This window comes from Xanthomonas sp. NCPPB 3959 (genome assembly GCF_056675575.1).
In genome coordinates, this window is sequence record NZ_JBWWVR010000002.1 from 230,687 (window position 1) to 288,357 (window position 57,671).

General features: G+C 62.2%; 51 protein-coding genes (2 of these 51 running past the window's edge). 19 read left to right on the top strand and 32 right to left on the bottom strand.

The window, feature by feature from the left end:
• A protein-coding gene (locus AC1KVG_RS03980) for a rhamnan synthesis F family protein (protein WP_481093627.1) crosses the window boundary here: on the top strand, positions 1-1,671 show its 3' portion. Its footprint begins 1,065 nt before the window's first position; only the last 1,671 of its 2,736 coding nucleotides appear in the window; the start codon falls outside the window, past its left edge; its stop codon occupies positions 1,669-1,671.
• A 23-nt stretch (positions 1,672-1,694) separates the two neighbouring features.
• On the opposite strand, the gene AC1KVG_RS03985 is transcribed toward AC1KVG_RS03980, so the two are convergent.
• Both AC1KVG_RS03985 and AC1KVG_RS03990 read right to left on the bottom strand, forming a co-directional pair.
• Positions 1,695-2,333, bottom strand: a complete 639-nt coding sequence (locus AC1KVG_RS03985) for a CoA transferase subunit B (protein ID WP_176341599.1) — start codon at positions 2,331-2,333, stop codon at positions 1,695-1,697.
• Positions 2,333-3,064, bottom strand: coding sequence for a CoA transferase subunit A (locus tag AC1KVG_RS03990; RefSeq protein WP_481093563.1), 732 nt, complete (start codon positions 3,062-3,064; stop codon positions 2,333-2,335). The genes AC1KVG_RS03985 and AC1KVG_RS03990 overlap by 1 nt, the downstream gene beginning before the upstream one ends.
• Positions 3,065-3,198: 134 nt before the next feature.
• Here AC1KVG_RS03990 and AC1KVG_RS03995 point away from each other — a divergent pair, with 134 nt between their 5' ends.
• Both AC1KVG_RS03995 and AC1KVG_RS04000 read left to right on the top strand, forming a co-directional pair.
• Positions 3,199-4,545 carry a phosphohexomutase domain-containing protein gene (locus tag AC1KVG_RS03995; RefSeq protein WP_481093564.1) on the top strand — a complete coding sequence of 449 codons (1,347 nt, stop codon included), beginning with the start codon at positions 3,199-3,201 and terminating at the stop codon, positions 4,543-4,545.
• A gap of 45 nt (positions 4,546-4,590) precedes the next feature.
• Positions 4,591-5,994, top strand: coding sequence for a mannose-1-phosphate guanylyltransferase/mannose-6-phosphate isomerase (locus AC1KVG_RS04000; protein ID WP_006449670.1), 1,404 nt, complete (start codon positions 4,591-4,593; stop codon positions 5,992-5,994).
• Positions 5,995-6,108: 114 nt separating this feature from the next.
• Here the strand turns inward: AC1KVG_RS04000 and rfbD are convergent, their stop codons facing one another.
• Genes rfbD through rfbB form a run of 4 tightly spaced genes read right to left on the bottom strand, consistent with a single transcriptional unit; the run spans position 6,109 to position 9,566 of the window.
• The gene (rfbD, locus tag AC1KVG_RS04005; RefSeq protein ID WP_481093565.1) at positions 6,109-7,017 is read right to left on the bottom strand and encodes a dTDP-4-dehydrorhamnose reductase; all 909 of its coding nucleotides are present in this window, start codon (positions 7,015-7,017) and stop codon (positions 6,109-6,111) included.
• On the bottom strand, positions 7,014-7,571 hold the full coding sequence (gene rfbC / locus AC1KVG_RS04010) for a dTDP-4-dehydrorhamnose 3,5-epimerase (RefSeq protein ID WP_176341604.1): 558 nt from the start codon (positions 7,569-7,571) through the stop codon (positions 7,014-7,016). Before rfbC ends, rfbD begins: the two co-directional genes overlap by 4 nt.
• Positions 7,568-8,455, bottom strand: a complete 888-nt coding sequence (gene rfbA / locus AC1KVG_RS04015; protein ID WP_481093566.1) for a glucose-1-phosphate thymidylyltransferase RfbA — start codon at positions 8,453-8,455, stop codon at positions 7,568-7,570. The genes rfbC and rfbA overlap by 4 nt, the downstream gene beginning before the upstream one ends.
• 55 nt (positions 8,456-8,510) lie before the next feature.
• Positions 8,511-9,566: a dTDP-glucose 4,6-dehydratase gene (gene rfbB, locus AC1KVG_RS04020; RefSeq protein WP_481093567.1), complete on the bottom strand. Its 1,056-nt coding sequence runs from the start codon at positions 9,564-9,566 to the stop codon at positions 8,511-8,513.
• A gap of 229 nt (positions 9,567-9,795) precedes the next feature.
• On the opposite strand from rfbB, the gene AC1KVG_RS04025 reads away from it, so the two are divergent.
• The 7 genes from AC1KVG_RS04025 (at position 9,796) to AC1KVG_RS04055 (ending at position 16,573) form a co-directional block, all read left to right on the top strand.
• Entirely contained in the window at positions 9,796-10,542 is a 747-nt protein-coding gene (locus tag AC1KVG_RS04025) for an electron transfer flavoprotein subunit beta/FixA family protein (RefSeq protein ID WP_104549286.1), read from the top strand.
• Entirely contained in the window at positions 10,542-11,486 is a 945-nt protein-coding gene (locus tag AC1KVG_RS04030; RefSeq protein WP_481093568.1) for an electron transfer flavoprotein subunit alpha/FixB family protein, read from the top strand. The genes AC1KVG_RS04025 and AC1KVG_RS04030 overlap by 1 nt, the downstream gene beginning before the upstream one ends.
• 207 nt (positions 11,487-11,693) lie before the next feature.
• Positions 11,694-12,392, top strand: a complete 699-nt coding sequence (locus AC1KVG_RS04035; protein WP_481093569.1) for an NAD-dependent epimerase/dehydratase family protein — start codon at positions 11,694-11,696, stop codon at positions 12,390-12,392.
• Positions 12,382-13,332 (top strand): glycosyltransferase family 2 protein, encoded by a 951-nt coding sequence (locus tag AC1KVG_RS04040; protein ID WP_023902510.1) that lies wholly within the window; start codon positions 12,382-12,384, stop codon positions 13,330-13,332. Before AC1KVG_RS04035 ends, AC1KVG_RS04040 begins: the two co-directional genes overlap by 11 nt.
• Entirely contained in the window at positions 13,329-13,745 is a 417-nt protein-coding gene (locus AC1KVG_RS04045) for a GtrA family protein (RefSeq protein ID WP_023902509.1), read from the top strand. Before AC1KVG_RS04040 ends, AC1KVG_RS04045 begins: the two co-directional genes overlap by 4 nt.
• 40 nt (positions 13,746-13,785) lie before the next feature.
• Positions 13,786-15,969 (top strand): hypothetical protein, encoded by a 2,184-nt coding sequence (locus tag AC1KVG_RS04050; protein WP_481093570.1) that lies wholly within the window; start codon positions 13,786-13,788, stop codon positions 15,967-15,969.
• A 157-nt stretch (positions 15,970-16,126) separates the two neighbouring features.
• A complete protein-coding gene (locus AC1KVG_RS04055) occupies positions 16,127-16,573 on the top strand; it encodes a hypothetical protein (protein ID WP_481093571.1) in 447 nt (148 codons plus the stop codon).
• A gap of 293 nt (positions 16,574-16,866) precedes the next feature.
• Here AC1KVG_RS04055 and AC1KVG_RS04060 read toward each other — a convergent pair whose 3' ends face one another.
• From AC1KVG_RS04060 to AC1KVG_RS04125, 14 genes are all read right to left on the bottom strand, one after another.
• Positions 16,867-17,808 carry an NAD-dependent epimerase/dehydratase family protein gene (locus tag AC1KVG_RS04060; RefSeq protein ID WP_168957158.1) on the bottom strand — a complete coding sequence of 314 codons (942 nt, stop codon included), beginning with the start codon at positions 17,806-17,808 and terminating at the stop codon, positions 16,867-16,869.
• Positions 17,792-18,826, bottom strand: a complete 1,035-nt coding sequence (gmd, locus tag AC1KVG_RS04065; protein ID WP_002814017.1) for a GDP-mannose 4,6-dehydratase — start codon at positions 18,824-18,826, stop codon at positions 17,792-17,794. Before gmd ends, AC1KVG_RS04060 begins: the two co-directional genes overlap by 17 nt.
• 75 nt (positions 18,827-18,901) lie before the next feature.
• Positions 18,902-19,543, bottom strand: a complete 642-nt coding sequence (locus tag AC1KVG_RS04070) for a glycosyltransferase (protein ID WP_255172072.1) — start codon at positions 19,541-19,543, stop codon at positions 18,902-18,904.
• Positions 19,540-21,291 carry a glycosyltransferase gene (locus AC1KVG_RS04075; protein WP_023902505.1) on the bottom strand — a complete coding sequence of 584 codons (1,752 nt, stop codon included), beginning with the start codon at positions 21,289-21,291 and terminating at the stop codon, positions 19,540-19,542. The genes AC1KVG_RS04070 and AC1KVG_RS04075 overlap by 4 nt, the downstream gene beginning before the upstream one ends.
• A 20-nt stretch (positions 21,292-21,311) precedes the next feature.
• The gene (locus AC1KVG_RS04080) at positions 21,312-22,373 is read right to left on the bottom strand and encodes a glycosyltransferase family 4 protein (protein ID WP_176341611.1); all 1,062 of its coding nucleotides are present in this window, start codon (positions 22,371-22,373) and stop codon (positions 21,312-21,314) included.
• 51 nt (positions 22,374-22,424) lie between these two features.
• The gene (locus tag AC1KVG_RS04085; protein ID WP_481093572.1) at positions 22,425-24,818 is read right to left on the bottom strand and encodes a methyltransferase domain-containing protein; all 2,394 of its coding nucleotides are present in this window, start codon (positions 24,816-24,818) and stop codon (positions 22,425-22,427) included.
• A gap of 40 nt (positions 24,819-24,858) precedes the next feature.
• Positions 24,859-26,145, bottom strand: coding sequence for an ABC transporter ATP-binding protein (locus AC1KVG_RS04090; protein WP_023902502.1), 1,287 nt, complete (start codon positions 26,143-26,145; stop codon positions 24,859-24,861).
• Entirely contained in the window at positions 26,142-26,927 is a 786-nt protein-coding gene (locus AC1KVG_RS04095) for an ABC transporter permease (protein WP_481093573.1), read from the bottom strand. Before AC1KVG_RS04095 ends, AC1KVG_RS04090 begins: the two co-directional genes overlap by 4 nt.
• A 99-nt stretch (positions 26,928-27,026) precedes the next feature.
• On the bottom strand, positions 27,027-28,409 hold the full coding sequence (locus AC1KVG_RS04100) for a glycosyltransferase family 4 protein (protein WP_481093574.1): 1,383 nt from the start codon (positions 28,407-28,409) through the stop codon (positions 27,027-27,029).
• Positions 28,406-29,605: a cystathionine gamma-synthase gene (locus AC1KVG_RS04105; RefSeq protein WP_481093575.1), complete on the bottom strand. Its 1,200-nt coding sequence runs from the start codon at positions 29,603-29,605 to the stop codon at positions 28,406-28,408. Before AC1KVG_RS04105 ends, AC1KVG_RS04100 begins: the two co-directional genes overlap by 4 nt.
• Positions 29,606-29,706: 101 nt before the next feature.
• Positions 29,707-31,077, bottom strand: coding sequence for a pyridoxal-phosphate dependent enzyme (locus AC1KVG_RS04110; protein ID WP_074056614.1), 1,371 nt, complete (start codon positions 31,075-31,077; stop codon positions 29,707-29,709).
• Between the two features lie 218 nt (positions 31,078-31,295).
• Positions 31,296-31,514, bottom strand: a complete 219-nt coding sequence (locus AC1KVG_RS04115) for an HP1242/YdcH family protein (protein ID WP_002814034.1) — start codon at positions 31,512-31,514, stop codon at positions 31,296-31,298.
• Positions 31,515-31,850: 336 nt separating this feature from the next.
• Complete coding sequence (locus AC1KVG_RS04120) at positions 31,851-32,741, bottom strand: OmpA family protein (RefSeq protein ID WP_481093576.1); 891 nt, start codon at positions 32,739-32,741, stop codon at positions 31,851-31,853.
• Entirely contained in the window at positions 32,738-33,121 is a 384-nt protein-coding gene (locus AC1KVG_RS04125) for a DUF4398 domain-containing protein (protein ID WP_115039715.1), read from the bottom strand. Before AC1KVG_RS04125 ends, AC1KVG_RS04120 begins: the two co-directional genes overlap by 4 nt.
• A gap of 98 nt (positions 33,122-33,219) precedes the next feature.
• On the opposite strand from AC1KVG_RS04125, the gene AC1KVG_RS04130 reads away from it, so the two are divergent.
• Positions 33,220-34,353, top strand: coding sequence for a PilT/PilU family type 4a pilus ATPase (locus tag AC1KVG_RS04130; RefSeq protein ID WP_006449645.1), 1,134 nt, complete (start codon positions 33,220-33,222; stop codon positions 34,351-34,353).
• Positions 34,354-34,873: 520 nt separating this feature from the next.
• Here AC1KVG_RS04130 and maiA read toward each other — a convergent pair.
• Positions 34,874-35,536, bottom strand: a complete 663-nt coding sequence (gene maiA, locus AC1KVG_RS04135; protein WP_481093577.1) for a maleylacetoacetate isomerase — start codon at positions 35,534-35,536, stop codon at positions 34,874-34,876.
• A 55-nt stretch (positions 35,537-35,591) separates the two neighbouring features.
• The gene (locus tag AC1KVG_RS04140; protein WP_193726383.1) at positions 35,592-36,650 is read right to left on the bottom strand and encodes a fumarylacetoacetate hydrolase family protein; all 1,059 of its coding nucleotides are present in this window, start codon (positions 36,648-36,650) and stop codon (positions 35,592-35,594) included.
• A 308-nt stretch (positions 36,651-36,958) separates the two neighbouring features.
• Here AC1KVG_RS04140 and AC1KVG_RS04145 point away from each other — a divergent pair, with 308 nt between their 5' ends.
• Positions 36,959-38,347, top strand: coding sequence for a DEAD/DEAH box helicase (locus AC1KVG_RS04145; protein WP_006450465.1), 1,389 nt, complete (start codon positions 36,959-36,961; stop codon positions 38,345-38,347).
• A gap of 185 nt (positions 38,348-38,532) precedes the next feature.
• Here AC1KVG_RS04145 and AC1KVG_RS04150 read toward each other — a convergent pair whose 3' ends face one another.
• Positions 38,533-40,818 carry a transferrin receptor-like dimerization domain-containing protein gene (locus AC1KVG_RS04150; protein WP_481093578.1) on the bottom strand — a complete coding sequence of 762 codons (2,286 nt, stop codon included), beginning with the start codon at positions 40,816-40,818 and terminating at the stop codon, positions 38,533-38,535.
• Between the two features lie 111 nt (positions 40,819-40,929).
• Positions 40,930-43,551, bottom strand: a complete 2,622-nt coding sequence (locus AC1KVG_RS04155; protein WP_481093628.1) for a TonB-dependent receptor — start codon at positions 43,549-43,551, stop codon at positions 40,930-40,932.
• A gap of 279 nt (positions 43,552-43,830) precedes the next feature.
• Here AC1KVG_RS04155 and queD point away from each other — a divergent pair, with 279 nt between their 5' ends.
• Together queD and AC1KVG_RS04165 are read left to right on the top strand one after the other, a co-directional pair.
• Positions 43,831-44,184 (top strand): 6-carboxytetrahydropterin synthase QueD, encoded by a 354-nt coding sequence (gene queD, locus AC1KVG_RS04160; RefSeq protein ID WP_043888904.1) that lies wholly within the window; start codon positions 43,831-43,833, stop codon positions 44,182-44,184.
• 193 nt (positions 44,185-44,377) lie between these two features.
• Positions 44,378-44,740 (top strand): phasin family protein, encoded by a 363-nt coding sequence (locus tag AC1KVG_RS04165; protein ID WP_481093579.1) that lies wholly within the window; start codon positions 44,378-44,380, stop codon positions 44,738-44,740.
• 200 nt (positions 44,741-44,940) lie between these two features.
• Here the strand turns inward: AC1KVG_RS04165 and AC1KVG_RS04170 are convergent, their stop codons facing one another.
• From AC1KVG_RS04170 to bioD, 3 genes are all read right to left on the bottom strand, one after another.
• Complete coding sequence (locus tag AC1KVG_RS04170; RefSeq protein ID WP_481093580.1) at positions 44,941-45,516, bottom strand: PIN domain-containing protein; 576 nt, start codon at positions 45,514-45,516, stop codon at positions 44,941-44,943.
• A complete protein-coding gene (locus tag AC1KVG_RS04175; protein ID WP_168957174.1) occupies positions 45,513-45,980 on the bottom strand; it encodes a helix-turn-helix domain-containing protein in 468 nt (155 codons plus the stop codon). Before AC1KVG_RS04175 ends, AC1KVG_RS04170 begins: the two co-directional genes overlap by 4 nt.
• A gap of 138 nt (positions 45,981-46,118) precedes the next feature.
• Positions 46,119-46,793 (bottom strand): dethiobiotin synthase, encoded by a 675-nt coding sequence (gene bioD, locus AC1KVG_RS04180; RefSeq protein ID WP_481093581.1) that lies wholly within the window; start codon positions 46,791-46,793, stop codon positions 46,119-46,121.
• 118 nt (positions 46,794-46,911) lie between these two features.
• Between bioD and AC1KVG_RS04185 the strand changes: the two genes are divergently transcribed.
• Together AC1KVG_RS04185 and AC1KVG_RS04190 are read left to right on the top strand one after the other, a co-directional pair.
• Positions 46,912-47,394, top strand: coding sequence for a GAF domain-containing protein (locus tag AC1KVG_RS04185; protein ID WP_481093582.1), 483 nt, complete (start codon positions 46,912-46,914; stop codon positions 47,392-47,394).
• On the top strand, positions 47,391-47,783 hold the full coding sequence (locus AC1KVG_RS04190; RefSeq protein ID WP_481093583.1) for a TfoX/Sxy family protein: 393 nt from the start codon (positions 47,391-47,393) through the stop codon (positions 47,781-47,783). The genes AC1KVG_RS04185 and AC1KVG_RS04190 overlap by 4 nt, the downstream gene beginning before the upstream one ends.
• 117 nt (positions 47,784-47,900) lie before the next feature.
• Here the strand turns inward: AC1KVG_RS04190 and AC1KVG_RS04195 are convergent, their stop codons facing one another.
• From AC1KVG_RS04195 to dinB, 4 genes are all read right to left on the bottom strand, one after another.
• The gene (locus AC1KVG_RS04195; RefSeq protein ID WP_481093629.1) at positions 47,901-48,809 is read right to left on the bottom strand and encodes an alpha/beta hydrolase; all 909 of its coding nucleotides are present in this window, start codon (positions 48,807-48,809) and stop codon (positions 47,901-47,903) included.
• 98 nt (positions 48,810-48,907) lie between these two features.
• Positions 48,908-51,124: a TonB-dependent siderophore receptor gene (locus tag AC1KVG_RS04200; RefSeq protein WP_481093630.1), complete on the bottom strand. Its 2,217-nt coding sequence runs from the start codon at positions 51,122-51,124 to the stop codon at positions 48,908-48,910.
• Between the two features lie 232 nt (positions 51,125-51,356).
• Positions 51,357-52,007: a phosphoglycolate phosphatase gene (locus AC1KVG_RS04205; RefSeq protein ID WP_481093584.1), complete on the bottom strand. Its 651-nt coding sequence runs from the start codon at positions 52,005-52,007 to the stop codon at positions 51,357-51,359.
• A gap of 170 nt (positions 52,008-52,177) precedes the next feature.
• Positions 52,178-53,257 (bottom strand): DNA polymerase IV, encoded by a 1,080-nt coding sequence (gene dinB / locus AC1KVG_RS04210; RefSeq protein WP_115039703.1) that lies wholly within the window; start codon positions 53,255-53,257, stop codon positions 52,178-52,180.
• Between the two features lie 205 nt (positions 53,258-53,462).
• Here dinB and fabA point away from each other — a divergent pair, with 205 nt between their 5' ends.
• The 3 genes from fabA (at position 53,463) to AC1KVG_RS04225 (ending at position 55,919) form a co-directional block, all read left to right on the top strand.
• Complete coding sequence (gene fabA / locus AC1KVG_RS04215; RefSeq protein ID WP_006450453.1) at positions 53,463-53,978, top strand: 3-hydroxyacyl-[acyl-carrier-protein] dehydratase FabA; 516 nt, start codon at positions 53,463-53,465, stop codon at positions 53,976-53,978.
• On the top strand, positions 53,978-55,186 hold the full coding sequence (gene fabB, locus AC1KVG_RS04220; protein ID WP_104549312.1) for a beta-ketoacyl-ACP synthase I: 1,209 nt from the start codon (positions 53,978-53,980) through the stop codon (positions 55,184-55,186). The genes fabA and fabB overlap by 1 nt, the downstream gene beginning before the upstream one ends.
• Before the next feature lie 277 nt (positions 55,187-55,463).
• Positions 55,464-55,919 (top strand): GIY-YIG nuclease family protein, encoded by a 456-nt coding sequence (locus AC1KVG_RS04225; RefSeq protein WP_481093585.1) that lies wholly within the window; start codon positions 55,464-55,466, stop codon positions 55,917-55,919.
• A 180-nt stretch (positions 55,920-56,099) separates the two neighbouring features.
• Here the strand turns inward: AC1KVG_RS04225 and AC1KVG_RS04230 are convergent, their stop codons facing one another.
• Positions 56,100-57,671: the 3' portion of a M3 family metallopeptidase gene (locus AC1KVG_RS04230; protein WP_481093586.1), read on the bottom strand. 453 nt of this gene lie beyond the right edge of the window; 1,572 of the gene's 2,025 nt are visible here — the last part of the coding sequence; its start codon lies beyond the right edge, outside the window; the stop codon is at positions 56,100-56,102.

Below are 57,671 nucleotides of genomic sequence, written 5' to 3' on the forward strand. Positions count from 1 at the left end.
AACTTTCTTGAACTACGCGACCTTGCTGAGTCCAAGGCACGCCATCAACGTGGCGCCGATGTCGATCTATCGAGCATCTACAACACCCTGTCTGGCCTACCTGATGCGGAAGGACTCCCAATCGGCGCCCTCCAGGCATTGGAAGTGGCGCTGGAAGCCAGACTGCTACAACCACGTCGGGCTGTGATCGCAGCAGCTACACAGTTGCAGCAACGCGGCACCCGCCTGGTTGCGCTGTCGGACATGTATCTGGATAGCACATTGCTGCAGCAGATCCTGCCGCCCGAGGCCAGCGCGCTGCCAGCGGCCTGGTATGTCTCCTGCGAGACGGGTTGGCGCAAAGATGCTGACAGTGCCTGGAAGAAGCTGCCAAACATTGAAAAAATCGACACCTCGCAGTGGCTGCATGTCGGCGATAACGAACACGGCGATATCCAGCGTCCACAGATGCACAAATTACTGACTCCAGTGCATGTGCTTCGCCCATCTGCGTTACTGGATGTGGTTCCTGCATTGCGCCCGCTTCGGCCACCGTTGGGTGCGGCAACGCGGTGGCAGGACCAGTTATGGCTTGGCTTGCTGGCTAATCGGTTCGCCGATCTTGCCGACCGGCAGCCGGAAACATTGATGCCGTTGCCGACACTCTCCCCGGCAAGTCTTGGCTACATAGTCATCGGCCCGTTGATCTTCGATTATCTCGCTTGGCTGGTCCGCATGGCGAAGCAAACCAACATCGAAACGATTTTATTTTTGAGCCGAGAAGGCTACCTGCTGGAGCAGGGTTTTCAGCTCGTGAAACAAACGTCCCCGGCGCTTGACCAGCTTCATGGCAAGTATCTGCTCGCATCGCGGCGGGGAACCGGAACACCCTCGCTACACACGCCGGACGATCTTGCATTGCTGCTGGACAGTACCTACACCGGGACGCTGGGCAACATGGTGCAGGCCCGCCTGGGAGATGCCGCGGCACATATTCTGGAGCGCCGGTTAGGCCAGTCGGTCATGCAACGCGATGTCTACCTGCCGGAGATGCACGCCGAACTTCTAGAGCTGATAGCTCCAGCAATAGATGAACTGCTGGCGCTTGCCGAAACTGAAAGGACGGCCTACCTGCATTACTGGAGAGCGACCGCAGGTAACGGTGCAGCCATGGTGGCCGATATAGGTTACTCAGGCACCATCCAGGCCAACCTTGCAAGATTGACTGGGCATCCGCTGGGTGGCGCCTATTTTGCATTGAACGGGCGCGCCACAAAGATCACTGCCCAGAGTTGGGCCGCCGCCCGCTATTTTGATGGCCGTACCGAGGGTGATCCGGAGCAATCCACGATCCTGCGCCACGATCTGCTTCTGGAAACACTTCTCACCGCTCCTTCGCCGCAGTTTTCCTACTTCACAGGCACCACCGAGGTTCCGACTGCGGTCTACGCCAGTCCGGAGCTATCGCCAGCGCAATGGGCGACGATCGCGCAGGTGCATGAAGGTGCGTTAGCGTTCATTGCAGACGTTTGTCAGGTTGCGCAGGACGAAAGCTACCTGCTGGACTTCGATCGAGCCTCGATCCAGATCCCGCTGCAGTGCGTCGGCTCCGGACGCTGGCAGGCACCGTGGCTGGCAGAGCTGCAACTGGACGATCGCTTCACTGGACGCGGATCGGTCCGGGCCGGATGACCTGACGACCATCCGGCCTTGCCTCACGGTTGAGGCGTCAGGATTGCCACACCGGTCTTATGGCGCAACTCCTCCAGATCCACCCCATCTGCCGCCTCCACCAGCACCAGCCCGCCGTCGGTCACATCGAAGACTGCCAGGTCGGTGATGATGCGATCGACCACGCCCACGCCGGTCAACGGCAAGTCGCACTCGGGCAGGATCTTGTGGCTGCCGTCCTTGGCCACGTGTTCCATCAGCACCACCACGCGCTTGACCCCGGCCACCAGGTCCATTGCGCCGCCCATACCCTTAACCATCTTGCCGGGCACCATCCAGTTGGCCAGATCGCCGCGCTCGGTGACCTGCATCGCACCGAGAATCGCCAGATCGATGTGCCCGCCGCGGATCATCGCGAACGAGTCGTGGCTACCGAAATAGCTGGCGCCAGCGCGCGCGGTGACGGTCTGCTTGCCGGCATTGATCAGGTCCGCATCCACGTCGTCTTCGGTGGGAAACGGGCCGATACCGAGCAGGCCGTTCTCCGATTGCAGCCACACGTCCACGCCATCGGGAATGTGATTGGCCACCAGTGTCGGCAGGCCGATGCCCAGATTGACGTAGGCGCCATCGGTCAATTCGCGCGCCGCACGCGCGGCCATCTGATCTCTGGTCCAGGCCATCAGTGCTGTCCTTCGCGCACGGTGCGCTGTTCGATGCGTTTTTCCGGCGTGGCGTTGAGCACCAGGCGGTCGACATAGATGCCGGGCAGATGCACCTGGTCCGGATCGATCGCGCCCAACGCCACGATCTCCTCGACCTCGGCAATGCAGACGCGACCGGCCATTGCGCAGGCGGGATTGAAATTACGCGCGGTCTTGCGAAACACCAGGTTGCCGGCGGTATCCGCACGCCATGCCTTGACCAAGGCCACATCGGCCTGCAGCGCGGTCTCCAGCACGTAATGCTTGCCGTCGAATTCGCGGGTTTCCTTGCCCTCAGCGACGATGGTGCCGTAGCCGGTCGCTGTGTAGAACGCCGGGATTCCCGCACCACCTGCACGCAAACGCTCGGCCAGCGTGCCTTGCGGGTTGAACTCCAGTTCCAGTTCACCGGCCAGATACTGGCGTTCGAATTCCTTGTTCTCGCCCACGTAGGACGAAATCATCTTGCGGATTTGCCGGGTGGCTAATAATTGGCCAAGCCCAAATCCATCGACTCCGGCGTTATTGGAAATCACGGTCAGCCCGCCGACTCCGCTTTCGCGCACTGCCGCGATCAGCGCTTCGGGGATTCCGCACAAGCCAAAGCCGCCCACCGCCAGGGTCTGGCCGTCGGCCAGCACCCCGTCCAGCGCCGCCTTGGCATCAGCATAGCGTTTGCCGCTTGCCTTACCACGTCCACTATTGCGCATCACCGCCCTCGCCTCGCTGATGTGAAGCGACCATTCTAGCCGCTGACTGTTCCCTGTCCCCGTTCGCAATTCCGCCACACCCAAGACACGGCGCAGCCGCTAAACTCGGATGTCCCCCACCCCAGGAATTGCCCATGACGCTACCCGCCTTCAAGGCCTACGATATTCGCGGCCGCGTGCCGGATGAACTCAACGAGGACTTGGCTCGCCGCATCGGCGTGGCGCTGGCGGCGCAGCTGGATCAAGGGCCGGTGGTCCTGGGCCATGACGTGCGCCTGGCCAGCCCCGGCTTGCAGGAAGCGCTCTCGGCCGGCCTGCGCGCCAGCGGCCGCGAGGTGATCGATATCGGCTTGTGCGGCACCGAGGAAGTCTATTTTCAGACCGACTACCTCAAGGCCGCCGGTGGCGTGATGGTCACCGCCAGCCATAACCCGATGGACTACAACGGCATGAAGCTGGTACGCGAGCAGGCGCGACCGATAAGCTCAGATACCGGCCTGTTCGCGATTCGCGACACTGTCGCCGCCGATACCGCCGCACCGGGTGAGCCCACTGCGAGCGAACAGAGCCGTACCGACAAGACCGCCTATCTGGAGCACCTGCTCAGCTACGTGGACCGCAGCACGCTCAAGCCGCTCAAGCTGGTGGTCAACGCCGGCAACGGTGGCGCCGGTCTGATCGTCGATCTGCTCGCACCGCATCTTCCCTTCGAATTCGTGCGCGTCTTCCACGAACCCGATGGCAACTTCCCCAACGGCATTCCCAACCCGTTGCTGCCGGAAAACCGCGCTGCCACCGCCAAGGCGGTGCAGGAACACGGCGCCGATTTCGGTATTGCATGGGATGGCGACTTCGATCGTTGCTTCTTCTTCGACCACAGCGGCCGCTTCATCGAAGGCTATTACCTGGTCGGCCTGCTAGCGCAGGCAATCCTGGCCAAGCAGCCGGGCGGCAAGGTCGTGCACGACCCGCGCCTGACCTGGAACACCGTGGAGATGGTCGAAGACAGCGGCGGCATTCCGGTGCTGTGCAAGAGCGGGCATGCCTTCATCAAGGAAAAGATGCGCAGCGAAAACGCCGTCTACGGCGGCGAAATGAGCGCGCACCATTATTTCCGCGAGTTCGCCTACGCCGACTCCGGCATGATTCCGTGGCTGTTGATTGCCGAGCTGGTGTCGCAGTCCGGTCGTTCGCTGGCAGATCTGGTCGAAGCACGCATGCAGAAGTTCCCTTGCAGCGGCGAGATCAACTTCAAGGTGGAAGATGCCAAGGCCGCAGTTGCGCGCGTGATGGAGCATTACGCGTCGCTGTCACCCGAGCTGGATTACACCGATGGCATCAGCGCGGACTTCGGCCAGTGGCGTTTCAACCTGCGTAGTTCCAACACCGAACCACTGCTGCGTCTGAACGTGGAAACCCGCGGCGATGCCGCACTGCTGGAAACGCGTACGCAGGAGATTTCCGATCTGCTACGCGGCTGATTTACCATCATCCCCCACTTTGACGCACTGGAGTTTCCCCCGCTCATGAGCGACGTCCTTCCGATTATCCTGTCCGGCGGTTCCGGCACGCGCCTTTGGCCGTTGTCGCGCGAATCGTACCCGAAGCAGTTCCTGCCGCTGGTCGGCGAGCACAGCATGCTGCAGGCCACTTGGCTGCGTTCCGCTCCAGTAGCGGCGCATGCACCCATCGTGGTGGCCAATGAAGAACATCGCTTCATGGCCGCCGAGCAGCTGCAGCAGCTGGGTGTGAAGCCGTCTGCCATCCTGCTTGAGCCCAAGGGCCGCAACACTGCGCCGGCAATTGCCGTCGCTGCATTGGAAGCCACCCGTAACGGCGGCGATCCGCTGTTGCTGGTGCTGCCGTCCGATCATGTGATTCGTGACGAGGCTGCCTTCCAGGCTGCCGTGACCGTCGCGGCAGCTGCCGCAGAACAGGGCAAGCTGGTCACCTTCGGCATCAAGCCGACCGCGCCTGAAACCGGCTATGGCTACATCAAGGCCGGTGCCGGTACCGGCGCCACCGCGGTCGAACGCTTCGTCGAAAAGCCCGACCTGGCTACCGCGCAAGGCTATCTGGCCAGCGGCGAGTATTACTGGAACAGCGGCATGTTCCTGTTCCGTGCCTCGCGCTATCTGGAAGAACTGCGCAAATTCCATCCCGCCATCGCCGACGCGTGTCAGAAGGCGTGGGAAGGCGGCAAGCGCGATGCCGACTTCACCCGTCTGGACAAGGATGCGTTCGCCTCCAGCCCGTCGGATTCGATCGACTATGCGGTGATGGAAAAGACTGCCGATGCGGTCGTCGTGCCGCTGGATGCCGGCTGGAATGACGTTGGCTCATGGTCCTCGCTGCTGGACGTCTCCGAGCAGGATGGCCAGGGCAATGCGCATCATGGCGATGTCATCCAACTCGATTGCAAGAACACCTATGCGTATGGCTCGCGCCTGATTGCCATGGTCGGTCTGGAGGACGTGGTTGTGGTGGAGACGCCAGACGCCGTTCTGGTCGGTCACCGCGATCGCATCCAGGAAGTGAAGGATGTGGTCGGCCGGATCAAGGCCGACGGTCGCTCCGAGGCGACCTGGCATCGCAAGGTCTATCGTCCGTGGGGTGCTTACGATTCGATCGACATGGGCCACCGTCACCAGGTCAAGCGCATCACCGTCAAGCCCGGTGCCGTGCTCAGTCTGCAGATGCATCACCACCGCGCCGAGCACTGGATCGTCGTCAGCGGCACCGCAGAAGTCACGCGTGGCGAAGAGGTGCTGCTGCTCACCGAGAACCAGAGTACCTATATTCCGCTTGGCGTGACCCATCGCCTGCGCAATCCAGGCAAATTGCCGCTGGAACTGATCGAAGTGCAGTCCGGCAGCTATCTGGGCGAAGACGACATCGTGCGTTTCGAAGATACCTACGGGCGCACCTAATCGGTCGCTTTCGGGATTCTGCAATACATAAACAAACAGCCGGGATTCCCGGCTGTTTGTGTTTGCGGATTGTGTTGGTCGGCGCGGATGTTGCCACCAACCAGCATCGCGACTTTACTGTTTGGCAGCAGCGATTTCGGCAATCACGCGCTGCAGGCCGACTCGCCAGTCCGGCAACACAAGGTCGAAATCGCGCTGCAGTTTGTCGATCGACAGCCGCGAATAGGCCGGCCGCCTTGCGGGCGTCGGGTAGTCGGCGGTCGTGATCGGCACCACGCGCGGCGCACGCGACAGCAATCCTGCTCCGACAGCTTGTTGGAAGATCGCCTCGGCAAAGCCATGCCAGCTGGTCTGTCCTGCAGCCGTGAGGTGCCATGTGCCCGAGGTGTCGGGTGTGCGTTGGCGCAGCAACTGCGCGGTGACATCGGCGATCAATGCCGCCGGCGTCGGCGTTCCGATCTGATCGGCCACCACGCGCAGCTCATCGCGCTCGGCGCCGACACGCAACATCGTGCGCAGGAAATTGGCGCCATGCGAGGCGTACACCCAGGCCGTGCGTAGGATCAGATGCTGCGCACCGGAGGCGCGGATGGCCTCCTCGCCAGCAAGCTTGGTTTCGCCATACACGCCTAGCGGCGAGGTCTGCGCATCCTCCAGATAGGGGGCGCTGCCCTGGCCGTCGAAGACGTAATCAGTCGAGTAGTGCACCAACGGCACGTTACGGGCAGCACACCATGCCGCAATGACGCCAGGCGATAGCGCATTCGCCCGCATGGCGCTATCGCGATCCTGCTCGGCGCGATCTACTGCCGTGTAGGCTGCAGCATTGACCACCCGCGACGGGGCAATCCGGTCCAGCAAGGCTGGCAAAGCTTCCGGTGCGTCGAAGTCCGCCGTCTCGCACGCGCTGCCATCAGGCAACCGGCCGCTGCGTGTCGTTGCCTGCACCGCGCCATTGGCCGCCAGTGTACGCAGCAGTTCCGTCCCGACCTGCCCGTTTGCACCGAAGACCAACGTGGTCACGGCGTATACACCGGCAAGCGATCGACGGGCACTTCGCTAAGGAACGGTGCGTTGGCATCTTTGGCGGACAGCAATGGATCGCTGATCGGCCAATCGATCCCGATCTCCGCGTCGTTCCAGCGCACGCCAGCATCAGCCTCCTTGACGTACACGTCGGTGCACAGATAGCTGAACAATGCTTTCTCCGAAAGCACCGCGAAGCCATGCGCAAAGCCTTCAGGTATCCAGACTTGACGTCGGTTTTCTGCACTCAGCAAGACTGCGGTCCAGTGCCCGAAGTGAGGAGATCCACTGCGGATGTCCACTGCAACGTCGTAGACCTCGCCTTCAAGCACGCTCACCAATTTGCCCTGCGGGCGAGGCCACTGATAGTGCAGACCGCGTAGTACGCCCCTGGCAGATGTTGAGACGTTACTCTGCACAAAATTTGTCGGTAGGCCGTGCTGTCCGAAACGCTCCGCATTCCATGTTTCGAAGAAATAACCGCGCTCATCGCCAAAGACTGCAGGCTCGATGACGACGCAGCCGGGCAACGTCGTTTCGATCACTTTCAAGGGACAACCCCGCGCTTGGCTAATGCATTCAAATATTTTCCGTAGTCGTTTTTCAGCAGTGGCGCGGCCAGGCGTTCCAGCTGCGCAGCATCGATCCAGCCCTTCCCAAATGCGATTTCCTCCGGGCAGCACACCTGTAGACCCTGACGCATCTGGATGGTCTCGATGAAATTGGCCGCTTCGTGCAAAGACTGATGCGTGCCCGTATCCAGCCACGCGTATCCGCGCCCCAGCGGCTCAAGATGCAAGTCGCCGGCATCGAGATAGCAACGATTGAGATCGGTGATTTCCAATTCGCCGCGCGGCGACGGCTTCAAGGCAGCCGCATAGTCGCTGGCCTTGCCATCATAGAAATACAAGCCGGTGACCGCATAGTTGGAACGCGGCTTTTCCGGCTTTTCGGCAATGTCGATGACCTTGCCCTGCTGATCGAATTCGGCAACACCGTAGCGCTCCGGATCGTTGACCCAATAACCGAACACCGTTGCGCCCTGCTCGCGCACATCGGCGCGGCGCAAGGTCTCGGTCAGACCATGCCCATGGAAAATATTGTCGCCCAGCACCAGGCAACTCGGCTTGCCGTCTACGAAGTCGCGTCCGATCAGATAGGCCTGTGCCAACCCGTCCGGGCTGGGTTGCACGGCGTACTGGATATTGACGCCCCACTGCGAGCCATCGCCCAACAGCGATTGAAACAGCGTCTGCTCATGCGGCGTGTTGATGATCAGAATGTCCCGAATGCCCGCAAGCATCAGCACGCTCAGCGGGTAGTAAATCATCGGCTTGTCGTACACCGGCAACAGCTGCTTGCTGACGCCTTTGGTGATCGGATACAGGCGCGTGCCTGACCCGCCCGCCAAAATGATGCCTTTACGTTGTGTCATGAGGTACTCCTGTTGAGGCCCGCGCGCATGCGCAGGCTCTTGCAAGGGACGCGCGTTATGCCGCGGCGCCGATCCGTTCCAGACGATAACTGCCATCCAGCACGCCCTGCACCCACGCCTGGTTGGTCAGGTACCACTCCACCGTCTGCGCGATGCCCTGCTCGAAGGTGTACGCCGGCTCCCAGCCCAGCTCGTCCTTCAACTTGGACGCATCGATTGCATACCGCCGGTCGTGCCCGGGACGGTCAGTGACATAGGTGATCTGGCTGGCGCGCGGCTTGCCGTCTTCGCGCGGACGATGCTGATCCAGCAGTGCGCAGATCGCCTGCACGACTTCGATGTTCTGGCGCTCGGAATTGCCGCCCACGTTGTAGGTCTCGCCGACCCGGCCCTTGGTCAGCACGGTGCGGATCGCTTCGCAATGATCGCTGACGAACAGCCAGTCGCGCACCTGCTTGCCGTCTCCGTACACCGGTAGCGGCTCGCCGGCTAGCGCCTTGGCAATGACCAATGGAATGAGTTTTTCGGGGAAGTGGTACGGACCGTAGTTGTTCGAGCAGTTGGTGGTCAGCACCGGCAGCCCGTAGGTGTGGTGGAACGCGCGCACCAAGTGATCCGATGCTGCCTTGGAGGCCGAGTACGGCGAGTTCGGGGCGTAGGGCGTGGTTTCGGTGAACTTGCCGGTCTCACCCAGCGTGCCATAGACCTCGTCGGTGGACACATGCAGGAAGCGGACCGCATCACGGCGCGTATCCGGCAACGCTTTCCAATAGTCGCGCACTGCCTCAAGCAGGGCCAAAGTGCCGACCACGTTGGTCTGGATGAAGGCGCCAGGGCCTTCGATCGAACGATCGACATGGCTTTCGGCCGCGAAGTTCAGCACCGCGTCCGGCTGATGTTCCTGCAGTAGGCGAGTCACGAGCGCGCCGTCACCGATGTCGCCCTTGACGAAGACATGGTCGGCATTGCCTTCCAGCGACGCCAGCGTGTTCAGGTTCCCCGCATAGGTGAGCGCGTCGAGGTTGATTACGCGGATCCCGCGCGCGACCGCCTCAAGGACAAAATTTCCGCCGATAAAGCCGGCCCCGCCGGTTACTAGCCAAGTCGCCACTGTCTACCCCTCCTGGTCGCGCGCACCCGCGCTGCATTTTCAAACCACACAGGATATATGGTCCGGGCAAGACCGAGCTTAAGCATCGCCCACATCGCTGTGTCTGACTGCCGCAGCGCAGCATCCATACGCCATCGCATGGTGCGCCCTCCCCGGTTAGAATGGCGGCACTCCCGAGCCTGCCGCCGCGGCCGGGCCTTCCCGCAATAGCTGAAGGATCTCGTACACGATGAAAATCCTCGTCGCCTACAAGCGCGTGGTGGACTACAACGTCCGCATTCAGGTCAAGCCGGATGGCTCCGGTGTGGTCACCGATGGCGTCAAGCTTTCGCCGAACCCGTTCGACGAAATCGCCCTGGAAGAGGCGCTGCGCCTGCGCGACGCCGGCATCGCCACCGAAGTGGTGGTCGCCACCCTGGCGCCGGCCGATGCCGCCGCGCACCTGCGCAACGGCCTGGCCATGGGCGCCAATCGCGCCATCCATGTGGTCACCGATTCTGCCATCCAGCCGCTGACCGCCGCACGCACCCTGCTCAAACTGGTCGAGAAGGAACAACCGGACCTGGTGATTCTGGGCAAGCAGGCGATCGACGACGATGCCAATCAGACCGGTCAGATGCTCGCCACGCTGTGGGGCCGTCCGCAGGCGACCTTCGCCGGCAAGCTGGTGGTCGCCGATGGCAAGGCCACCGTGACCCGTGAGGTCGACGCCGGCCTGGAAACGCTGGAAGTGGATCTGCCGGCGGTGATCACCACCGACCTGCGCCTGAACGAACCGCGCTTCATCAAGCTGCCGGACATCATGAAAGCCAAGAGCAAGCCGCTGGAAACGCTGGCCTTTGCCGACCTGGGCGTCGATGCGCACGACAGCCTCAGCACCACCCACTACGCCGCGCCGTCCAAGCGCAGCCGTGGCGTGATGGTCAAGGACGCCGCCGAACTGGTGGCCGCACTCAAGCAAAAGGGGTTGTTGTAATGGCCAAGATCCTCGTCGTCGCAGAACATCTCAACGGCCAGCTCAATGCGGCCACCGCCAAGACCCTCAGCGCCGCGCTGGCGGTGTCGGCCGAGTCCATCGACATTGTTGTGCTGGCGGCCGATCCGGCTGCGGTTGCCACCCAGACCGCGCAGTTGGCAGGCGTCGCACGCGTACTGACGGTGACAAACGCCGCCAACGAGCACGCCGTCGCCCAGGTGCTTGGGCCGCAGATCGCACAGCTCGCCGGCCAGGGCTACAGCCATGTGTTCGGCCCCTCCACGACCTTCGGCAAGGATCTGATGCCGGTGGTGGCCGCGCTGCTGGGCGTGAACCAGATCTCCGACCTGATGTCGGTCGAAGATGCCTACACCTTCAAGCGCCCGATCTACGCCGGCAACGCGATCATCACAGTGAAAGCGCCGGCTGACCAGATCGTGGTGGCAACCGTGCGCAGCGCTTCGTGGCCGGAAGCGGCAGCCGGCGGCAGTGCGACGGTCGAGGCAGTCACCGTCGATGCCGCGCTGCCGACCCACACCCGCTTCGTCGGCCTGGCCGCAGGCAGCTCCGATCGCCCCGACCTGCAGAGCGCCAAGCGCGTGGTCTCCGGCGGCCGCGGCGTCGGCTCGGCCGAGAATTTCCAGCACATCTACAGCCTGGCCGACAAACTCGGCGCCGCCGTGGGCGCCTCGCGCGCTGCAGTGGACGCCGGCTACGTGCCCAACGAGCTACAGGTCGGCCAGACCGGCAAGATCATCGCCCCCGAGCTGTACGTGGCGATCGGCATCAGCGGCGCGATCCAGCATCTGACCGGCATCAAGGACGCAGGGACGATCGTGGCGATCAACAAGGACCCGGAGTCGCCGATCTTCGAGATTGCCGATATCGGGTTGGTGGGGGATCTCTTTACGTTGTTGCCGGAGCTGGAACAGGCTTTGGGCTAATGGCTACGCGCAGGGTTACGACGGCCGCCACAGTGGACGGTATACTGCGCCGTCAACGTGGCGGTGGCACTGCTTGCCGCTTTTTATGATGGGGGCACGCTACGGTCGGAGCGAATGCTGGCCCGGGACGATCGTATAGCGCTGGCGGCCTTGTAGTTGTCCGGCGCTGTGTAAGGACAAAGTCGATAAATGGGAAGTGGTAATTAAGTGATCATCGGTAATGGCCTGCTGGCCAGATCCTTCGCAGCAGATAGGCTCGCTGAGCTCAACGCCACGGTATTCGCCTCCGGGGTGTCCAATTCATCTGAGACCGATCCTGCGGCATTCGAAAGGGAAGCACGTCTGCTGGTCAAGGCCCTGGACGACGCGCGGGGCCGGTTCGTCTACTTCAGCACCTGCAGCGTGACAGACCCCGACCGTGCCGAAACCCATTACGTCCGTCACAAGCTGAAAATGGAACAGCTGATCGCAGAACGGGACGAGTCTCTGATTCTGCGCCTGCCTCAAGTCGTGGGACGCACCGACAACCCTCACACCCTGTCCAACTATCTCGCCAGTGGTATCCGCAACGCAGAACCATTGCGCATCTGGGTCAAGGCAGTACGCTGCCTGATCGACGTGGAAGATGTCGCCCGATTAACCCTTCATCTGGTTGAGAATCGCCTCGAGAGCAATGCCGTGCTGGATCTGGCTCCGCCAGAAAACGTCACCCTGCTCGAGCTGGTCTCGATGCTGGAGGCCACGCTGGGCAAGAAGGCAACCATCGACTTTGTGGACCGAGGAGGCGGTGCCACGCCTGATTCGGCGCCGTTTGTTCGTTATGCAACTGTCACCGGCATTGATTCCTCCCCCGGATACATCGCCAGGCTGATCCGCAAATACTACGGAACGAGCGATGCAACCTGATATTTCCGTCGTCATCCCGGTCTATGGCAGCGCCACCATCCTGCCCACGCTTGCCGAGAAACTCGAGGAGTCGCTGACTGCGCTCACCGAGAAGTTCGAAGTTGTACTGGTGTACGACTGCAGCCCGGATAGTTCCTGGCAGGTCATAACAGCCCTGTGCGCCTCCCGGCCCTGGTTGAAGGGAGTCCGGCTGCGCAAGAACGCGGGGCAGCACAATGCGTTAATGGCTGGATTCGGTGTGGCACGCGGCCGTTACATCGTCACCATGGATGACGATCTGCAGCACTCGCCCTCCGACATCGGGCGCGTAGTGGCAGAGCTGCGCAATGGAGCGGATGTTTGCTACGTGCAGTTCAAAAGCCGGCGACACGCTCTCTGGAAGCGCCTCGGCAGCCAGTTCAACGACCGCATGGCTTCGTGGCTGCTTGCCAAACCTCGCGGGCTCTATCTTTCGCCATTTCGCGGCTTGATCAGCGAAGTACGTGACGAAATATTGCGCTACGGTGGCCCCTTCGTCTATGTCGATGGGCTTATCGTCCAGAGCACCAGCAATATCACCACCATAGAAGCGGAGCACCACGCCCGAAGCGACGGCAAGTCTGGATACAGCCTGCGCAAATCAATCTCGCTGTGGATGCAGATGGCCACGAGCTTCTCGATCACGCCATTACGGGTCGCGTCGCTGACAGGAATCGTCTCTTCCGGCCTCGGCTTCCTGTGCGCCATCGTGCTGATCTTGCAAAAGCTGCTTTGGCCGCACACCGTCATCGGCTGGACCTCATTGATCGTCGCGGTATTGATCATGGGCGGCATCCAGCTACTCGCGCTGGGCGTGGTGGGCGAATATGTGGGGCGCGTGCTGCTGAACGTCAGCAATCGCCCCCAATACATAAAGGGCCAACAGCTCAACGTAGGCCAAGAGCAAGAGAACGTGCAGTGATACCGCAGCGCCACCGCGCCCTGGCCGCACGCTTTTTGCGTTTTTGCATCGTTGGCGGCGCCAGTACCGTGGCCTTCAGTGCGCTCACCTGGTTGGCTGTATCAAAGCTCGGCATGCAGCCGACCATGGCGACGGCGCTCTGCTACCTGGTGTTGGTGCCAATCAATTTCGTCGCGCACCGCAGCTTCACGTTCGTCTCCTCTGGCCATCTGAGCTCGGAAGGCTTGCGCTTCATTTTGCTGCACAGCTTCAACCTTGCCTTGTCCATCATCGGGATGGGCGTGGCTGTGAACAGTCTGCACTTGCATTACGCGTGGGGCATTGCGTTCTCGGCCGTCGTCGTGCCTGTCGTGGTATTTCTCGTGATGAATTTCTGGGTCTTCAACCGGGACCGACGTCGCGATCACGTCTAAATCCAACCTACGCCGCAACTGCAACCAAACAAGCCATCGAATGTCCAACCTCCTTAACCGCAACGACGTTTCCCAACGCACCATGCTGTTCATCGCTTGCTCCATAGCGATCGTCATGCTGCTTTGGCTTCCCTTCGGCTTCAACATGATGGGGCATATCGAGGAATGGGATCTTCTGAGCCTGTTCACTCGCCACGGCGTGTTCTACGTTGTTGGCGAGGGCGGGCCGCTTCCCACTCACCGCATGCGGCCTCTCATGCTGTTGCCGAATGCGATCGCGTACCAACTATCGCCCAATTCCTTTTTCGCCATGCATCTACTGCAGATGCTGGCCTTGGTGTTAAAGGGCGTTTGCGGCGGAATCATGGGGTGGTGGCTACTGCGCTCGCGGCTCTATGCCGTGTTATTGGCGCTGCTGGTAGTCATCTATCCCGCCGATACGATGCAGCTGTCGTTCCGCTCTTTCCATATCAACTGGTCTGTCGGGTTGGCCTTGGCCAGCGTGATCGGGATCGTGCATGCATATGAAAGTGAACGGATGGCCAGCAGGACCAAAGCGATCCTGTTGTCGCTGCTGTCCACCGCCATGCTCGTCGTCGCCACGCTGATCTACGAGTTGGCGTTGGCATACGCAATCTTGCCCCTGCTGTTGCTGTGGTGTCGGTTGGGGTTGGTGGAAACGATACGGGTGCTGTTACGCCGCTGGCACGTTTCGCTGGTCTGGTGCATCGGCGTCCTGGCTTGTGCGGCTTACATCTACTACGTTGCCAAACACGGCTCGACCTACCAGGGTGACGTGTTGAAGGGTCAGGCGGGTGGTATTGCCCTGCTCAAGGAACGCGCCCACGTGATGTTCTACACGGGCATCGGGCGCAGCGTGGTGGGCGGCTGGATCGACGCGGCGCGGATTCTCTTCGTCGAGTACCGTAGCTTCTGGTATCTCTCAGCCATTGCGTTGATGGCAGTGGCTCTGCTCCGTTACGTGCGCGAGCCTGCGTCAACGCCAACGTCGGGAAAGCACATCGGCGTACTCTGGTCGCTGCGGGTGCTCTTCACTGGCGTGGTGTTTGCTGCCGTCGGTTATCTTCCCTTTCTTGCGTCTCCAGCGCATACCAGCATCAGTCAACGCACCTTCCTTTTCGCTACGCCAGGCGGGGCACTGGCAACGGTGGCTCTGGTCATGCTCCTGTCTGGAGGGCGTCGAACCTTGGCGGTGCTGTTGGGAACCGTGCTGATCGTATTGGGCATGGCGGCGCAGATGTTCCAGTTCCATCACTACGAACAGATCTCCGATACAGAGCGCGAGGTCCTCAAGAACGTGGCGGTAAGCCTGCCGGACATTGCCAACGAGCGCGATCTCCTCATTCTCGATGGCTCCCACCGGATCAATAGCGTTTGGATGCTCCGGGAAAACATGATGAACGCGCTGACGTACTTGTACGGGAAGCCGATCAACCGGGTGCAGATCTGCAATCAGCCTGAGAACGACTGGCAACGCACGGATGAAAGAGGTCGCACCGGCCAATGTGCCGAGTACCCCGACCACTGGGAGTTCAGCTCAGGCGCAACCGTTGATGGGCCCGGCTATACGTCGCCGCCGCAAAGCGTTCTGTATCGCGCAGACAAGAGCACGACGCAGGTCGTACGCATTCCCGAAAACGGCATCGTGCCTCTGGCCAGTGCGCGTAAAGACGAGCTTTCGTTGCGCAACGACACCGTTTCGCGACGTTATCGCGCCATGCTCGCTCCGTCCCCCTGGCTTCTGGCTTTCGATCAGTTCCGCCACAGGGACCAAGAGACCAGCTTCAGGTGGGATTTCGGCCGCTGGTGGAACTTGGATGTGCCTGCACCCGGTCGAGGGTGGCAGGATGCCCAGTGGCAACCCGAAGGTTCCGCAGAACGGGCTTCGTTCTCGTGGAACGTGGTGGAGAATCCGTGGCTTCAATTCCGCCTCAAACCTGCTGGCGGGACATATCGGGTTCGCGGAAAGGTCAGGGCCATTGCGCCCGGGATACACCCCGAGCAGCTCGCCGTTTCAGTGAACGACCATGTGATCCCACTACGTTGGATCAATGCCAATGAATTTTATGGGGAATTGCCCTCGTCCTTCCTGAAGAATGGCGACAATCGGGCTACCTTCCTGCTCGCCGTCGATAATCACTCCTACGGAATCGGTATGGCTTTCGATTGGATCAAGGTCGCGCCAATAGAGTCGGCCAACTAAAAGACATGCGCACTCCTTCCCACACCATTTGCCGCCAGGATTCAAAATGATTACCGCAAACCACGGTGTTAGGGTTGCCGTGCTGGCTGCCGTCTTATGCGTGTTACTTCCTGGCTGTACGGCGAGGGAGACCGAGTCTTCCCTGGATGCCGCTTCGATGAAACCCGCCATGCTTTCGGCAGGCAAGACAGTAGGTCCTGCTGATTTGCGGCCCTTTTTGACAAATGGCTGGTCCAGCGATGAACCATTCGGAGTATGGTCCATCGGCGAAGATTCGGGGCTTTTGGTGCGAATCGAGAAATCGGCGGCAGCGGGCACCCAGCTTGTCTTGCAGGTTGGCGGCCTATGGGCTCCGCAACGCCAATCCATGGAGGTCAGCATTCGGGTCAATGGCGGAAACTGGCAGCATCAGACGCTGACAGCATCCGCGCCAGAGCCGCAGCAGATCAGCGTTGCCTTGCCAACGTTGGCGCCTGGCGATGAGGTCAGGGTCGAACTGCACTACGATCGCCCCGCCTCCCCAGTTGAACTTGGACTGTCTTCGGACACGCGTACGCTGGGCATCTCACTCAGGTCTTTGCAGCTGGCAGCCCGCACGCCCTAGCAGCCGCTGGCCATGGTTGGGCAAGCCACCAAGTGCACTTGCACCTGACTCACTAGATGTAGTTGTTGGGCGCCTCTAAACGTGGCTGACAGCGCGCGCGGTGGAGTCATTCAATTTCCAGGTCAACCACTTGGTCGTATGCCTGCCGACCAATCAACAAGCCTGCGTCACGTCAGACTCAACGTGACGCAGGCCATCTGGCCGCATCAATCATCGTACTTCAAGCTTCTCTGCGTCGGCACCGTACATACGCGCAAATAGATCACCAAGCCCAGCAAGCTGCCGAGCTTCGCTCAGCCCTCTTCCAGCATCCATTCCAGGGTTTTGCGCAGCGGCGGAGACGTCCAACTTCCTGCAAGTTCCTGCAGCAACCGGTTATCGCCGCATAGCATCTTGACTTCATTGCTACGGACGAACTTCGGATTCACCGAGACTTCCAACGAATGGCCAGTGATCTGTGTGCACAGGTCGATCACGTCCCGAAGGGAATAGGCCGTTCCGGAGCACACATTGACCGTACGACCGATGGCGTCGGATGACTGCAACAGCTTGCCGTAGGCGGATGCCACCGCCCTGACGTCGCCGAAATCACGCGACACATCCAGATTTCCCAACTCGATCCGCGGCTCCCGCCTGACAAAGTGCGAGACGATCTTGGGGATCAGGAAGTTTTCCGACTGCCCCCTGCCGGTGTAGTTGAACGGCCGGACCACGATGATGGGCAACCGACTCTGCCAAAGCCGAATCACGTACTCCATGCTCAGTTTGCTGATGGCGTAATCGTTTGCCGGCGCCGGGACCACCGACTCATCCAAGCGTCCCTCCGAGGAGTTGCCATAAACGTTGGCGCTGCTGGCGATAAGCAGGCGCCCAGGCGAGATTGCAGCCTCATCCACTGCCTGCAGCAAGTGGCGCGTACCCACCAGATTTACATTGTAGAAATCATCCGCACTGCCGTGCCCCACAAACGCAAGCGCGGCTAGGTGAATGATGATGTCCGGAGAAGTCTCTTTCAGCACCTCACGCAAAGCATCCTGATCACGCAGGTCGGCCTGGTAATGACGGTCGACCGGCGCCAAGGCGCTGGCCCAGCGCGGTGCGGGCTGATCAGACCCGCCAAGCCCCAGCACTTCGCAGCCCAGGTTTTTTAGTTCATCGGCCACATAGCGGCCGGTAAAACCGGACGCACCAGTGACCAATACCCGCTTTCCAGCAATATCAGAAGGAAGCACCACGTTCGTTCCTTTTCAGATCTGCTTCCACCATCATTTGGCAAAGCGACTCCAGGCTCGTCTCAGGACGCCAGCCCAGTACGCGCTCGGCCTTTTCTGGATTGCCGATGAGTAATTCCACCTCGGCAGGACGATGGAACTTCGGATTGATTTTCATCACCGTCTTACCCGTCTGCACATCCACAGCAATCTCGTCCACATCACTGTTGCGGAACTCGACATCGATCCCGGCGCCCTTGAACGCCATGCTGACAAAATCACGCACGGTCTCGGTGCGATTCGTCGCAAGCACAAAGGTGTCCGGCTCGTCTGCCTGAAGCATCCGCCACATTCCTTCGACATACTCGCGTGCAAAACCCCAATCCCGCTTCGCGTCGAGATTACCCAGCTCCATGCAGTCCAGCAGGCCGAGCTTGATCTTCGCGACGGAGTCGGTGATCTTGCGCGTCACGAACTCGCGTCCACGCAGTGGGCTTTCGTGATTGAACAAGATGCCGCTCGAACCGAAGATGTCGTAGCTTTCGCGGTAATTAACGGTCATCCAGTGCGCATAAAGCTTGGCCACGCCATAAGGACTACGCGGATAGAACGGCGTGGTCTCGATCTGCGGAACCGCCTGCACCTTGCCGAACATTTCCGAAGTCGACGCCTGGTAAAAACGAATATCCCGATTAACCTGGCGGATCGCTTCGAGCAGGTGAACCGGACCGATACCGGTAATCTGCGCGGTAGTCGTCGGCTGGTCGAACGAAACACCGACGAAACTCTGAGCAGCCAGATTGTAGACCTCTGTGGCGCCAGCGCTTTCAAGCATGCGGATGCTTGAACCCAGATCGGTCAAATCGTATTCGATCAGATGAAGGTTCGGGTGGGCTGCGATTCCCAGCTCCTCGATCCGCCAGAAATTGACGGAACTCGTTCGGCGATAGGTGCCGAACACACGATACCCCTTGTCCAGGAGCAATTGGGCCAGGTAAGCCCCGTCCTGACCAGAGATTCCAGTAATCAACGCAGTCTTCATTAACACAGTCTCTTATTTACGAAATAGTTCCAGTTCCAAGCCTGGCGCAGCAGGCTCGCGTCGATGGCGTTACCGTCACTGCATAGTGAGGGGCTTTCCATCCTTGCCGCAAAGGGTCGGCTTGCCCTGATCTTCGCAGCTATTAAACGGGCCGTAGTCCAAAGGCTGGATCTTGTAGTCGCTGTACCATGCGACCGCCTCCTGTACGAGACCGAAGCGCAGCGTGTTGCCTGCCACGGCCTGGGCCGGAACCTCGGCGACGACGTCAGCAGATCCGCCAGCAGGGATACCTTGCGGCGGCAGCGTAGCGCGCACGAACTCCTGTTTTACCATCGCGCCGGCACCATCAACCAGCGAGATCGCGAGGTTGACCGGCATCTTGCCTTTCGAGTTGACCGCGACCTTTCCGGTGTTAGTGACATTGACCACAACTTTCAGGATCTCACCGTTTCTAACCAGCACAGGCTCGGCCGAAACGGCATATTGGGCGCCTACTTGATCCTGCGGGATCGGGGCCGAGATGCCTTCAACTTCCGGAGCCGCCGCCGCAGCAGGCTGCTGTGCGTCAGCTACCGGCTGGGCGGTGTCGTTCGGGGATTTGGAGCAGCCAGTAACAGCGATCGCCGCAGCCAGCGCGATAGCTGCGCCAACGACACGACGGGATTTGTTCATTTTTTTCATGATTGGGGACTTTTTGTGGATAGATAAGATTTTCATGGCGAGGCCGCCTCTACTTGCACGCTGGCCCGCGCAGGCGTGAAGCCCTTGTACTTGAACCAGCAGACAGATTCTTGAACGAGATCAATTTCCAGCTGATACTCCCCAGGAACGTCAGGCGCACGGATAATGATCTCATGGATACCGGATGACGACGGGCGTACTACATCCTCCAGAAAATGACGGGCCTGCTCGACCTGCTCCAGCGAAGGGTCGGACGAATGCCAGAAGTAGCCCAGATATATTCCAAAGGGCTTGATAGTGTGGTCGGACGGGCTGAGCCAGGGGAAGTCCCCCTCATTGGTAAGCTGAACGCGCAAGGGAATCACGTTCGAGGCCTCCACGACGCTGATATCAGCGTCAACAACAGCTGCGGAACCCTGGAATGCCGTGTCAGGCAGGGGCTCTGTATAAGGATACGGCCCGACCGTCTCGCCGGTGATCCGCGCATGCGAGTCCAGCTTCTGGTCGTCAAGAACTGCCAACGCCGCATCCACCCAGCGATCCCCCTTCAGGCCGGCGCGAACGTCGATCCGCTGCAGCTCACTGCCGAGCGGGGAGTTGGCGTCCACCCTCATGCTCGCTATCGCGTCTGCCACCCTGTCGCGGAAATCGGAGAAGACGCGATGAGTGCGCAACAGCCGCGCATACTGCTCCGCCGCAGCAATGGGGGCCAACGAAGGTCGTCCTGCCGAATCGGCACATTCCTCTGCCCAGCGGGCATACGACTCGGGATACTGCGCTAGATGCAGCAGCAGTTCCGCCAGCGCGATCACACAGTCATTGTCGGGAACGATCTTTTTTACACATCCGGGAAGCTCGGCATACCAGCCATGGTCGGACACGATTGTCGGAAGTCCGGCCTGCATGGCCTTGGAGACCACAGCAGACGCTTCGCCCATGGTGGGCTGCCGCAAGGCGATCATCAGGTCGGCCCGTTCGAAGACCTTCCAGAAATTTTCGTCGTCGACACGGCCATGGTTGATCAATCGAACGTTACGTAGCCCTGTCAACGCCTCAAGCTGGCTCGCCACCGCAGGCTCGACATCTCCTGCGATCTCCAGCGTGAGCGGCTCGTCCAGCGCCTCGTCGATCATGGCCAGTGCCTGCACAACCCAATCAAAGCGGCGGTTTACCTGACCTCCGCCAAGAAGCGCGATGGTATTCAGCCGGCCGCGGACGCGGTGGGGTGCCACTATCGGATAGAGCTGCGGCACCACCGTGATGGGGAGCCAAGGAAAATCCTTTGCGATCCGGTCCGCAGAGTACCGGGAATGCACGACCATTTCGGTCGCATACTGGGTTGCCACCTGATGCAGCGGATAATCAACCACCTGGGCGCGGCTCCATATCGGCGTGCCGATACGAAGAGCCACCGTTGCGGCTCTGACCTGCGATGTTGAATGCCACTTTTCCAGCAAGCCACCGTAACTGGCGCTGTCCAGTCGCCCCGCATCGCTCAATACGCCAGCCGCCATATGGTGGAGCACCAGGTCATGCAAATGCACGATTCCGGGCACGGCTGCCATGAGGGGAAGCATCCAGCCATGGAACGTCGGGTGGTTTCCCATCTGATACACGACGGCGTCTGCCGCGCGCAGACTGGCAACGATCTGCGACGCGCCTTTCTGCTCGACATCCGCAACAGTGACCGTCTCAACCGACAGGCCACAATCACGCAACATGTCGACCAGGCCAGCCGCGTACTCGGCAATGCCGGACCGATCAGGGGGCTGGGGCCCGACCATTGCGACTCGGAACGGAGCACTCAAAGCCTGCTCTCCACGAGGTGACGGATCACGCGGTCCCAGGTGATGGTCTCGCTGAGGCGATGTCCTTCCTCAGCCAGCACGCGAAGCTGGGCGGGTGTCTTGGCATAGCAGTCCAGCAGGCTCTCGGCAATGGCCTCCGGTGTCGGAGCGGTCACCCAGCCGCTGCCGGTGGACCTCACGATACGGCACACTTCGCCGCTGTCATCAACGGTAATCACCGGCTTATGCGCGGCGAAACTTTCGAGAGTCGCGAAACCATAGTCCTCGTCGACTGGCGAATAGAACACCGCACGGCAATTGGCGATCAGCTCGAGCAAGCGGACATCTTCGATAAAGCCGGCCAGCTCGACCCTGTTTTCCAGGCCCAGCTCGCGCACCAGCGGGGCCAGTGAGCGGGCGTAGTCGCTTGCACCGGTTCCGGCGATGACCACCTTTGCATGTGGTACGTGCTGGGCTGCCCGGATCAACAGGTCCGGCCGCTTCATCGATTCAAGACGACCGATACACAGTACGAAATCCCCGTATTCGCCCGACTTGATGTGTGGCGCCAGCTTGGACGGCGGATACAGCACTTCCGAAGACAGGCCGCAATACTGCTTCAGCCGGTCAGTAACCGTCTGGGAAATTGTAAACCGCGAATCAATGTCGGACAGCATCTCCTTGTCCGACAAACGCAATGCATCGCGCACCGCAGAATCCCTGCTGCTCAAATGGGGCTGATCGAAGCGCGTATGTGCGAGGTCGTAAAGCACCCTGTGCTGGTGCACAAGCCACAGCGTCTTGTTGGCATGCGACGCAGCGTAGGTCGGAAACTTGGTGCAGATGCACAAGTCAATCTTCTGCCCGTTGGCCTCGCTGAGGTCCAGCAGCCGCCAGGAAAGCATCGCAGAGAGGATCTCGGTTTCCGGATACCACTTATAGGGTAGTTGCACCAGCTCAGCGACGACCTGGCGCTGCTTGCCCCACAGATTGATCTGACGCACCAACTCTTCATTGAGGAGCTCGGCGCCTCCGCGAACAAACGGCACCTGCGCGCCAAGTACGATAATTCTTTTCAAAACTGAGTCCCCTTTCGATATTGCCCTTGCCACTGCGATGACTTCCGTGAATTACTGCTCGGGTTTCCTTACTCGGCGCCCGATTTGGTCGAGCGCGGCCAGCCGCTTCTCCAGCGCAGCATCAGCAGGACTTGGCAGGTCCTCGCCATAAGCGATGGCATTGGTCGGTTCCGTCTTTCTGGGCACCATCTGTGCCAAAGGTTCATCTCGCCTGAGCACCTTGGTGGTCACCCATCTCAGCGGCGCAGTAACGCGCCACGAACGACTGGTATGGAAATCGGCAATGAGCCCCTCTAATCCACCGACAATGTACTCAAGTTCGCGAATCCGAGCACGCGACGTTTCCACGTCCTGATTGCGCTGCGACAGATTGGCCTGCAGCTCATTCAGCCGACGCCGATCGTGTTCGCCGGATGTTTCGGAGCGCTCAATCCGCTGCAGGAGGGAATCCACATTGGATTGAAGCTCCACAACCTTGGCTTCCAGGCGTTCATTGGACAACCGCTTTTCAGCCGCTTCTTCCTGCAACTGGTCTCGTTCCGCCGTCAGCCTGCCGACATCGGCTGCCAACAACTCCGCGAGCTCGCGGGCGCGCTGCCGTTCTTCCAGCTCAACCTCAAGTTCGGTGATGCGACGGGAGAGCTCCAGGTTGTTGGCCTCGAACGTTGCAGCGCGCGCCTGCAGTTCGGCGGCCTGTTCGCGGAACCCGTCCCTGCCCGCCTCAGCCTCAAAGGCTCGACTCTCCATTGCCGCTGCCTGCTCACTCAACTGGCCAGTGCTTTTTTCCAGGACTTTCGCACGCTCCTCGAGCTCTTTCGCGTGTTCTTCGAGTTCCTTGGACCACTCGGCCATGCGCAGGCTGTTCCCCTCCAGATCGTGATAACGGTGAGCCGCCATCTCGATCTCGGCCTGAAGCGCGACAAGCTTCTCCTGTGCCTGCTGCGAGTCGTCGAGAACGCGCGCCAGCGAAGACTCGCTTGCCATCAATGCGGCGTGTTCGTGCTCGCTCTGTGTAGACAGTGCACGCACATATCCGCTGTAGGTGCGCAGGGATCGCTGCAGGTACTGATAGATCGACATCCACTCCGGCACTTCATCGGATACCGATTCCGGCAACGCCAGATTGTCCTGTAGCTCCTTGAAGGTCCAGTGCGTCTGTGCTCGCCCGAACAAGCGAATGAATGCATTCCGATACCGGAAAGGCAGCGACATCAGGTCCAGCGCAGGCTCTCGGCTCGGGCTGGTAGGCACGATGTGACGTTCGAGAATCTCCTTCACAGTAATCAGGAAAGCCAGCAGCGGATCGTCCAGCCAGGAACTATCCGTCGCTTCGGAAGAAATGGCACCGTAATCAATCAGGACAGCATCCCCGTCCCGGGTCATGAGCACGTTCCAGCAGCGCACATCGTTGTGATACAGACCCGCGCGTTCAAGCGCCACGAGCTGATCCAACAGTTCCGATACGACCCGGTCGGCATCGTAGAGCGTCTCGTCGTCAATCAGCTCCGACAGCAGGCGCCCCTTCATCATCTCCCTGGCAAGGAAAAGGTCGGAGCGGTCATCCAGCGCTGCAATCAGCCGGGGAGCACGATAACCGTCGGGTGGGTTTCGAAGAAAATCGACCTCATTATGGAACTCCTTGAGATTGATCTCCGCGCGGTCTCCCATGCCGAGCGTCATCTTCTTCACAAACACGCCGTCGCCGAAGTAATAGCGCCTGCTGTATTGGTGGGTGCCCCTGCCATGGGCATGCGATTCGCCTGACCACGAATTGAATTTCCCAACGACCTCGTCCACATACCACAGCCTGCTGCTCGCAAAATACAGCGGCCGCGCGATCGCCGACAGGTGAGTCGTCTGCCGGGACAACAACCGGGTAAAGGAATAGCCAGCGAGCAGTTCCGCTGGATCGCTAGGCAAAGAGGCGGCCCAATAGAGCGGCTCCTCGCGCAAGGCCATCTCAAAGATGCCCGCTTCGGTGGAATCGGCAAGCTTTTGACACAACCTGCGGACGCGCTCAACGCCCTGGGCATGCACCAGGTGGTGGAACACGCTCAGACCCAGCACCAGGTCGTATTCCCTGTCTTCAAGCCGCTCGATCACTTCCTCGACCGTTGCATGTTCGAAGCTGGCTTCAAGTGCAGGGTTGTCGCTAGCAAGCGCTTGGCACAGCGCAATGTTCCGATCAAGGAAATCCACACCATGCACCCGGTGGCCTTCGGCGGCCAGGCTCAGGGAGAAAAAACCCTGAGCACAGCCGAAGTCGAGCACGCGGAGTGGGCGTCCAAGCGCGTCATGCATTCGCTTCGCGCATTGGGCAATCAGCACGAGTCTGTCTTCGCACCCCCTTGAGCTTCCCTCCGAAAGTTCCGGGTGCCCGAAGATCGGCTGGTACTTTTCCGGCAGCGCCGTCACCAGCGCGCTGATACTTTCTGATTCGGTCATGACTCTTTGATCTTTGAGTTGATATGAAAACGCCAGAAGCTCATGCAGATGCCTCCACGATCTCGAAATCTGCCTTGAGGTCCATCATTCCCCAGAACAACATGGCTCTGGCGACATCGAGCACGATCGAGTCATAACGTCTGTCCAATGGCACCAATTCGGTCAGCGGGTCGCCACTGGACACGCCCAGCGACACCAGATAATTCGCTTCATTCAGGTCCAGCGGCATGGTGAACTTGCAGACGATTACATCGCCAGCCTTGACGGCCATGCCTACTCTTCCCTCACTGGACAGGAAGGAGTTGGTCCCGTACAGAAATAATCCTTCGAGCGTTTTTACGAGAAAGCCTGGAACAACATTATCGAAATCGCGGTCAAACGCGATCTTCACATAGAACGCCGTCCTTGAGCCGCTCTCCAGCCGCGGCGGAAACTCCTGCCCTTCGCTGACAACCACGTAATCGAGGATTCTTGCGCCACCATGTCCCCAACGGTGCTCATTTGCGTTGTAGTAGGGCCGGGTGTGAAACACATCTTCGCTGCCGCCGGCCATCGCCTGCGGCGCGTCCTTGGTATCGGCCTGGAGTGAGGCGGGCTTCTGACCAAACAGCTCGTCCAGATAAAGATTGGATACATCGCGGGAGGGTCCGTCGGCATAAACCCGGCCTTCCTTGATCAGGATTGCACGATCGCAATGCTTGACGATATCACCCGCCGAATGGCTAACGAGAATGAGGGTCGTGCCTTCGTCCTTAAATGACTGGATGCGTTTGAAACATTTGGCCTGGAAGTACGCATCGCCCACCGACAATGCCTCGTCGACAATCAGGATGTCGGGACGAAAAGCAGTAGCAACGGCGAAGGCAACACGCACCTGCATGCCGCTGGAATAGGTACGCACCGGTTCATCAAAGTACTCTCCGATCTCAGCGAAATCCTGGATCTGTGGCAATACTGCATCGATCTGATCGCGCGCGTATCCCATCAGGCCTGCGGAGTGGCGCGCGTTCTCCCGCCCACTGAGCTCAGGATTGAACCCCATGCCAAGTTCCAGGATCGCGGCAATACGCCCGCGACGCACGATTCGCCCCTCGGTAGGCTGGGAAGTTCCCGTGATCAGCTTGAGCAGCGTGCTTTTGCCGGCACCATTGCGTCCCATGATGCCGATCGACTCGCCGGCAGCAATCGAAAAACCGACGTCTCTCAGAACCCAGTGCTCCTCGCGTGGCTTGACCTGCAGACCGAACCAGCTGGCGGCACGCAGCCATTCGCTGCCCCAGACGCGATAGGATTTCCCCAGTCCTTCAACCGTCAACATTGCGCTCATAGTGCATCCACCATTTCCGCACTCGCGCGGCGGAAGACCACCAGAGACAAAGCGCCCAGTACCACTGTCGCCCCCATCAACGGGACAAGGCCCATCCACTCGGGAGAGCGTCCGTAAAGCAGGACCTGCTGATAGGCGCTGACGAGCGGGAACAGCGGGTTGAGCTTGAACAGTTGCTGCGTCTGCTCGGGGAGGATATCGATGGTGTAGACGATAGGTGTCACCCAGAACATCGCCTGCAGAACGACCGGTACAACTTGCCCAATGTCGCGCACGAAGACATTGAAGACGCCAAGCAGCAGTCCGATCGACATTGCAAAAGCCAGCGTCAGCAGCATCAGCAGCGGCAGCCACGTTGCTTGCGGCCCCAACGTGTGCCCCAAAATAGCGAAAACGATGAAGATCGCCAGGAATAGCAGAAGGTTGTTCACCATAACGGTGCCACCTGCAATGAGCGGAAGACAGATCCGGGGAAAGGCCTGCTTCTTCATGAGATTGCCGTTATCCACAAACAACGAAGCACATTTACCGATGCATTCGGCAAACAGGGTCCAGCAAAGCGTTCCGGCCATCAGGTACAGCGCGTAAGCAAACTTGTTGTTGACACCGGGCAGCTTCGCCGCAAGAACCTCAGAGAGGATCGTCGCAAAGATCAGTACCTGCATGAGCGGATGGATGATCATCCACAATGCGCCCAGCTTGCTCTGCACAAAACGGAGACGCAGATCGTTCCTGATCGACGACAGGATGAAGTAACGGAAGGCCCATACGGACCGGATCATGTCCAACGTTGCTACCTCAGAAATTGTTCAGCACTTTGTTGAAGCAGGTGCACGCAAATCGCTGCATGCCTGGTTAAGGCCACAATGTTGCCTGTGCGGTCAGTCCATTACTTCGGTTACTTCCGCGACCCTTGCCAACAGGTGTCGCGCCGCACGCTCTGGTGAAAGTCGCAAGCGGATATCGTCTCTTGCCGCCATGCCCAGAGCGCGCGCGCGCTCTGGATCGTCGGCAAGGCGACGCATGGCATCAGCTGCACTTTCAATTCGCGGCTCGGCCCAGCGCGCGCCGTTCGAATCGGGATACTGCCCGGCAACTGAGACCAAATCGTACTCTACAAGACACGAGTTGCTCTCGGTCATGAATTCCATATTGCCCGACCATCCGGTAGCAATGACGGGCTTACCCAGCGACATGCACTCGGCAAGACCCAGTCCGAAACCTTCAGCACGATGCAACGAAACATAGACGTCGCAGCATCGCTGAAGTGCACGCACATGCATTTTGTCGATCACCTCGTCACGTAACAGAATCCGTGAATCTCCCATCACAAGTGTGAGGAGTTCACGCATCTGATCGAGGTGCATGTGGCCGTTGCTTGACTTCAAAACGAGACGAATATCGTCACGGTCGCGTGGGAATGCCTGTTGAAATGCATGCACAACGGCTTGGGGATTCTTTCTGGTGACAAAAGAATGAAAGTCGAAAGTGAAAAGAAAGACGAACTTGTCGACTTCCAGCCCGAAGTCATGCCTCTGCAGGCCACTATCGCGGCAGTCGGACAACGGCAGAGGCAGCCGCATGATCGGCTTGTCTGTGATGCGTCGGAAGGCGTTCTCGATGAACTGTGAGGCAACCATGATCTCGTCCACTAGCGCGATGGCACCTAGCCAGCTCTGGGGAACCACTTCAAGCTCCCAGAACCAGCAGGCGATCACGTAGTGCCCCTTCATTCTCGCGCGACCGACGTGCTCGAACGCGGCCTCCAGGTAGTCAGGATTCACGAACACGACGGTAACCCGGTGCGGCATGTGCTGATCAATGAAGCCGTCCATGCTCCGGTCCTGGCAGGAGTGTGGCTGCCCTATTTCCAGGTCATACAACGACACTGGAACCCCTGCATTGATGAGCGCGCGCGCATACATCCTGGCACTCTCTGCCAACCCGAACTCGCCGCGGATATAGCCAAGGATATTGACTCCCGCTGACGCATCGAACGTGGGCGGGGCGCTCTCTTTCTCGACCCGCCAAGACGCATCGTTGCCGGTTGGGGCTTGCTCCCAGGCATCCGTGCGCTGGAAGCGCGTCCGGACGATGGAGCGGGCGGACAGAGCTGCCGATACGCGATCGCGCAAACTGCGCGGAAACAACCGATAGATGCCTTGCAGCCAGGACTGCTGACGTACCCATGCCTGCAAGTGAAGTCCTGCCAGCCCTGTTCGCCAGGAAGCAGAGATGCCCTGACGTTGCGGAGACGCCGTCATGGAGAACCGGAAGCCTCGAGCGCACGCTCCAAATCCACCTTCAAATCCCCAACATCCTCAACCCCCACACTCAGCCGCACCAGCGCATCACTGATACCAAGCTGCGCGCGGCGCTCTACCGGAATGGAGGCATGCGTCATAACCGCAGGATGATTCACCAGACTTTCCACGCCACCGAGCGACTCGGCCAGGGTGAAGAGTTCAGTGCGTTCGCAAAAACGCTTGGCCGCATCGAAGCCGCCCTTAAGGACGATCGAGACGATGCCGCCGAAGCCGGACATCTGCGTCTTCGCCAATGCGTGCTGCGGGTGCGAGGTGAGGCCGGGGTAGATCACCTTTTCGATCGCGGGGTGGGTTTCCAGCCACTGCGCCAGCGATAGGGCGTTCTCGCAATGCGCGCGCATCCGCAGCGGCAGGGTCTTGAGGCCGCGCAGGGCGAGGAAGCTGTCGAACGGACCCTGGACGCCGCCGATGGAGTTCTGCAGGAACGCCAGTTGCTCGGCCAGTTCTGCGTTGTCGCCGACCACCGCGATGCCACCGACCATGTCGGAGTGACCGTTGAGGTACTTGGTGGCCGAGTGAACGACGATATCGGCGCCCACGCTGAGCGGGCGCTGCAGCATCGGCGAGGCGAAGGTGTTGTCGACCACGATCAGCAGGCCGTGCTTGCGCGCGATGGCGGCAATGGCGGCGATGTCGACCAGCTTGAGCATCGGGTTGGTCGGGGTTTCGATCCACACCATCTTGGTGTCGGGGCGGATCGCCGCTTCGAAGGCGGCCGGGTCGGTCAGATCGACGAAGCTGAAATCCAGGCCGGCGGTACGGCGGCGCACGCGCTCGAACAGGCGGAAGGTGCCGCCATACAGGTCGTCCATCGCCACCACGTGGCTGCCGGCATCCAGCAATTCCATCACCGTAGAGGTGGCGGCCATGCCGGAGGCGAACGCGAACGCACGCGTGCCGCCTTCCAGCGACGCGACGCAGCGCTCATAGGCAAAGCGCGTGGGGTTGTGGGTGCGCGAGTACTCGAAGCCCTGATGCTCGCCCGGGCTGGACTGCGCATACGTGGACGTTGCGTAGATCGGCGGCATCACCGCCCCGGTGCTGGGATCCGGCGACTGCCCTCCATGGATCGCCAGCGTGGCAAGCGAGAGTTCGCGCGCGCCATCGTGGCTGGTTGTGGTGCGATTGGACATGGAGGTTCCCGGAAAAAGTGGCGAATTGTAACAAGCAGGTCTGAATGGCCGGTGCCGCGCGTCTCATACGGGCACACGGCGCTAACGATCACTGCATGCGATCACTGCACGCGGCGGCGCAGGTAGTTGAGCAGGTCGATACGGGTGATCAGGCCCAGGAACTGGTTGCCGTCCATGACGATGGCGACCTGGCCGCGGTCGAACACCGGCAGCAGCGCTTCGATCGGGGAGGCGACATCCAGGCGATCGAGCTTGCTGACCATGGCGGTGGAGATCGGATCGCGGAAACGCGCCTCGTCGCCATACACATGCAGCAGCACGTCGCTTTCGTCGACGATGCCGACCAGCTCGCCGTCGTCGATCACCGGCAACTGCGAGACGTCGTATAGCTTCATGCGCTGATAGGCGGTGGTCAGCAGGTCTTTTGGGCCCACTACCACGGTGTCGCGCTTGTTGTACGGGCGCAGGATCAGGTCGCGCAGATCGCCATGCTGCGGGCGCTCCAGAAAACCGTTGTCCAGCATCCAGTAGTCGTTGTACATCTTGGACAGGTACTTGTTGCCGGTATCGCAGACGAACACCAGCACCCGCTTGGGCGTGGTCTGCTCGCGGCAATACTTCAGCGCCGCGGCCAGCAAGGTGCCGGTGGACGAGCCGCCGAGGATGCCCTCCTTGGCCAGCAATTCGCGCGCGGTGTGAAAGCTTTCCGCATCGGTGATCGAATAGGCCTTCTTGACCCGCGAGAAATCGGAGATATCCGGCAGGAAGTCCTCGCCGATGCCTTCGACCAGCCAGCTGCCCGATTTTTCGCTGACCGTGCCTTCTTCGATGTACTGGGTCAGGATCGAGCCGACCGGGTCGGCCAGCACCAGTTCGGTATGCGGCGAGGCGGTGGCGAACGCACGCGACAGGCCGGTCATGGTGCCGGAGCTGCCGCAGCCGAACACGATCGCGTCCAGATTGCCGTCCATCTGCGCCAGGATTTCCGGCCCGGTGCCGAATTCGTGCGCGGCCGGGTTGTCCGGGTTGCCGAACTGATTGATGAAGTAGGCGCCGGGCGTCTCGGCGGCGATCTTGGCGGCCAGGTCCTGGTAGTACTCCGGGTGGCCCTTGGCCACGTCCGAGCGCGTCAGCACCACCTGGGCGCCCATGGCCTTGAGGTTGAAGATCTTCTCGCGGCTCATCTTGTCCGGCACCACCAGGATCAGCTTGTAGCCCTTCTGCTGCGCCACCAGCGCCAGGCCCAGGCCGGTGTTGCCGGCCGTGCCCTCGACCAGCGTGGCGCCAGGGGTCAGATCGCCGCGCTGTTCGGCCGCTTCGATCATCGACAGGCCGATACGGTCCTTGATCGATCCCCCGGGGTTGGCCGCCTCCAGCTTGAAGAACAGCTCGCAGACGCCGGTGTCCAGGTGCTGTGCCTTGACGATCGGCGTGTTGCCGATCAGTTCGAGTACGGAGGAGTGGATCGCCATCGGGATATCGTCGCTGCGCCGCGTGGGCTAGGCCGCCCATTATCCGACGAACGGCTGGGGAATGCTCATTCAGACTGGAAACGATCGCGCTCGCCTATGAACGAGCGTGCTCAGCCGCCGCTCCAACGGGCGCACACATAAAGACGCGGACGGTGGCGAGCCGACGAGGAGGCTGCCACCGCCCGCGGCGGTGAACTTGTTCTGGATGTGGGGAAGGATCAGTGCGTGAGCTGGTCGTACATCCGGGTGAGCTTTTCTTTGGCCTGCAATTTCTCGCGTTTCATCTGGCCCAAGGTCACGTCGTCGATCGGGAGCACCCCGAGTTCGGCATCCATGCATTTCTTGTTCAAGAGCTTGTGGCGTTGGTACAGCTGCTTGAACTCGGGATCGGACTTGACCAATGCGTCGATTTCGGTCTGCGGTTGCCCTTCGAACATGGCGTTACCTCCTTCACTTAAAACAAGAACGCCCCGGCCACGGATGGCACGGGGCGCAGCTTGGGGATGGAAGACTCGCGGATCACAATGGCAAGCGCACTGGCGGAACCAACAACCTTCCCACCGAATTGCGTTGTTGCGTGCCCTTGCGTCACTGGCCCGGCCCTCCGTACTTCCAGGCAGCGGAGTGCTGCCCGGGAGTACGACCCTACGCCGGTCGCGGAGGGGGTTCAAGGCCAGAACGGCTGCTTTTGCCGTTCCCTGTGTCAATCAGTGACCGCGGTTCAACCGGGCGTCATGCCCGGGTTAAAAGACCTTAACTTCCAACCACTTGCATTACGGCGAGACGACCACCTCGGCAGCGCGCGTCTTGCTGGCGGCAGCCTTGGTCCCGCTGACCTGCAAGCGTGCACTGGCCACACCAGCGGCGACCAGCGCATCGCGCACTGCTTCGGCCCGCTTCTTGGCCGTGGCTGCATCGCTGTCGAAACCGACAATGCTCACCCGACCCTTCTTGCCGATGTTCAGATATTCGGCCAGCGCCTTGGCCTGCCCTGCAGCATCGCCAGACAGCGCGGCCTTGCCACCGAACGCGCCGCTGCCCAACGAAAACACTTCGCCGCGGGGTTCGAACCTGGCGGACGGCAACTTGGCCCCGGACACCAGTTCGGCCTCTTCGTGCGCCAGTTGCACGGCTTTCTGCTGGGCCGCATTGAGCTTGGCAGTCTGCTTGCCGGCCACGCTGGTCAGCGCCAGCTCGGCGTCCTGGCGGGCCAGGGTTTCCTGCTCGGCCGCCTGTCGCATGCGCTCGGCCTCTTCGGCCTGGATCTGCGCCTGCACGCGCAGACGCTCGGCCTCCTGCCGGGCGCGTGAGGCATCCCGGCGGCTGGCTTCGATCAGCAGATCGTTGCGAGTGCCTTCCAGCCGATCCAGCTCGCGCCGCGCCAGTGCGGTGCGGGCGGTGCGTTCGGCGATTTCGACCCGGCGGTCGGCCAGAAATACCAGTTCGTCGCGGTCGCGCCGCTTGGCCTCGGCCAGCGCCGCCACGATCTGCTGCGCCTGCAGCCGCTCGAAGCGGGCCAGTTCATTGGTCTGCGGGTCGTTCTGCAGCGCAGCCAGGCGCCGGTTGAGCGCGTCGGCCTGCGGGTCGTCCTTGGCGGCCATTGCCAGCGACGGCAGTGTGGCCAGACTCATTACACCGATATAGAAAAGAGGACGCAGTTTCATCGGCCACCCTCCCCGGTGTTGAGGCTGTTCTGCAGCTGCGCCACTTCCTTGCGGCGCTGTTCCAGCTGGGCGCTGACCACCGCTTCTTCGCTGCGGGCCTTGGCCAGATCGGCATCGGCAGCAGCGCGCAAGGCGATCTGCGGCACCTGCTTGCGCTGGCGCTTGTCCAGTTGCGCCTGCTGGGCCTGCATCAATTCCTGTCGGGCCAGATTGACCAGATCGGGGGCGTATTGGTCGGCATCGGCCTGGGTGGCGCGTTGCACGGCCTGTTCGGCGGCGGTGAGCTCCGGTGCCACCTGGGCGGCAGCGGGAGAGGAAAGAACCATGAAACAGGCGATGCCATACAGGGATCGCCGCAAGTATGCGAAGCTAGCCGTCATTAGGGGAGCCGTAGCGAGAAGTCTCGAGCACGGCCATTGTCGGAAGCCTGCGGCGGACTTGCAACGAGACGCTGCTGTTTGTTGGGGAACCATTGCGCATGGATATCGGCTACTTCCTGAAGCTGATGACCGAAAAGAATGCCTCGGACATGTTTTTGACCACTGGCGCGCCGGTGTACATCAAGATCGAAGGCAAGCTCTACCCGCTCGGCAATACGGGGTTGCCGCCGGGGATGGTCAAGAAAATCGCCTACTCGTTGATGGACGAGGGCCAGGTGCCGCAGTTCGAGCGCGACCTGGAACTCAACATGGCCATCTCGCTGCCCGACGCCGGACGCTTCCGTGTGAACGTGTTCAAGCAGCGCGGCGAAGCAGGCATGGTGATCCGCGCCATCCGCAGCCGGATCCCGAGCATCGAAGAGCTCAATCTGCCGCAGGTGCTCAAGGACGTCATCATGACGCCGCGCGGCCTGGTGCTGCTGGTCGGCTCGACCGGTTCCGGCAAGTCGACCTCGCTGGCCTCGATGATCGACCATCGCAACAGCACCACCACCGGGCACATCCTCACCATCGAGGACCCGATCGAGTACCTGCACAAGCACAAGATGTCGATCGTGAACCAGCGCGAAGTCGGCCTGGATACCCACACCTTCCAGAGCGCGCTGAAGAACGCGATGCGCGAGGCGCCGGACGTGATCCTGATCGGCGAAATCCTGGATGCCGAGACCATGGAGGCGGCGATCGCCTTCGCCGAGACCGGCCACCTGTGCCTGGCAACACTGCACTCCAACAATGCCGACCAGACCATCGAGCGCATCCTCAATTTCTTCCCGGAAAGCGCGCACAAGAACGTGCTGATGAATCTGGCGCTGAATTTGCGTGCGGTGGTCTCCCAGCGCCTGGTCAAGGGCCAGGACGGACGCCGCCGCCCCGCCACCGAAGTGTTGCTCAACACGCCGATGATTCGCGACCTGCTGCGACGTGGCCAGGTGCACGAGGTCAAGGCGGCGATGGAAGAGTCGCTGGAAGAAGGCATGCAGACCTTCGACCAATGCCTGTTCCGCATGGTCAAATCCGGCGAAATCGAGCAGGAGGAAGCGCTGCGCGCCGCCGACTCGCGCGATGGCTTGGCGCTGAAATTCCGCCTGTCCGAAGGCGGCTCCGGCGAGCACGACCCGTACGCGGATTACGAGACCGCCGCAGCGCCCAAGATCAGCCACGGGTTTGTTTAGAGCGACCAACAAAATCTGGCGTGCGGCCGCCTGGCGGTGAGCGCAGTGGTTTGTTGGTCGCATCTTGTTGGATGCAGTCAAAAGTCCTGAGCAAAACGCCTGGTCGGTCGAGGGCGCGGTGCCCTCACCGCTCGCGGGACACGCCGTGAATCCGTCCCTGGAGGCTCAGTGGCGGCATCCGTGCCGCCACATGGTCCCGCAATCGGCGAGGACACCGCACCAGAAAGTCTGCTGGTTGCTTTGTTGAAAGCCATAAACACCGACCATCTCCGATGGTCCTTGCCCGCCCACCGTCGCGGGACCTTACGCGGCATGGATGCCGCGTAAGAGCCTACACGGACGTACTTGCGGCGTGTCCCGCGATGGTGGGCGGGCAAGGGCCCTGCAGCACTGCCGCAGATCAGCACCCTGCAGTAGACCGGCGTGAGCATCAGCGGCCGCACGCGCGTCGATCGCTCTGCGCGCCCCCGCATTGCGGGAGACTGCCCGAAGGGCAGATACAGCCGGCAACTCCCCGCATCTAAACTGCCACGTCAGGCTGCGTTTCAGGCCGCGCCGCATCGAACGCCGGCAGTGCCAGGCAGGCCTGTTCGATGCGTTGCAGGGTTGGATACGGCGTCAGATCGACGGCGAAACGGCGCGCGTTGTAGAGCTGCGGAATCAGCACGCAATCGGCCAGACCCGGCGTGTCGCCGTGGCAGAACGTGCCGGTGTGCAGGTCATTGCCCAACTGCGCTTCCAGTGCCGCAAACCCGCGTTGCATCCAGTGCTGCGTCCACTCCTGGCGTTGTGCGGCAGCCAGTTGCCATTCGCGTTCGAAAAACTGGGTGACGCGCAGATTGTTGAGCGGATGCACATCGCAGGCGATGACCTGCGCCAATGCACGCACGCGGGCGCGCTCGGCCGGCGCGGTGGGTAGCAACCGCGCACTGTCCGGGAACGCATCTTCCAGATATTCCAGGATCGCCAGCGACTGCGGAATCACCACCGCGCCATGCCGCAACGTGGGCACCAGTTCCTGCGGATTGAGCTGCGCATACGCCGGCGCGTGCTGCTCGCCGCCATCGCGCACCAGGTGCACAGGATGCGCGATGTAGGCCAGCGCCTTCAACTGCAGGCCGATACGCACGCGATACGCGGCGCTGGAGCGCCAGTACGAAAACAATTCCAGTGCCGCGCTCATGCCCTGCCCCGCGTGCAGTTGTTCGTAGCGAACTTCGCAAACGCCTTTGCCGATGTCATGGCAGCGGCTGACGTTCGATGCGCTGTTCGATCGCACCGAAGATGCTGGCGCCATCGGCATCGAACATTTCGATCCGCACCACATCACCGAAGGACATGAACGGCGTGCTCGGCTTGCCGTCGCGCAAGGTTTCCACCACGCGCTGTTCGGCAAAACACGAGGCGCCCAGCGTGGTGTCCTGATTGGCGATGGTGCCGGAGCCGACGATGGTGCCGGCCGACAGCGGCCGCGTTTTGGCAGCGTGGGCGATCAATTGGGCGAAGTCGAACTGCATGTCGTTGCCGGCTTCCGGCGCGCCGAACCAGGCGCCATTGACGTGGGTGACCAGCGGCAGATGCACCTTGTTGTCGCGCCATGCTTCGTCCAACTCGTCCACGGTGACGAACACCGGCGACAGCGCCGAGCGCGGCTTGGATTGCACGAAACCGAAGCCCTTGGCGAGCTCGGCCGGGATCAGGTTGCGCAGCGAAACGTCATTGATCAGCCCGACCAACTGGATATGCGCGGCGGCCTGCTCGGGCGAGGCGCCCATCGGCACATCGTCGGTGATCACCACCAGTTCGGCTTCCAGATCGATGCCGTGCTCCTCGCTGATCACCTTGATGGCGTCGCGCGGGCCGTAGAACCCGGCGCTGGTGGCCTGGTACATCAGCGGGTCGGTGTAAAAGCTCTCCGGCACCTCGGCATTGCGCGCACGACGCACCCGCTCCACATGCGGCAGGTAGGCGCTGCCATCGACGAACTCGTAGGCGCGCGGCAATGGTGCGGCCAGCGCCTGCAGATCCAGATCGAACACGCCATCGGCACTGCCCTCGTTGAGCGAGGCCGACAAGGCATTCAGGCGCGGCGCAACATTGCTCCAGTCCTCCAGCGCGCGCTGCAGCGTGGGCGCGATACCGGTGGCGCGCACCGCCGTGCGCAGATCGCGCGAGACCACGATCAGGCTGCCGTCGCGGCCGCCTTCCTTCAGGGAACCTAGCTTCATGACCATCCTGTGCTGTGGCTGATCGGCCGATTGTACGGCCTGCTGCAACACTGGTTGCAGTTGAAACAACTGACCCGTAGCCCAACCGATGAACTCGCCTTTTGTGCAGCGCGCCAAACGCGCGTACACTTGCCGGGTCTGCATGCGGCCGTCCGTTTCCCTTAGGGACAGCCGGCGAGGCCAGGATCGATCGATCCGCTCGCCCGCCCCACCCGACGCCTTTCGTGGTGCCGACAAACCCATCGCTCTTTGATTGGGTTGTTCCACCATCTCGCAGCGCGGTTCACGGGAACGCTCCGAGCCTCACTTTTTTGCATCTGCAATGCGTCTGCGCTCCGGGCTCTGCCTGGTGGCGACGCTTTACTTGGAGCTTCCTGATGTCTTTTGAATCCCTGGGCCTTGCGCCCTTCCTGCTGCGCGCGTTGGCCGAGCAGGGCTATGAAACCCCCACCGCGATCCAGCAGCAGGCGATCCCGCTGGTACTGGCAGGTCACGACCTGCTGGCCGGCGCACAGACCGGTACCGGCAAGACCGCCGCGTTCGGCCTGCCGCTGCTGCAGCACCTGGGCACCACGCCGCAGCCGGTCAACGGCCCGCGCAAGCCGCGCGCGCTGATCCTGACCCCCACCCGTGAGCTGGCCACCCAGGTGCATGACAGCCTGCGCGGCTACAGCAAGTACCTGCGCATTCCGAGCGCGGTGATCTACGGCGGCGTGGGCATGGGCAACCAGCTCGACACCCTGCGTCGTGGCGTTGATCTGCTGATCGCCTGCCCGGGCCGGCTGATCGACCATATCGAGCGTCGCAGCGTGGACCTGTCCGGCATCGAAGTGCTGATCCTGGACGAAGCCGACCGCATGCTCGACATGGGCTTTTTGCCGTCGATCAAGCGCATCCTGACCAAGCTGCCGCGCCAGGACCGCCAGACCCTGCTGTTCTCGGCCACGTTCGAAGAGAACATCAAGCAGCTGGCGCTGGAATTCATGCGCAACCCGATGCAGATCCAGGTCACCCCGAGCAACACCGTGGCCGAGAGCATCACCCACCGCGTGCACCCGGTCGATGGCGCCCGCAAGCGCGATCTGCTGCTGCACCTGCTGGCGCAGGACAGCCGCGAGCAGACCCTGGTCTTTGCGCGCACCAAGCACGGCAGCGACAAGCTGGCGCTGTTCCTGGAAAAATCCGGCATCAAGACCGCGGCGATCCACGGCAACAAGAGCCAGGGTCAGCGCATGCGTGCCCTGAGCGACTTCAAGGCCGGCCGTGTGACCGTGCTGGTGGCCACCGATATCGCCGCGCGCGGCATCGACATCAACGAGCTGCCGAAGGTCATCAACTACGACCTGCCGATGGTGGCCGAGGATTACGTGCACCGCATCGGCCGTACCGGCCGTAACGGCTCCACCGGCGAGGCGATCTCGCTGGTGGCGCAGGACGAGGCCAAGCTGCTGCGCCAGATCGTGCGCATGCTGGGCCGCGACGTGGAAATCCGCGACGTGCCGGGCTACGAGCCGCAGACCCCGATCCGTTGGGGCAACAGCGCGCCGGGCCGTGCCGAACAGCCGGGTGGCGATCGCGCGCCGCGCAAGAGCCACGCCCGTCGTCCGCATGGCGATGCGCCGCGTCAGGCGCATGCCCATGCCGGCCCGAAGAAGCCGGGTGGCCAGCGCAGCAGCGGTCCGCGTCAGGCCGGTGTTGCTGCCGGTGCCGGCGCAGGCCGTCGCGATGGTGGCCGTGGTGGTCAGCGTCCGAGCGGCACGCGCTGAATCCTGTGCGCCGGTGCGACCGGCGCTTAGGCATCCGGTGAACTGAAAAAAGCCGCCCTTCGGGGCGGCTTTTTTGTGGGCGCACGCTGAGCAATGTGGGCATGTCGATAACGGCGCATTTTAAAGGTGTGACGCAGCTTGCTCCCACACGAATGACACATGCGTGCCAGCGCGCGCTCGCTGCCCTAGCCTTCGATCAACGCCGTATTGCGATCGATCGCCTCGCGATACCGATCCAGCACCGCGGCGGTCTGCACGATGTATTTGCTCAGATCGTCCCAACGCCGGTCTTCCAGCGCTTCGCGAATGCCCGGCAAGGTCTTGACCTCGTAGCCGGTGGCAAGGCCCGGTGCGTAGATCAGGTTCCGGTACCACGGCCGGCCCGGCAAACCGCCTTCGACCAGCAGGGTCTGGTCGATGCGCTGCAGCGAGGCATTGAGCTTGCCGCGCACGCCTGCATCCAGGCTGCCGCCGCGCGATGCGAGTGCACCGTCGTAACGCTTGGCGCTGGTTTGCAAGCGCGTAATCGCCTGATCCAATGCGGCGAAGTCGATCTGCGGCACCGCGGCTTTCGGCTCGGGGGCACGCTGCGGGCGGTTGGGATTGTCGACCGCGGCGTAGGCACCGGCCTGCAACAACTCGGCCTGGGTACGTGCGGCAGTGCGATCGCTGTCGGCCTGCTGCTTGAGCTCCTGCGCGTAGCCGGCCACCGCATCGGCAAAGTCGCCGAAACGCTGCGGCAACACCGGTGCATTTGCCACGCGCAACACGGTGCGGCCTACGGTCTGCGACAACAGCGGCAGATAGCTGAAATCCGGATCGATATAGCGCGCGAAATAATCGTAGGAGTCGTACAGCGAGTGATAGACGCCGCTACCGCCGCCCTGCCCGCCGTAGCCCAGATCCAGCGTCGCCAGCCCCAGATGCTGCAGGAACGGGCTGTAGTCGCTGCCCGAGCCCAGCGCCTTGAGCGGCACATCGCCACCGGCCGCGACCTGCTTGGCGATGTCTTTTTGCGCCGGCTTGGCGGTCGGCGCCAAGGCATCGATGCGGGCACGTGCGCGTTGCCGTTCGAGCACGCTCACGCCGCTGTCGGGGTCGCGCAGATCCGCCGCCACCCCGTTGACCAGCCGTTGCAGCGCATGGCTGCCGCCGGCATTGAGAAAGCCACGTCCGTTGCCATCGGTGTTGACGTACAGCACCGCCTTGCGACGCAGTTCGTCGGCGTGCTGTTCGGCCCATTCGGTGGAGCCCAGCAAGCCGGCTTCTTCGCCGTCCCAGCTGGCATAGACGAGCGTGCGCTTGGGGCGCTGGCCTTGCCTGGCCAGTTCGCCGATCGCCTTGGCTTCGGCCAGCAATGCGGTGGTGCCCGACAAAGGATCGGCCGCACCGAACACCCAGCCGTCGCGGTGATTGCCGCGCACCACCCACTGGTCCGGATACTCGCTGCCACGCAAGGTGGCGATGACGTTGTAGATGGTCTTGCTGCCCCAGTCCGCGTCGACCTTGAGGTGCACGCGCGCGGTGTCATCCCCTCCGATGCGGTAGGTGATCGGCAAGGCGCCGCGCCAGTCCTCCGGTGCCACCGGCCCGCCCAGGGCGGCCAGCAAGGGCTGCGCGTCGCCCCAACTGATCGGCAGCGTGGGAATCTTCAGCACGCTGCCGGCCTGCTCGATCTTCAGGCGTTTGGCGCCCTTGCTTGCACCCACGCCCGGGGTAAGCGGATCGCCTGGATAGATCGCGAAGTTGGCGACCGAGCCGCGTTGCACGCTCCACTGGTTGCGCGCCGGGCCATCCGGATACGCCCGATCCTGAAAATAGCCGTCGTCGCGCGGATCGGAGTAGATGATCGCGCCGATCGCACCATGCTCCTGTGCCAGCCGCGGCTTGAGCCCGCGCCAACCTTTGCCGTAGCGGGCAATGACGATCTTGCCGCGCACGTCCACGCCGTTGCGCGCGAGCGCTTCGTAGTCTTCGGCGATGCCGTAATTGACGTAGACCAGATCGCCGGTGACATCGCCATTGCCGCCGTAGATCACATACGGCGGCAGCACGTTGTCGGTCTGGGTGGAGGTACTGTCGCCCGGCAACGGCGGCTCCTTGAGACGCGCGACATACGGCTTGGCGCCGAGCAGTTCCAGCTGCGAGGTCTTGGGCGAGGGCCACAGCACTTCGAAGGTTTCGATGCGTGCATCCCACCCGTAGGCGCGCAGGCGCGTTTGCAGATCGCGGGCGTTTTCCAGGTTATGCGGCGAGCCGACGTGGTTGGGCGCCGACGCCCATTGCTTCAACCAGCCGCGATAATCGGCGCCCTTCAATCCGCTATCAAAACGTGCTTCCAGCGCGCGTTGCGCCTGTGCTGCAGCGGTGTCGTAACCCTGCAGTGCGGCGGGTTGTGCCGCAGGTTGTGCGGCCAGGGCAGGCGCGACGAATGCCAGGGCGAGTAGCCAGGCGTGCTGCGAAGAGGTCATCGTAGTTCCTTGAATAAAGTGTCCGGGGTAAACGGTGATTGGTTTGATACAGGGCGCTGGCGAGCACACAGCCACCATCGCACGGCCGCACACGGGCCGTGCGAGCGCCGATCAGAAGCGATAGTCCAGGCCCACGGTGAAATAGCGCCCACGCAGGTCGTACTGGGTGAAGTCGTACGGCGCGCGAATGCCGGGGAACGAGGCATCCACCGGCGGCTGCTTGTCGGCCAGATTCTCGATCTTGGCGTAGAGCGTGAGGGTGTCGATGCCGGTGTAGCCCAGATACAGATCGAACTGGTTGTAGTCGCTCACGCGCGACTGCAATGCACTCGCTGCCGCGCTGGCCTTCTGGTCATAGCCGCCGGTGTAGTACCAGGTCAGCGCGGCACTGACGGTGCCCAGATTCCAGTCCAGCGTGGTGGTCGCCTTGTTGCGCGGCAACGAGGGACCGAGGTTGCTGCCGGCGTACTCCTGCAACGGGCCACCGACCACGGTGGGGCGGCGGTAATCGCGCACGTGGGTATAAGCGGTATTGAGACCGAAGTTGCCGGCCGCTTCGGTGCGCCAGCGCTGGCGCAATTCGACATCGATACCGGAGGTGGTCAGCTCGCTAAGGTTTTGATAACGGTTGTACACCGCCACCAGCGTGCCGCGCTCGTTGCGGATGACATCGGCCGGATCGTTGTTCTGCACGATGGTGGCGTTGTTGCCGGTGCCGACCAGATTCTCCAGTTCGATCTTGTACCAGTCCACGCTCAGGCTGGTGTCGGCCCACGGCGACAGCACCACGCCAAGGTTGTAGCTGCGCGTGCGCTCCGGATTGAGCTCGGTGTTGCCGACGGTGAAGAAGGTCGGGTTCTGGCGCGAGCCCGGCACGTCCGGATCGAACGGATCGACCACCGAGCCGTAGGAGATATTGGTGCTGGCCGCATTCTCCGACAGCGACGGTGCGCGAAAGCCACGCGAGGCGGCCGCGCGCACCAGCAACGCGTCGAGCGGCTGCCAACGCAGGCTAGCCTTGGGCGAAAACGCATTGCCGAAGTCGCTGTAATGATCGCCACGCCCGGCCAGTTGCAGTTCCAGCGATTGCAGCAGTGGCAGGTTGACCTCGGCATACAGCGCCGACACCTTGCGCTCGCCGTCCACCGCGGCAATCGCGGGGCGGATCTGCAAGCCTTGATCGATCTGCAGCGGATTACGCGAGACCAATTCTTCCTGCCGCCATTCGGCACCGGCGGCGAATCCGACGCTGCCGGCCGGCAGCTCGAACAGGTTGCCGGACACTTTCGCATCGACGCCGCGCAGCGTCGATTGCGCCGGGCGCAGCGTGCTGAGGTTGATGCCGTCGATCACCGATTGCGGCGTGGCCGATGGATCGAGCAGGTTGTAGCTGCCGTCGGCCAGCGCCTGCGCCAACGTAAAGCGATTGGCGAAGCCACCGGACACGGTTTCGTGCTCGGTGCTGCGCGCGGCGAACGCCGCCGCCTCCCAATCCCAGCGTTCGGTCTTGCCGCGCACGCCGCCGAGAAACCGGTAGGACTGCGAGCGATTGGTTTTGACCGTCTGGCCCAAATCGAAGAAGGTGTATTCGATCGGCACTGCGGTGCCGTACGGGTTGTACGGACTGGAGGCCGGCAGCAGGTTGGACACCGGCTCGGCCAGGCCGGTGGTGGCGTTCAAGGCGAAGCGGCCGCCTTCCAGGGTGAAGTACGGGCTGGAGCCGAAGATCGACACGCCCTTGACCTCGCTGTAGAGCGCCTCGCCAAAAGCTTCGACGGTGTCGCTCAGTCGGAAGGTGGCGTTGGTGTAGGCCTGATAGCGCTTGGTCGAGGGGATCAGCGTGGTGAACGGGGCCTGGTTGAAGCCGCAGGTGTCGCCGGCCAGGCCGTCGATCGGCGCGCTGGCGGTGAGCACCGTGCCGGTGGGGCAGTTGCCTTGCGCATCTAGCATCGGCACCGAGCGGCCGCCGACCAGATAGCGCGCGCCCTTGGCCGACCAGCCGTTCCAGCGCCCGCCAGGCAGATCGGTATAGATGCCTGAGCGGGTCAGTTCGCGCTGATCCTGATCCAGCCGGTCGCGGTTATAGGCGTCGAAACTGAAAAGGATGTTGTAGCCGTCGCTGTCCAGATCGCCGATGCCGCCGATGAACTTGGCGCGCTGGGTGTCCATGCCGCCCTGATCGGAGGTGCCGCCGCTGATGCCGAGTTCGGCGCCCTGAAAATCCTGCCGGGTGATGATGTTGACCACCCCGGCCACCGCATCGGAGCCGTACACGGCAGAGGCGCCGTCCTTGAGCACTTCGATGCGTTCCACCGCCACCAGCGGCAGCGCGTTGAGGTTGACGAAGGTGTCGCCCAGGCCATTGGCAGGAAAGCCGTAGTTGGCCAGGCGGCGTCCGTTGAGCAGCACCAACGTGTTCTTCTGCGACAGCCCGCGCAGGCCGATACCCGCCGAGCCCGAGGCCCACCCGTTGTTGGTGGTCTCGTTGGTGGCGTTGCCGGTGTTGGCGGAGATCGAGCGCAGTGCGTCGGCCACGGTGACCTTGCCGGACTGCTCCAGCTGCTGGCGGTCGATCACCTGCACCGGGTTCGGGCCTTCGCTGTCGGTGCGCTTGATGTTGGAGCCGGTGACGCTGACGGTGGCCAGGGTCTTGCCCGTGTCGGGTGTCGCGTCGTCGGCATGAGCGAGGGGAATCAGCGCCGAGAGAACGGCAAGGGACAGCAGGTAAGGCATAGGGCGCTTCACGCACGGCATCCATGAATGGGGGTTTTGCAGTGGGCCATGCGCGATTGATTAACAAAAATTACATAACTGCATAGGGATATGACGCGCTGTGACACCCGCTGGCAGCCAGACGCGGTAAGACGCGCGTCGGACGTCGTGCGCTGCGTATGGCGATTGAGCACAACGAGAACAACCGGTGCTGCTGCTTGTCTTCAAGAGCTCGCAGATGGGCTGTCTCGCAGCGATTGGCACAGCCCGAAAAGCACTGGCGCACTTACAATGGCGCGCATGGATATCTTCAAAGTCTTTACGCTCGAAGCCGCGCATCGGCTTCCCAATGTGCCGCCCGGGCACAAGTGCGCCCGCTTGCACGGGCATTCCTTCCGGATCGAGCTGCATGTCAGCGGCGAGCCGGGTGCCGAGACCGGCTGGATCATGGATTTCGGCGACATCAAGGCCGCCTTCAAGCCGATCTACGACCGCCTGGACCACCACTACCTCAACGACATCGAGGGATTGGAGAACCCGACCAGCGAGCGTCTGGCGATCTGGATCTGGCAGCAGCTCAAGCCGGCGCTGCCGCAGTTGAGCGAGATCGTGGTACATGAAACCTGCACGTCTGGCTGCCGTTATCGCGGCTGATCGCCTGGCGCAATCGTGTGACGCAAAGCCGCCTACTGGGCGGCTTTGCCGTTTCTGCGGCCTGGATAGTGCATTGATTCCAAGAGGTTTTTGAAGCCGTTTTGGAAATTTTCAGCAAACGTGTTGCATCGCAACAATATCCGCGTATGCTGCAACGCAACAAACGGTCACAGCATTCCCCAAGGGGTTCGCAATGTCGGCGCAGTTCGAAAACGGCTTCAGCAGTTTTGCTTCCGCAGCGGCACGCGCCAACCAGTTGGCGATGGAACACGCAGAAAACGCGTTTGGCCTGCAGCTGAAGACCTTGGAACAAAACGTGAGCGCGACCACCAGCTTCTTCGGTGAGTTTGCACAGGCACGCGACCTGGGCGCCTACCAGACGCTCTGGCCGAAGGGGCTGCAACTGGCCCGCGACAACCTGGAACGTCTGGCGTCGGTCAATCAGGAAGTGGTCGGCCTGGGCTTGAAGGCCTCCGATGCGCTCGGCCAACTGGCCAAGCAGCAGTTCGAGACCAACAGCGAGCATGCAACGAAAGGCAAGACCCGGCGCACGTAACCGCCACCAAAATTCAGCGTCTTTGCATGGGTCCCTCCCCCCATGCAATCCGGCCCGACAGATCCCTCCCTCTGTCGGGCTTTTTTATTGTCTGATCGCTGGCTTATCCCAAGTCATCGGACCATGCAGTCACCAAGACAGAGTCGCGGCCTCTCGACGGTTTTTCGTGCCGGTGTCGCTTTGCGATGCCCACCAGGCTGTCAGAGAACCGTGCGGTAAATGGTCAACGCTTTAACGGTCTGGACGAGTCCTTGTCGTAGTAGCACCTCCAGATAGCGCTCCACGTCCATCCCTGGATTGCACAGCTGTGCACGCTGGCGTTGAGCGGCAGAGACAACGGCCGCCTTGTCCAGATCGAACAGATTCTCAATGAACTCGTCCGGGTGCTGCGCCTCGATCCCAAAGGGGGCGAGCGTGGCGGACGGGAAATCTTTCAGGTTGAAGGTGACGATCACGCTGGCGCTGCAGCGGATCGCAGCGGCCAGCACGTGGCGATCGTTTGGATCGGGCAGATGCAGCGCCTCAATCAACGGTTCGTAGCCACTTACTAGGCAATCCGGAATGGCTCGGTCCATCAGCGCCGAGGTACGGTCCACCTGCTCTGCTGTGAGGTCGCGCCGGTTGAGCAATAAATTGCGCTTCCATTCCTGGTGAATCTGCACGCTCCAGCGCGCACGGAACCTGCCCGATAGTCCAAGCCACATCAACAAGTCCCGGAGCGGCGCCGGGTAAAGCACGCACGCATCGTAGACTGCAGTGAACGGCGAATGCCTCACTGATATCCCAGCGCCAGCTCCTGGGCCTGCGTGGCCAGTTCCTGCATGGCCTGCTCACTGGCGCGCTCACGTTCGCGCTTGAACTGCATCAGGTCGGCAAAACGCACTCGGCGATGTCTGCCGGTGCGGTGGAACGCCAGCGCGCCCTCTTCCATCAACTTGACCATATGCGGCCGGGAAACGTTCAGCAGATCGGCAGCTTCCTGGGTGGTCAACTCGGCGTGGATGGGCACCACCTGCACCGCATTGCCATCGGCGAGCTCGGCCAGGATATCCATCAGCAGACGCAGTGCGGAGGTGGGCAATTCCACCTGATGGGCCTGGTTTTGGTCGTCGAAGATCTGGATGCGCTGGGTTTCGAAGCTGGTGGCAAGGTAGGCCGCCAAGGCGCGTTGGCCTTGCACTGCAGCGGCGACCTCGCGCTCGACAGGCAGGACCATCTTGGACGGAGCAATGTTCGACATGTGAGCACGCTGGTGCAACGGAAACGGGGTCCAGCATAAACGAAATGCCGGATATCCGAAATAAACGAAACATATTTCTTGTGATGGCGTGCTCTCTCTCGCCATCCTGAGATAGCTACCCGCCTGATTGCCCCCACCTCACTGCGGCAGCTGCAGCCCCTTGGCCTGGGTTGCAGCGTCGGCACCCGGACGCCATGCGATCCGGCCCAAGCACGGCATCGTCAGGCGCTGGCGCAGCATGTCGATGTTCTCTTCGATGCGCTCCATCTGCGGATCGATTTCGTTGGCGATCCAGCCGATGCACTCCAGCCCATCGGCGGCGATGGCGGCGGCAGTCAGGCGCGCGTGATTGATGCAGCCCAGCCGCACGCCGACCACCAGCACGACGGGCAGCTTGAGTGCGCGGACCAGATCGGCCTGGTCCAGATCGGCGCTCAGCGGCGCGGCCCAGCCGCCGACGCCTTCGACCACCACCACCTCGGCCTGCGCGCGCAATTGCGCGAAGGCGCGGGCGATCGGCTCCAGCGACAGGGTGACGCCGACATCGGCCGCAGCCAGCTCCGGCGCCAGTGGGGCCGGCAAGGCATAGGGATTGAGGGTGGCGTAGTCGGGTTGCGGGTCGCTGGCGGCCTGCAGCGCCAGGGCGTCCTCGTTGCGCCAGCCGTGCGCGGTTTGCTCGCAGCCGCTGGCGACGGGCTTCATGCCCACGGCGGTGTGCCCGCGTGCGCGCAATGCGTGCAGCAACGCGGTGCTGCCCATGGTCTTGCCGATGCCGGTGTCGGTGCCGGTGACATAGAACGCCGAAAGCTGCATGCGTTTGGTTCCTGCGGCCACGCCGCGGTTGCAGTGAGGGCGCGCAGCATAGCGTGCGGATCCGAACGGAACGCTGAGTCGCAACGACCCTGCGGATGGCCGCTGCTAGACTTCGGCCATGTTCACAACTTCTTCGCTGACCGGCAGCAAGCCGGAACAATACGCCCAGCTCACCGCCCAGGCCCAGGCACTGGTGCATGGCGAGCCGGATCGGATCGCCAATGCGGCCAACCTGGCCGCCCTGATCTTCAACGCGTTGCCGTCGCTCAACTGGGCCGGCTTCTACTTTTACGACGGCCGCGAGCTGGTGGTGGGGCCGTTTCAGGGCTTGCCGGCCTGCGTGCGCATCCCGCTGGACAAGGGCGCGTGCGGCGCGGCCGCCAGCACCCGGCAGAGCCAGCGCATCGCCGATGTGGAGGCCTTCCCAGGGCATATCGCCTGCGATTCGGCGTCGCGCTCGGAGCTGGTTATTCCGCTGGTCAAGGGCGATGCGCTGATCGGCGTGCTGGATCTGGACAGCCCGGAGCTGGATCGCTTCGATGCCGACGACCAGCGCGGCCTGGAAGCCATTGCGCAGGTCTTTGTCGGCGCGCTGACGTGACCACCGAACGGCTGCGCAACATCGGCCCGAAAAGTGCGGCGTGGCTGCGTCAGGTAGGCTTGCGCACGCAGGAGGATCTGCAGGCGGTGGGGGCGGTGGGCGCGTTCGTCAAAGTGCGCCGCGCCGGCTTCAAGCCCAGCCTCAATCTGCTGTATTCGCTGGAAGGCGCGTTGACCGACTGCCATTGGCAGGAAGTGCCCGAAGCGCGGCGGCATGCCTTGCTGGCCGAGTACGAAGCGGCCAGCGCCTTGCTGCCGGTGCGTGGGCGCGCGGTGGGTGGGCCGGTGGAGACCGTGCACTACGCGCGGGCCGATAACGACGATACGCATGGCGAGATGCGTGAGGCAGCCGATGACGATGCGGCAACAGGCGAGACGCACGACGATTGAGCGTCTGTGCCGGGTTGCAGCAGCTGCGTGCACGTGGCGATGGTGATGCGATCGGCAGCAGCGTGATTGTTGGTTTTCTCTAGCGATCAATCTTCGATCGATCGCTAGATGGCGTCATCAACGCGTCGCTGCATCCCGTAACGTTGGCGCAAGCGATGCACCCAGCGTCTGACCATGGCTAAGGCCGGGTAGCGGTTGGTACTCGGCGGTGAGGCCGGGTAACGACGACAACAGCGTGACGAGATTCTGTGCAGCGTGTGGATCTGCACGCGGCCGCCCGGGGCGATCTGGTGCTGCATCTTGTCCCGGTGGCCTGCCCTCGCCTGCCATCAGCGTCAGACGACGCTTCGATGGCTGCATGTCTGCAGAAGCTGCTTGTGCCTGATCCACCACGCGCCGCGCCTGCTGGACGATAAACCCATCGCCCCACCACAGCGATGGATCGACCGCGACGTAGTGTTGAAACAGCTGCGGCTGCGTCAACAACATCTGCAGCACGAACAGCCCGCCATACGAATGGCCCCATAGCGTTTGCCGCTGAGGATCCACCGACACGCGCGCTTCCACCTGCGGGCGAATGCGTGTGGCGATCAGTTGCGCGAATGCGGCCGCGCCGCCGGTCCTACGCTGCGGATTCAGCGGATCGGTTTCCACACGGCCATCGGTAAAACGCGCAGGCGTGTAATCCAGACTGCGTCCGACCGCGTCGATGCGCAGCGCACTGTCGTCGGCGATGAACACCAGCACCGGTGCAGCGCCGTGCGTGGACAGGCTATCAAGCAGGCGCTCATCCAGTTCCATCAATGCCGCATTGCCATCCAGCAGATACACCACCGGATATCCCGCAGCGGGCGGCGCTGCCTTGGGTGTGGCAATCCGTACGCGGTAATGGCGTTGGGCATCGGCCGAGTCCAGACGCAACGCGCTGAAGCCATACGAGGCGCTGGGACGATCGGCAACGGTGCTGCCGAGCGTGCGAGTCAGATCCGGCTGCGCGAACGCAGGTGCTATACCGACGATCCACATCAGCAAACCGGCGCACGCAAGCCGCCAACGATGATGTCGCATCACTGCATGCTCTCCTCATGCGCCGCGCACGTTTGTACGCGGCGCTGCATCGCCATTTAGAAGCCGAAACTCAAGCTCGCCCAATACGCGCGACCCGGTTCGTTGTAGGTGGCCGCACCCGCCGCACCGCCGGTGTTGTTGGTGCCTTCGCGGAACAGGCGCGTATCGAATAGGTTGTCCACGCCCATCCCCACGCTGATCTTGCGGGTGATGCGGTAACGCGCACTGATGCCCCACAGATCGTAGGGGTCGCGCGTATCAGCAGCGATGGCGCCGCCGCTGGTGCTCGATTGGGTGGCCGATTCCTGCTTGCCGTAGAAGGTGCCGGTGAGCAGCAGCGACAGCGCCTGGGTCGGTTGCCAATCCAGCGTGGTGTTGACCGTGTATTCCGGAATCACCGACAGCGGCTGATCGGTGGCGGTGTTCTTGTTCTCGATCATGTAGGTGACGTTGGTGTTCCACTTCAGCACGCGGCCCTGCTCGCCCAGCAGCGGCAGGGTGAGATTGCCCTCCACGCCCTGCACGATCGCTTCCGATGCGTTGGTCCACTGGAACACCTGCCCACGTCTGTCGACCGTGATACCGACCGGCGTCATACCGGCGACGATCTTGTCGTCGTAGGCGTTATGGAAGTACGTCAGCGAGGCGTGGTGGCCGGTTTGCGGTGCCCACTCGATGCCGATCTCCTTGTTGATGCTGGTCTCCGGATCGAGGTTGTCGTTGCCCTGGATGTAGCAGCCCGAGCCGAGATTGGGGAACAGCACCGGGCAGCCATTGCCGCGCGTGTAATACAGATAATTGGCGTTGGACTGATACAAGTTTGGCGCCTTGAACGCGCGCGCGATGCCGCCCTTGAGCAACCAGTCCTCGGTGAGTTTGTATTGCACGTTGAGGCTGGGGCTGAGGTTGTTGCCGAACTGGCTGTGGTGATCCAGCCGCAGGCCCGGCGTGAGCGTCAGCCGCTCGGTGGCGTAGATGTTGTCTTCCAGATAGACCGCGCTGAGCGTGGCTTCGCTGCGCGGACTGCGTGCGCCTGCGGCCAGACCGGGGAAGCCACCGCCGGCGGTGACGGCCTGCGACATCGAATAGGCATCGCTGAGGCGGCTCTGGCGGCGCTCGAAGCCCAGCGTGAGCACCTGTTCGGCCCAGGCCTGCAACGGCATGTTGAATTCGCCATCGATGTTGAGGTTATCGAGCGTGGCGGTGGAGTTGAGCAGACCGGCGGCGATGGAGCCTTCCGGCCCGCCGGCCAGGCCTTCGTTGAGGCGGGTGTTGTCGGTGCCTTCATAGGCAGCGGTGAGGCGCGAGGTGCCCAGCGCCCAGGTGCCGCGATGGGTCAGCGATGCGGTGCGGCGGATCATGGTATTGGTTTCGCTGCCGAACAAGGCGCTGAGATCCGCGCCGGCCAGGCCGTCGGCACTGACCGCGCGATCGCCCGCGTACAGATTGCCCTGGCGGCTGAAACCGGCATCGAGTTCGACCACCTGGCCTTCCATCGGATCCCAACGCAGCAGGCCGTTGATGTCCTTGTTGCGCACGCCCTCGCGCCCGGCCGGTGGCACTGCGGCAGCGTTGCTGGCGAAGCGGCGATTGAGATCCAGCGCATCCGGATCGGTTTTGTTGAGGTTGCCGTAGAGACGGAACGAGAACGTGTCGGACAGCGGGCCGCTGAGCTGGAATCCCGCGCGCTGGCCGCCGCCTTCGGCACTGTGCTGCGGCACAAGACCGAACACCGTCATCGAGCCGGTCAGATCGCCGGTCGGCTTTTTGGTGATGATGTTGACCACACCACCGGAGGCACCCGAGCCATAGCGTGCCGCAGCCGGACCACGCAGCACTTCGATGCGCTCCACCGCTTCGGCCGGCACCCAGTTGGTGTCGCCACGCGTATTGCGCTCGCCGCTGCGGCCCATGCGCACCGCATCGCGCGATCCCACCGGCTTGCCATCGACCAGAATCAGCGTGTTTTCCGGGCCCATACCGCGCAGATCGATCTGGCGGTTATTGCCGTACTGGCCAGAGGCACTGTTGCCGGTCAAATTGACGCCCGGCATGGTGCGCAGCAGCTGCGACAGGTCGTTGACCGGCGGGCGCCGCTCGATGTCTTCGGCCGTGATCACCGACGAACCCAACGCTTGCCGGGCGATCTGTGCGGCGGTGACGTGCACGGTGTCCAGCGACTGCGGATCGGCTGCTGTGTCTTCGGCAGATGCGCTGCAAATGCAGCTGCTACAACCGAGCGCAATGGCCAGCACCAGCTGACGGTGGGACAACACGGGACGGCGTGCAGGCACAGACATCCATGACCGGCGTGATGCGGACATTCTCAAACCTCTCGACAGGAGATAGACCTCTGGCGACGGCTTGAGGTGACACGGTGGGGGTGATGCGTGCAACGTGCACTGGGTACGTGCAAGGCGCTACAACGCAGTCAAGATTGTCCGCGCATTCTACACAGATGCGATTCATTCTCAAATGGTCGACCTGCGGTTGCGCTGCTGCGCGCTACTTCAACGCAAGCAGTTCGCGCATGTCATCGACAATGGCCACCGCGCCGGAGGTCTCTACATCGAACCCACGCAAATAGCCGTAGCGCACCATCGCCAACGGCATTGCAGCGGCAGTTGCGGCGGCCGCATCGGTGGCCGAATCGCCCACCATCAGGCACTGCTGCGGGGTGTGCCGGAACTGGTTGGCCAGGTGCAGCAGCGGCGCTGGATCGGGCTTGCGCTGCGGCAATGAATCGCCACCGAGCACCGTGCTGAAATGCGTCGCGATGCCCAGGTGCTCCAGCAGCGGCGCGATAAAGCGCGACGGCTTGTTGGTGCACAACGCCAGCGTGGCGCCGGCCTCGCGCAAGCCTGCAAGTGCCTCGGCAACACCGGGATACAGCTGCGGGTTGTGCAGCAGGCAGGCTGCGTAGTGCCGCATCATCACCGGCATTTCGGTATCGGCATCGTGCGTGCCGCCGGCTTCGCGCAAGGCGGTGGCAAGCAGCACGTGCACCCCTTCGCCGATCCAGCTGCGGATCGTCGCCTCGCTGAACTGCTGCAGCCCAAGTTCCTGCAAGGTGGCGTTGAGTGCTTCGGCGATATTCGGTGCGCTGTCCACCAGCGTGCCATCCAGGTCGAAAATCACCAGTGGATACGGATACATGCGGACTGCCTTGTGTAGGGGAGCGAGGCGCAGTGTACGAAGTGCAGGATTCAGAGCGTGTCACCGTGACGCGATGCGAAGTGTCGATGCTGTGTCGATGCAGACGCGGCTGCGGTCATCGTCGTATGCCATACGCTAAGGCGAAGCACTGCAGACATGACGCATCGCACTCACTGCGCCTGCGGCACCTCGCCGAACAACTCGCCCTGCACCGCCCCCTCTTCCGCATCGCTGAAACCACTCAAGCCCACACCGACCAGGCGATAGCGCGTGTCGGCAGGCAACTCCACGCGCCGGGTCAGCGCCAATGCAATCTCGGCCAGTGCCTCCAGTGAGGCCGGTGGCTGCTCCGGCGTGTACGAGCGGGTCAGAATGCGAAAGTTCGAGGTCTTCAATTTCAGCACCACGGTGCGCCCGATACGCTCGGTGCGCCGCGTGGCGAGCCAGGTTTTTTCGGCCAGGCGCAGGATGTGCGGATCCAGCGCCTCCAGCGCGATATCTTCGCTGAAGGTGTCTTCCGAGGACACCGACTGCACCTCCTGATCCGGCTCGACCGGACGCTCGTCGATGCCACGCGCGCGGCGATACAGGCTCTGCCCGAAGCTGCCGAAATGCGCCTGCAATTCTTCCAGGGGACGCAGCCGCAGATCGCTGACGGTGACGATACCCAACGCCGCCAGCTTGCCATCCATCACCTTGCCCACGCCGGGAATACGATTGACCGGCAGCGGCAGCAGGAACGCATCCACACGACTGGGCGCGATGACGAACTGCCCGTCGGGCTTGCGCCAGTCCGAAGCGATCTTGGCCAGGAATTTGTTCGGCGCGATGCCGGCCGATGCAGTGAGCTGGGTTTCCTCGCGGATCTGGGTGCGGATCAGTTGCGCGATTTCGGTGGCCAGTTGCATGCCGGTCTTGGCTTGCGTGACATCCAGATAGGCTTCGTCCAGCGACAACGGCTCGACCAGATCGGTATGCCGATGGAAGATCTCGCGCACCTGCCGCGACACCGCCTTGTAACGCGCAAAATCCGGCGGCACGAACACCGCATCCGGGCATAGACGCTCGGCACGCATCGCCGGCATGGCCGAACGAATACCGAAGGTACGCGCCTCATACGAGGCTGCGCACACCACCGAGCGCGCACCGCGCCAGGCCACCACCACCGGCTTGCCGCGCAGCGATGGATCGTCACGTTGCTCCACGGACGCGTAGAACGCATCCATGTCCACGTGCACGATCTTGCGCATCAAGCTGGCGTCTCTCCAAAAGCGTCAGCACATGATAAATCAGCCGCGTCTCACGCCTTGATCCGGCCTGCACAGACCGCTTGCCGCACCGCGCAACCGGTTAAACACAGCACGCATGCGTACGGATAAAACGTTTGATTGAACCGCGCGCCCTCATGCACGCTTGCCGGCTTCGCCTTATCGCTTCTTGCAGGAAACGTTCGTCATGACTCGTCAAAGTGCGTACTCGCGTGACCAATTGCTGGCCAGCGCGCGTGGGGAATTGTTCGGACCCGACAGTGCCCGCCTGCCCAACGACCCGATGCTGATGTTCGACCGCATCACCGAGATCAACGACACCGGCGGCGCACACGGCAAGGGCGTGATCCGCGCAGAACTCGATGTCCGCCCGGACCTGTGGTTCTTCGGCTGCCACTTCATCGGCGACCCGGTGATGCCCGGCTGCCTGGGCCTGGATGCGATGTGGCAGCTGACCGGCTTCTTCCTCACCTGGATCGGCGCGCCGGGTCGCGGCCGCGCGCTGGGTTGCGGCGAGGTCAAGTTCACCGGCCAGGTGCTGCCGAGCGCCACCCTGGTGAGCTACGAGATCGATGTCAGCCGCGTGATCAACCGCAAGCTGGTGATGGCGCAGACCGATGCGCGCATGCTGGTGGACGGGCGCGAGATCTACACTGCCAAAGACCTGCGCGTAGGCATGTTCACTTCAACGGAGAATTTCTGATGCGCCGTGTCGTCGTCACCGGAATGGGCATCAATTCGTGTCTGGGCAATGATCTGGACACCGTCTCCACTGCACTGCGCGAGAGCCGCTCGGGCATCACCGCATTGCCCGATCACGCCGAAGCCGGCCTGCGCAGCCAGGTGGGCGGCGCGGTGGCGCTGGACCTGGACAGCCTGATCGACCGCAAGCTCAAGCGCTTCATGGGCGATGCCTCGGCGTATGCCTATCTGGCGATGCGCGATGCGATCGCCGATGCCGGGCTGGATGCCGAACAGGTCAGCGCATTGCGTACCGGCGTGATCGCCGGCTCCGGTGGCGGTTCCAGCCAGTGGCAGGTGGAAACTGCCGATCTGCTGCGCAACCGTGGCGTGCGCAAGGTGGGCCCATACATGGTGCCGCGCACGATGTGTTCCGCAGTGTCTGCATCGTTGGCCACCGCGTTCAAGATTCGCGGCCTGAGCTACTCGCTATCGGCAGCGTGTGCGACCTCGGCGCATTGCATTGGCGCGGCTGCGGATCTGATCCGGCATGGCGCGCAGGATGTGATGTTCGCCGGCGGCGGTGAAGAATTGCACTGGACCATGAGCGTGATGTTCGATGCGATGGGCGCGTTGTCGACCGGCTTCAACGATCGTCCTGCGGTCGCCTCGCGCCCGTACGATGCGCAGCGCGATGGCTTCGTCATCGGTAGCGGCGGCGGCATGCTGGTGCTGGAAGACTACGACCACGCCATCGCGCGCGGCGCACGCATCCATGCCGAACTGCTCGGCTATGGCGTGACCTCCGATGGCGCGGACATGGTCGCGCCCAGCGGCGAAGGCGCGGTGCGCTGCATGCACATGGCCATGCAAGGCCTCAGCCAGCCGATCGATTATCTCAACACCCACGGCACCTCCACCCCACTGGGCGATGTCACCGAACTGGGCGCGGTGCGCGAAGTATTCGGCGACAACGTACCGCCGTTGTCCTCGACCAAGGCGCTGTCCGGCCATTCGTTGGGCGCGGCCAGCGTGCACGAGGCGATCTACAGCCTGCTGATGCTGCGCGATGGCTTCATGGCCGGCTCGGCGCATATCGATGAGCTCGACCCGCGCGCGGAAGGCTTCCCGATCCTGCGTGAAACGCGTGCCGCAACGTTGAACACGGTGATGTCCAACAGCTTCGGCTTCGGCGGTACCAACGGGGCATTGGTGTTCGGCCGGGTGTGACGATTGATGGCGTGACGGAAGCCGAACAGGAGCGAGTGACCTGTTCGGCATCTGCACGGCACGCATCGGCAAGCAGTCGGCGGCATGCCGGGCCGATACTTGCGCCAGTAGGCACACGCACTCTGATCGGCCCAGACACGGCCGCGCTAATGCGCATCCCAATACGTATCGAGCGAGATCGCCGCGTCTTTGCTAGCCTGCAATTGCACTATGCCAACATCGCAATGGTCGCGCTCGGGTTGGCCCATGGTGCATGGCGAAGATGGAGGTAGCGAAGATGGCTGACACGCGCTCTCCGGTGAGATCGGAATTCGCGGCGCTTGAGCATGCCGACTGGGATAGCTTGTTTCATGGCCCATCGGTGGTTTACCTGCTGGCGCATGCGCGGCGGGAGGCGTTTTACATCGACGTGGCAAGTGGTCTGGGCGCAATCAGCGACACGCGCCGGCGTATCATCGTGCAGCAGGAAGCCAGCTTGCCCAGGGAGCGCGTGATGCCGCTGCTGCTGGTGTGGTTCGAGGCCTGCACCGATCTGGCAGCTGCCCAGGCCCGCGCCACGCAACTTCGCGCCTGGCCGCATGCCTGGCGGCGGCAGTTGGTGGAGACGCTCAACCCTGCCTGGATCGAACTGGATGCCTACGCCTTGGGATTTCCTGGCGCACTGGCGCAGGTGGGCGAACGCCATGCCCAGTGCCGCGACTTGCAGAATCCTGAGGATGGAGAAGGCACCTGAGCGAGCGGGTGCCGGGTCCTGCAGCACGATGGGACGCGCTCGAACTCAAGGACACACGATGTCCAGTGCACTGCTTCGATCAGCTTTTTGCGCTCGCCGAAGCGTCGCTTCCGAATGCGTTGCACTGCAGCGGAGACGACGCTTTAGAAAAGCAGGGAGACCTGACTAAAAAAGCTGCGATCAGCCCGCCATGCCGTTATGCCGCAACAGCGCATCGATGCTCGGCGCACGCCCACGAAAGGCACGGAAATTGTCGGCCGCACTACGACTGCCGCCACGCGACAAGACTTCGTGCCGGAAGCGCGCGCCGGTATCGGCAACCTGATCGGGTGCTTCTTCGAAGGCGGCGTAGGCATCGGCGCTGAGCACTTCGGCCCATTTGTAGCTGTAGTAACCGGCCGCATAACCGCCGGCGAAGATGTGGCTGAACTGATGCGGGAAACGATTCCACGCCGGCGGACGATTGACTGCCACTTCGTCGCGCACACGCTCGATCAGCTGCAATACGCTGTCCTGCAGCGGGTCGAAGCTGCTGTGCAGCTGCATGTCGAACAGCGCAAATTCCAGCTGGCGCACGGTGAACATGCCGCTCTGGAAATTGCGTGCGGCCAGCAGCCTATCGAACAGATTGCGCGGCAACGGCTCGCCGGTGCGCACATGCGCGGTCATCGCCTGCACGCGCTCCCATTCCCAGCAGAAGTTCTCCATGAACTGGCTCGGCAGTTCCACCGCATCCCACTCCACGCCGTTGATGCCGGCCACACCCAGCTCGCCGATGCGCGTGAGCAACTGGTGCAGGCCGTGGCCCATTTCATGGAACAGCGTGGTGACTTCGCCATGCCGTAACGTGGCCGGCGTATCGCCACTGCCGCGGCCGAAGTTGCACACCAGATACACCAGCGGGGTCTGCACGCCGTTGGCGGTGTCGCGGCGATTGCGGCAATCGTCCATCCACGCCCCGCCGCGCTTGCCTTCGCGTGCGTACAGATCCAGATAGAACTGCCCGACCAGCTCGCCCTGTGCATCTTCCAACCGATAGAAACGCACATCCTCATGCCAGACCGGCGCGCTATCGGGCTTGACGGTGAGCCCGTACAGGCTGTGGATGACATCGAACAGGCCGGCCAGCACTTTCGGCTCGGTGAAATACTGCTTCACTTCCTGCTCGGAGAAGCTGTAGCGCGCCTGCTTGAGCTTTTCGCTGACGTAGGCCAGGTCCCAGGCCTGGAGTTCGTCCAGGCCAAGTTCGTCGCGCGCAAAGGCTTCGAGCTCGGCACGGTCGCGTTGCGCATACGGCTTGGCGCGCACTGCCAGATCGCGCAGGAAGCCCATCACTTCGTCCGGGCTTTGCGCCATCTTGGTGGCAACCGAATACTCCGCATAACTGGCAAAACCGAGCAGCTGCGCCAGCTCGGCGCGCAAGGCGAGAATGCGATCGATATTGGCGCTATTGTCCAGCGCAGCATCGCCGAATTCGGAGGCGCGCTCGGCATTGGCGCGATACAACCGCGCGCGCAGTTCGCGATGGTCCGCATCGGTTTGCACCGGCAGATAGCACGGCATCTGCAAGGTGAGTTTCCAGCCTGGCACGCCGTCTTTTTCGGCAGCAGCGCGCGCGGCGGCGACCACTTCGACCGGCAGGCCGGACAGCTCGCTTTCGTCTTCGCTCACGTACGACCATGCATCGGTGGCATCGAGCACGTTCTGCGAAAACTTGGCGGCCAACGCAGACAACTCTTCCTGCACTTGCGC

Excerpts from the sequence above, each read along its gene's own strand:
- AC1KVG_RS03985 (WP_176341599.1), bottom strand. The coding sequence starts at position 2,333 with ATGGCCTGGACCAGAGATCAGATGGCCGCGCGTGCGGCGCGCGAATTG.
- AC1KVG_RS03990 (WP_481093563.1), bottom strand. The coding sequence starts at position 3,064 with ATGCGCAATAGTGGACGTGGTAAGGCAAGCGGCAAACGCTATGCTGAT.
- AC1KVG_RS03995 (WP_481093564.1), top strand. The coding sequence starts at position 3,199 with ATGACGCTACCCGCCTTCAAGGCCTACGATATTCGCGGCCGCGTGCCG.
- AC1KVG_RS04000 (WP_006449670.1), top strand. The coding sequence starts at position 4,591 with ATGAGCGACGTCCTTCCGATTATCCTGTCCGGCGGTTCCGGCACGCGC.
- rfbA (WP_481093566.1), bottom strand. The coding sequence starts at position 8,455 with ATGACACAACGTAAAGGCATCATTTTGGCGGGCGGGTCAGGCACGCGC.
- AC1KVG_RS04025 (WP_104549286.1), top strand. The coding sequence starts at position 9,796 with ATGAAAATCCTCGTCGCCTACAAGCGCGTGGTGGACTACAACGTCCGC.
- AC1KVG_RS04030 (WP_481093568.1), top strand. The coding sequence starts at position 10,542 with ATGGCCAAGATCCTCGTCGTCGCAGAACATCTCAACGGCCAGCTCAAT.
- AC1KVG_RS04040 (WP_023902510.1), top strand. The coding sequence starts at position 12,382 with ATGCAACCTGATATTTCCGTCGTCATCCCGGTCTATGGCAGCGCCACC.
- AC1KVG_RS04050 (WP_481093570.1), top strand. The coding sequence starts at position 13,786 with ATGTCCAACCTCCTTAACCGCAACGACGTTTCCCAACGCACCATGCTG.
- AC1KVG_RS04055 (WP_481093571.1), top strand. The coding sequence starts at position 16,127 with ATGAAACCCGCCATGCTTTCGGCAGGCAAGACAGTAGGTCCTGCTGAT.
- gmd (WP_002814017.1), bottom strand. The coding sequence starts at position 18,826 with ATGAAGACTGCGTTGATTACTGGAATCTCTGGTCAGGACGGGGCTTAC.
- AC1KVG_RS04070 (WP_255172072.1), bottom strand. The coding sequence starts at position 19,543 with ATGAAAATCTTATCTATCCACAAAAAGTCCCCAATCATGAAAAAAATG.
- AC1KVG_RS04075 (WP_023902505.1), bottom strand. The coding sequence starts at position 21,291 with ATGGTCGGGCCCCAGCCCCCTGATCGGTCCGGCATTGCCGAGTACGCG.
- AC1KVG_RS04085 (WP_481093572.1), bottom strand. The coding sequence starts at position 24,818 with ATGACCGAATCAGAAAGTATCAGCGCGCTGGTGACGGCGCTGCCGGAA.
- AC1KVG_RS04090 (WP_023902502.1), bottom strand. The coding sequence starts at position 26,145 with ATGAGCGCAATGTTGACGGTTGAAGGACTGGGGAAATCCTATCGCGTC.
- AC1KVG_RS04095 (WP_481093573.1), bottom strand. The coding sequence starts at position 26,927 with ATGATCCGGTCCGTATGGGCCTTCCGTTACTTCATCCTGTCGTCGATC.
- AC1KVG_RS04100 (WP_481093574.1), bottom strand. The coding sequence starts at position 28,409 with ATGACGGCGTCTCCGCAACGTCAGGGCATCTCTGCTTCCTGGCGAACA.
- AC1KVG_RS04105 (WP_481093575.1), bottom strand. The coding sequence starts at position 29,605 with ATGTCCAATCGCACCACAACCAGCCACGATGGCGCGCGCGAACTCTCG.
- AC1KVG_RS04110 (WP_074056614.1), bottom strand. The coding sequence starts at position 31,077 with ATGGCGATCCACTCCTCCGTACTCGAACTGATCGGCAACACGCCGATC.
- AC1KVG_RS04115 (WP_002814034.1), bottom strand. The coding sequence starts at position 31,514 with ATGTTCGAAGGGCAACCGCAGACCGAAATCGACGCATTGGTCAAGTCC.
- AC1KVG_RS04120 (WP_481093576.1), bottom strand. The coding sequence starts at position 32,741 with ATGAAACTGCGTCCTCTTTTCTATATCGGTGTAATGAGTCTGGCCACA.
- AC1KVG_RS04125 (WP_115039715.1), bottom strand. The coding sequence starts at position 33,121 with ATGACGGCTAGCTTCGCATACTTGCGGCGATCCCTGTATGGCATCGCC.
- AC1KVG_RS04130 (WP_006449645.1), top strand. The coding sequence starts at position 33,220 with ATGGATATCGGCTACTTCCTGAAGCTGATGACCGAAAAGAATGCCTCG.
- maiA (WP_481093577.1), bottom strand. The coding sequence starts at position 35,536 with ATGAGCGCGGCACTGGAATTGTTTTCGTACTGGCGCTCCAGCGCCGCG.
- AC1KVG_RS04145 (WP_006450465.1), top strand. The coding sequence starts at position 36,959 with ATGTCTTTTGAATCCCTGGGCCTTGCGCCCTTCCTGCTGCGCGCGTTG.
- AC1KVG_RS04150 (WP_481093578.1), bottom strand. The coding sequence starts at position 40,818 with ATGACCTCTTCGCAGCACGCCTGGCTACTCGCCCTGGCATTCGTCGCG.
- AC1KVG_RS04155 (WP_481093628.1), bottom strand. The coding sequence starts at position 43,551 with ATGCCTTACCTGCTGTCCCTTGCCGTTCTCTCGGCGCTGATTCCCCTC.
- queD (WP_043888904.1), top strand. The coding sequence starts at position 43,831 with ATGGATATCTTCAAAGTCTTTACGCTCGAAGCCGCGCATCGGCTTCCC.
- AC1KVG_RS04165 (WP_481093579.1), top strand. The coding sequence starts at position 44,378 with ATGTCGGCGCAGTTCGAAAACGGCTTCAGCAGTTTTGCTTCCGCAGCG.
- AC1KVG_RS04175 (WP_168957174.1), bottom strand. The coding sequence starts at position 45,980 with ATGTCGAACATTGCTCCGTCCAAGATGGTCCTGCCTGTCGAGCGCGAG.
- bioD (WP_481093581.1), bottom strand. The coding sequence starts at position 46,793 with ATGCAGCTTTCGGCGTTCTATGTCACCGGCACCGACACCGGCATCGGC.
- AC1KVG_RS04185 (WP_481093582.1), top strand. The coding sequence starts at position 46,912 with ATGTTCACAACTTCTTCGCTGACCGGCAGCAAGCCGGAACAATACGCC.
- AC1KVG_RS04195 (WP_481093629.1), bottom strand. The coding sequence starts at position 48,809 with ATGTGGATCGTCGGTATAGCACCTGCGTTCGCGCAGCCGGATCTGACT.
- AC1KVG_RS04205 (WP_481093584.1), bottom strand. The coding sequence starts at position 52,007 with ATGTATCCGTATCCACTGGTGATTTTCGACCTGGATGGCACGCTGGTG.
- dinB (WP_115039703.1), bottom strand. The coding sequence starts at position 53,257 with ATGCGCAAGATCGTGCACGTGGACATGGATGCGTTCTACGCGTCCGTG.
- fabA (WP_006450453.1), top strand. The coding sequence starts at position 53,463 with ATGACTCGTCAAAGTGCGTACTCGCGTGACCAATTGCTGGCCAGCGCG.
- fabB (WP_104549312.1), top strand. The coding sequence starts at position 53,978 with ATGCGCCGTGTCGTCGTCACCGGAATGGGCATCAATTCGTGTCTGGGC.
- AC1KVG_RS04225 (WP_481093585.1), top strand. The coding sequence starts at position 55,464 with ATGGCTGACACGCGCTCTCCGGTGAGATCGGAATTCGCGGCGCTTGAG.